The sequence below is a fragment of the Bifidobacterium choloepi genome (genome assembly GCF_010667615.1).
Classification (GTDB): Bacteria; Actinomycetota; Actinomycetes; order Actinomycetales; family Bifidobacteriaceae; genus Bifidobacterium; species Bifidobacterium choloepi.
The window spans coordinates 1-57,671 of sequence record NZ_VYSG01000004.1; the positions used below are offsets into that span (position 1 = coordinate 1).

Sequence of the window (57,671 nt, forward strand, 5' to 3'; positions counted from 1 at the left end):
CGAACTGGCAATCATTTGACTATAAAGAAGTAGTACAGTACACGCTCTTGAGTTCTCAAACCACCACCACGCGCAAGGCCAAAACCGGCCGGAGAAGCACTCCGGGGCGGCCGTGCGGCAGCAAGAGAAGAATTTACACCGCTTCCGCGATCCGCGCAACCGGACGGCCGCCATCCCAGTCGTTCCAACACCTGTACGGCGTGTCGCACAAGGCAAAAACCATGCCCCAGGACGCACGAAAACGGCCCGCAGGCGGCCGGAAACCGTTCCCTCCGGCGTTTCGGGGGCGTCGTCGCCGTTCGCCGCGTAGAAAGGCAGCGACGTTCCGTCCGGTTCCGGCGCGCACTCGCCGCTGCGCGGCGTCGTGAGGACTCCCCCGCTTCGCGGCTTCGCCGCTCGGCGACTCCCTCCGAGGAGGGAGCATGGCCGAATCAGGTACGCGAAAGCCGCGGATTGCCCCGCGGCTTTCGCGACCGGTCAGACCGGCATGAATCGTTCAGATTCTCACTTCTTGAGCAGCGGCTCGACCTGCTCCTCGTAGGCGGTCAGGGCCGTGTCGATGACGTTGTGCATGTCGTAGTACTTGTAGGTGCCGAGGCGACCGCCGAAGACGACCTTCGGCTCGGCCGCCGCACGCTCGGCGTACTTCGCGTACAGTTCCTTGTCTTCCTCGGTGTTGATCGGGTAGTACGGCTCGTCGTCGCGCGTGGCGAAGCGGGAGTACTCTTCCCAGACGACGGTCTTGTCCGGGTTCTGCTGGGCGGCGCGTTCCGGGTTGAAGTTCTTGAACTCGATGGCGCGGGTGTACGGGACGTCGGCGTCGGAGAAGTTCATGACCGGGCAGCCGAAGTGGTCGCCCTCGTCGTAGCGGACTTCCTTGAAGTCGACAGTGCGCCACTTGAGGTCGCCGAGCTCGTAGTCGAAGTAGCGGTCGACCGGGCCGGTGTAGACGACCGGAACGCCGGCGGCGAGCAGCGCCTTCTTGTTGAACGGCTGCGACTCGTCGAAGAAGTCGGTGTTCAGCGAGACGTGGATGCGCGGATCGTCGATCATCTTCTCGAACCAGGCGGTGTAGCCGTTGGTCGGCAGGCCTTCCCAGGTGTCCTTGAAGTAGCGGTTGTCGTAGTTGTAGCGCACCGGCAGGCGGTTGATGATGCTGGCCGGCAGCTCGCTCGGGTCGGTCTGCCACTGCTTGGCGGTGTAGTTCTTGATGAACGCCTCGTACAGCGGGCGGCCGATCAGCTGGATGCCCTTGTCGTTGAGGTTCTGCGGATCGGTGCCGGCGAGCTCGCCCGCCTGCTCCTCGATCAGCGCCTTCGCCTCGGCCGGCGTGTAGTGCGCGCGGAAGAACTGGTTGATCGTGCCGAGGTTCGTCGGCAGCGGGTAGACCTCGCCGTCGTGCGTGGCGTAGACGCGGTGGACGTAGTCGGTGAACGACGTGAAGCGGTTGACGTAGTCCCACACGCGCTTGTTCGACGTGTGGAAGAGGTGGGCGCCGTACTTGTGGATTTCGGCGCCGGTTTCCGGATCCATGTAGGAGTAGGCGTTGCCGCCGATGTGGTCGCGGATGTCGATGATCTCGACGTTGACGCCGAGCTTCTCGACGGCCTGCTGGGCGACGGTCAGGCCAAACAGGCCGGCGCCGACGATGACGAGATCAGGGTACTGAGTCTCTTCAGCTGCCATTTTTCGGGTGTCCTTTCGTTGGTTCTCGGAAACTAGCCGAACGTCGGTCGTCTTGCCGATATTGAACGATTCCTGCGCCCACAGCCCGTCCGACCGCACATAGTTGCTGTTCAGTCTAGCCGTCCGGCACTACGAGTCGCGACGAAACCGACGATCTTTGCGGAAACTGCGCCTCTTTGCGACATCAAGAGAAAAGAACGGCTGGGTTTACGATGGAGAACGTGAGCGACACGGAAGTACTGGACAGGCAAGGGGTACCGCGATTCTCGCTGCTGATGAGCGTCTACGCGGGCAACGACATCGCGCAGTTCGAGCGCGCGGTGCAATCGGGCACGATCGAGCAGACATTGCCGCCGGACCAGGTCGTCATCGTCCGCGACGGACCGGTGTCGATCGACGTCCAGCGGTTCCTCGACACGTTGCAGCAGACAATCGACGTCTGGTTCTCGATCGCCGACCCGGCCGTCAGCGCGCCGAAGGTCACCGTCGTCACGCTCGAGCGCAACGACGGACTGGCGCACGCGCTCAACGAGGGACTGAAGCACTGCGACTACGACATCGTCGCTCGCGCCGACGCCGACGACATCTCGCTGCCGGAGCGCTTCGCGAAGACGATCGTGCACTTCGCCGACCGCCCGTCGGCCGGCTCGCACCGGCGCAAGGACGCCACCGGCCGCGTCGACGTGCTCGGCAGCGCCATCCAGGAGTTCACGGAAATCGACACTCGCCACCGTGCCGCCGACGGCAAGAATTCGAACGATCCGCACGATTCGGCCGGCAACGCTCCGGCGGACGGATCGTCCAATGCCCCGGCGCGACCGCACGAGCGGCGCACGCTCGACAACGACTATGGCCGCAGGAAGCTCGGGCAGGTGCGGCTGCTGCCGGCGGAGGGCGAGGAGCTGCGGCGGTACGCGAGGATGCAGTCGCCGGTGCACCATCCGAGCGTCGTGTTCCGCAAGTCCGCCGTGCTCGCCGCCGGCGGCTACCCCGAGGACGCCGGACGCTTCGAGGACTATCTGCTGTGGGCGCGCATGATGGTCGGCGGCGCCGTCTTCATGAACGTGCCGGAGCCGCTCGTGCTCTACCGCGCCGACGATGGCGCGTTCGAGCGGCGCGGCGGCGGCCAGATGTTCCGCGACGAGTGGCGGCTGCAGCGGCAGTTCCGCCGCGAGGGCTTCACGACCGCCTGGCAGTTCTGGCGCAATGTCGGCACGCGGGCCGTCTACCGGCTCGTCCCCACGTCGGTGCGCGAGAAGGCCTACCACCTGCTCGTCGCCCGGCGCAACCAGGGCGTGCAGAAGCAGCGGAAGCACTAGGCCGACTATCGCCGGGCGAGGGCTTCCAGGGCGGATTCGATTTCGGGGGTGTCGTCGAAGATTTCCAGGTTGGATTCGGGGCGGGTGCGCCAGCCGTCGTGCCAGCCGCGGACCAGGCAGTCGAGGAGCTGGCGGCGGTCGGAGCCGTGGACGAATGTCAGGATCCAGCGGCGGACGGTCTTGAGGACGAACTCGGCGAACTCGACCGGGAAGAAGATGTCGCGGGAGAATCGTGCCATCCAGATCTTGTTGCGCACCTCGTTGTAGAACCGGGGACCCGGATCGGCGTCGGAGGAACCGAAGACCTTCGTCTTGTGCACGACCTCGCTCGTCGGCACGTAGTAGCCCAGGCCGCGCTTGAGCAGGCCGGTCGTGAACTCGAAGTCGTCGTTCCACAGGAAGTAGGCGGCGCGCGGCAGGCGCTTGGTGCCGATGACGGCGCCGGCGTTGATCAGGCAGGAGACGAACGACAGCGAGCGCACCTGGTACGAATCGGGCACGCCGACGATGGCCGCCGGACCCTTGCGCACGAACGTGCGCGGGCGCGGCTTGTTCATCAGGTGTTCGCGGCCGTCGGTCCACAGTGCCTTCGAGCCGAGGACGGTCGGCAGCATCTCGGTGTCGCCTACGCAGGCGGCGACGGCGTGCAGCAGCCTGGCCAGCGCGTCCGGCGTGGGAATCGTGTCGTCGTCCATCACCCACAGGTAGTGCGGAGTGTCATCGGTGTCGGCGCCCTCCGGCGTGTAGTCGAGCAGCAGCGGGCGAACGGCTTCGGCGAGGCCGGCGCAGAAGCCGCCGGCGCCGCCGACGTTGCGGTGCAGCTGGACGATTTCGGGATGCAGCGCGTGGGCGCGGGCGACGGCGACGGCGTTGTCGGTGCTCGCGTTGTCGACGACGATGACCCGGTCCGGCCGGCGGGTCTGCGCGAGCAGCCCGCCGAGACACTCCCCCAGCAGCTCCTGCCGGTTGTACGACACGACGACGGCGGTAACTTGGAAACGCATGGTTGCCATTATAAACAATCGGCCGTCGGCGGCGCCGGCGCGCGGCCGCAAATGGCGCCGCCGTTGCGCCCTGAGAAGGGTTTTGTCGTCCCGTTCGCTGATTAGATTAGTCTTTTATTGACATTTCCAGGACTTCCGTCTGTCTTGGCACGGCGGACCTGACTAGCCGACGCCCCCCGTCCGCGGTTCCGCCGGCCTCGCCAGAGTTATATGAAGGAAGAAGTGAATTCATGCGTAGTGGCGAACATTCCAGTCCAGACAGCGTCGACAAGCAGAACGATTCCTCCGCGGAGCCCACGCCCGAGCTCGCGTCGCAGGACATGCCGACGCCGGAGCAGCAGCGCACGCAGGACACGCTGAACGCCGACGGCGAGGCCGCCGTGGCGGCCGCGGGCCAGCCGGACGCCGATCTCGACGACGCGATCGCGAAGAACGAGCGCACGGCGGTCGTCGAGGAAGAATCGTCCAGGAACGACGTCGAGAACCTCGACGCTGTCGCCGACGCCGTGCAGCCGAACGAGTACGCCGGCGAGCATAACGATCCGGCGACCGGCGCGCAGGTCGAGACCGAGCTGATCGACGACCGTCGCACCGTCGAGGCCGCCAACGAGGGCGAACATGCGCCGAAGATCGACGAGACGGCCGCGATGTCGGGCGGCGACGTGCCGCCGAACGCCGACGAGTTCGGCGTCACCCGCGACCTCAACACCGGCTCGACCGGCGAGGAACTCGACAGCGTCATCTACGGCGAGGGCGAGGGCACGAACAAGATCGAGGCCGCCGAGGACAACCATCCGCAGTACACGCCGGCGGGGCTGGAAGTGCCGCCGTTCTACGCGAGCGGTAACGAGGGCCACGACGGTTCCAGCCGCGCGGGCTCCGGCGCCGGCGCCGGCGAGGAGACGAACCTGCCGGACGGCGCTCCGGACGGCACGGCCGACGGCCAGCCGGACGGCGACTATCCGCCGCACGGGCGATCGTCGGTGGCCGAGAAGGCGCTGGACGGGGACATCGAGCCGACCAATGATTCCGGCAACGGCATCGAGGAAGGACAGACCGCCAGCGGCGACCACCTCCCTTTTCCGCAAGCGACTGCTGAGGACGAAGCCGTAACAGCAGCCGCGATGAATCGCAATGAGAGTGAAGAGATGAATCCTATCGAGAGCAATACGCATGACCCGGTGCCGGCTCAAGCCGACGCGGCCACGGACGGACCGGAAAAACATACGGCATCCGATCCGTCCGAGCTGTCCGGTCATGACGACGCATCTCACGAGAAGCGTCAAAAGCGAAGGGGACGCCGTGCTGACGTCTCCAAGGAGAAGAAAGTAGGGCCTGTCCGGCGACGCTGGCGGGCCTTCAAGGAAACCAGGTTCTACCGCATCTGGGACAAGCGCATCAAGTTCTCCTATGCGTTCTACGCCATCGCAGCATTTGTCGTCATCGAATGCATGAACATGATGCAGTTGTGGAGTGTCGACAACAATGCCCAGTATGACGCGTCGCTTGGCAAGAACCTGATGCGTCAGGTCTTCAACTCGGAACGCCTTGACATTGCATCCAATAAGGCGTGGATGAATTTCATCGCTCTGACGTTGATCTTCCTCGTCATCCTGTTCATCATCAACCGGTTCTGGGTGGCGACGGCCATATTCGGCACCATCATGATCATCTTTGCCGTGGCCAACAAGATCAAGATCGGCGTGCGCGGCGAAGTCATTCTGCCGTCCGACCTCAACTTCCTATCAGCCGGCAATGGCGGCGAATTAGTCTCCTTCGTCCCGGAAAGCCAGAAAATTCTGGTCAGCAGGGCCATACTGCTCGTCGTCGTGTTCATCATCATCTGCATTGCGCTGCAGTTCATTGACAAGCGTCGCACCTTTATCTGGTGCTCTTGGAAGCATCCAATCCGTAACGTCAAGAATATTGTCGGCACGTTCTTCCGCATTATTGCCGTTATCGTGAGCGTCGCCATGCTTATGACGTATGCCGCCGGTCTTGGCACGCCAAATTCCGCGGTATACAAATTCGTCCAGAACGAATTCGGATATACTCCGCGTCTGTGGGACACTCAGCTTGACGCCTCGAGCTCTGGCTCGCTGACGACGTTCCTGAGCCTGACGAAAGTCAATGCCATGGATGAGCCGGACGGCTATAGTGAATCCGCGATGAAAGAAATCCTCTCCAAGTATGAGGATTCTGCCAACACGATGAACGAAAGCCGCGGGACTGAGCTGACAGACAGCACCGTCATCGCCGTGCTATCGGAATCGTTCTCCGATCCAAATCGCGTGCCGGGGATATCCTTCAGTGAAGATCCGATGCCATACATCCACCAATTGGAGACAGAGACTACCAGTGGACTCATGCTCTCGAGCGGCTACGGTGGCGGCACGGCCAATATCGAATTCCAGGAGTTGACTGGCCTGAGCATGGCCAACTTCGACGCTTCGTTGCTTACACCCTACCAGCAGCTGATTCCGAATCTGGACAGCATCTATACGTTCAACCAGATGTGGAATGATGCCTGTGGTAGCGACAGCTGCTCCGTAGCCTATCATCCGTATTACGGCAGCTTCTACAACCGAATCTCTAACTACAAGAAGTTCGGATTCTCGGCATTCCATTCGCTCGATAGCGACGAACCAGTTACCCATCAGGACAAGATCGATAGGTCTACCACCGTCAGCGACGAGGCGGCCTATGAGGATGTGCTCGACGAGGTAAAGGGCACTGACGAAAATCAGTTCGTCCAACTCATCACCATGCAGAACCACACGCCGTACGTTAATCAATATGACAACAATCAGTTCATCGATGCCGACCAGTCCACCGATCTGACCGACGACGAGAGAACGCAGATTGACACCTACACCAAGGGAGTCAACTACACTGACGAGGCCACCGAAGAGTTCCTCGATGAACTCAACAGGCTCGACAAGCCAGTCACCGTCATCTTCTACGGCGACCACTTGCCTGGCATCTACTCGACGGCGTATGCGGACTCCAACAACGAAGTAGCACTGCATGAAACTGACTACTTCATCTGGTCGAACGACGCCACATTAAAGCAGACGACGTTGAACAACCAGACCGGCGTCTACTCCTCGTCGAACTACTTCATGGCACAAGCCGCTGAGCACCTCAACGCGAAGGTCTCCCCGTACCTCGCCATGCTGACTCAGCTCCACGAGGCCATTCCAGCGATGGCGCGTATTGCCGCCACTAATGGGGACTGGGCACCGGGCAACGCTATCACCATCCTCGACGCCCAAGGCAACGCCATCTCCGAGAGCTCGCTTTCGGATGAAGCCAAGGCGCTGCTCAAGGACTATCAGATGGTGCAGTATGACATGACAGTCGGCAAGAATTATCTCGAGGACACCGACTTCACGTCGCTACCGAGGAGTTGATCAACATTACGAGAGAGGGCCGATCAGTGTATTACCGACCGGCCCTCTCTTTTGTACAGGGAATTAGCCACAAATACCGACAAACCAACTCATCGTTGAATAATAGGTATTCGCCGCAATCGAGGAGCTGACGAAGAAGCCGAGGCCTAGCACAACAGCACTAACAAGGACAGCTGTTTCCACGACGACCACCGTGGTGGTGAAAGATACGCGCTGCAACGAACCAATGGCTGAAGCGATATCGCTATTAGCCGTTGCCACACCGGTCCAATTCGACCGTCCCCGATGTTCATCACTTTCCGCGTCTATTGTACGTGCCACACTCACTGACGCGAGAACTTGCACAAACGCCAGCATGCTGAACAAGGCGGCGAGAATCATCAGGAAAGCGAAGTCACCGTAATATCGCATGGCCGTGCCGCACTGCAAACTGTCTACGACACACACCACAAATCCGCAAAGCACGGAAATCCAGACGAAGGACCACGTATGCATGCGCGAGAGTCGGCGGCGCACAATCCAGGCAAACAGTGCGAATAATGCCAACGGCACCAGTGCGAAATAGCCACCTTCCGAAGGTTCGTTAGGCGCACCCAGAGTGGTATTGGTAGCGGTAAAAAACGGGAAATTGCTCTTTGTGGCAAACGGCTGGAACATCTGCGTAAAGAGCTGGAATGGCAACCGGTAGACCGACAACGTATGAGCGGTCATGTCAAAACCGGTCAGATTATAGTTCTGCCCGAAATTCAACCAAGACCCGAACCGAATGTAGTTGTAGTAGGCCAGAGGCAGCACTGCGACAATAAACGGAGCGAAAGCTCCGACTGTGGCACGCCAACCACGCTTTGAAAACAGCGCGCGATGACGCAGGATCTGCTGCGAGAAAAGCGGGAAAGCAAGCACACAGACAATGAGGAATTGTGGACGTGACCCAAAATTCAATGCAATAAACAACGATCCTAGGGCAACAAGCCATGGACTGACCGAACCGTCTCGTTTTTTTGAGCATTGCCAGCAATAGAGCCCTGTCATCGTTAATGCGATAGAACAGATTATGGGCACAGAATAGAACGTCGTATGCGAGCAATAGTACGTGATATTAAGACCGAGATTGACGCCGATCATGGCTAGCCAGACAAAGCCCACCGAGGTGTTGGGCGCGTAGTCGCGAATCAGTCGGCGCACAAGCAGAGTCGTCATCACAATGGCAATAGCGGCGAAGATACCAATAGCCGTGCACGTAGGCAAGGAACGCCCGAGAATCAGTTGGAATGGCACAAACAGCAACAAGCACGGAACGACGCCGAAATAGCTGTAATAGTGCCCGTCATAATAGGCGTGATCGAAATAGAAGACGTGACCTTCGCTGCCTAGCGTATATCGGTCGGCATAGGCATAGGGATTGGAGAGCGCCTTCAGAGCATCATCTACGGGGAGATCAAGCCAAGTGTGCCCATGGATGAGGGAATCGGCCAGCAGCTGGTATTGGTAAGGCTCAACCCAATGATTGAATACTGCGTTGAAATACACGTCTTCCGCGGGTCCCCGTCGTGCCATCAGCAACATGGCAATGCCAGACAACACTGTAAAGAGAACCATGGCGGCCATTTCGGTACCTCTTAGGCAGCGCAAACGACCAGTGGCCGCTTCCTTGAGCTCCCGCCAACTTAGACGGTACAGCTGTGAAGACGGACGGAAAGCGATGAGGAAGAGCATAACAGCCAGTTCTAGCAACACACGCACAGCGCTGATGCGGAAAGGAATGGTGGCGTTGACAACGAGACCGCCAAAACTTACACGCGTACCCACTCCGCCGCTAAAAGCCAGCCGAACAGCATCTGCATGATAGGTGCCACGAGTCTGACCAAAAAACATATACTGCGTACTCGGCATTGACGTATAGGTCAGTGTCCGCGAGAAATCGCCCCATGCCCCATCGCTAGCGGATGGCGAGACCCAGGACATGGCATTCTTATCGCTATCAAGCTGCGTCAAATCGCTGGTTGGCACTTCAATGGCGAAGGAGACTTCCTGCTTCTGCCTAGCCTGTTCGGCTGATGTCTCCCCAATGACGCCGCCGGACATCACCCGAAACGTCTTGACTACAACCGGACCACCATCAGGCGAAGAAATCGGCACTGTCACCGTCGCATCGTCGTCGCCGACAATCTCGTATATGCCGTTTCCAAGATCCTTCAGACCCTCGCCATAAGTAACGGTGCCATTAACGGCGGGAGTCAGGCTCATTGTTCGCCAATATCCCAGGTTAAAGAACGCCGTCTCGGCGAGAATAACGACGAGGAGGCCAATGGCCCAAGGCAGCCATCGATGCGTCCACCGCCTAGTCGTCGTCTGACGAGACGATTGACGTGATCCCCATCGATCGTGACGATGCTGCCGCACCACCTTCTCCTGTCCCCTACCCGGTTGTTCATTTGCCGGCTCTGACCCGGATTGCAGCTGGCACACCTCTTCTCCTCATTCTCGGTTGAATCTGACATATTGACATGGCAATACGGCGCCCATGAGAGCGCCGTGCCACTGGACACATACTTTACTTCGTCATCGGCTTCGCGGAATCCGATTCGAAAATCCTCCGCCAGACGTCCACGCTGGCCATGTCATAGTCGCGGTACCGCTTGCTGAGCCTATTCCAACGTTTCATCAGTTCCTTCGACAAGAACAGGCCCCTCTTGACCTCGCGCCGGAACAGATCGCTGTCGCGACGACACCATGCCACCGAGTTACCGTCAGGCGACGTAACCAACGCCGAATTCACGCCTACGAACGATCGCCAGATTGCATCACGAGCAGGAATGGCAATGTCCGGACGGTCGTCATGCTTTCCGCTGCCCCGCGAGACAAGAGCTCTTGCTATGGCCTGAATACCTTCCTTCTTTACTGCAGAGCTCGGCTTGGCTGTCTTGTCGGCCACGAATTCGCGACGTGGTTCGGGGAAGGCATCGACATTCATCCTAGTTTCCGCATCCGCGAACCCCCTGCGCATACGACGCACTTCGGTGAGCTTGTTCGGCATCGAATCGACAATGTACTGTGGACCGCGCATGATGTCCCGCAATCCCATATGCCGCAACGGCAATGCCGAATAAGTAAACTTCAAGCCAACGTTGACATCACCGTACAGCATTTCATAGATGAACCGCCAGCTCGGCTTATCGATGTGGAGTAACGCGCAAATCCATCGATTGCGTTGGAAGAAGTACTCCTCCCAAGTACGTGATGGATCCTTGTCGTGCCACGCCTGATGCCAGACGGCGACGCCTGGCAGACAAACGGTATGATAACCGTGTTCGGCAGCGCGGATGGCATATTCAGTGTCGTCGAACTTGATGAAGACCGGTAGTGATAAGCCAATGTCTTTCATGATCACGGTCGGGATCAGGCACATCCACCAGCCATTGAAATCGGAATCGACGCGACGGTGGCGTTCGGGCGAATCACGAAGCGGAAACTTCGCGAAATCATGGTTGTATTCAAGACCGTCACTTGGAGCAGTCCACACATTGTTCCGCGTGAACCGCTCGCCCTGCGTATACAGCACAGTGCGGTTGTCGAGGTGAAGCATGCCGCCGCCGACGATCGTCGGTTTCTTGCAGTAGTCGGCAAACTGCACGGCGCGCAGGATGGCCTCTGGCTCGGAGATGGCATCATCGTCGAGCAGCAGCGTGTAAGACGACTTTCGGGCCTCTAGCGTCTCAAACATGCCGCGGGAGAAGCCACCAGAACCGCCAAAATTAGCCTGGCGGATATAGGTAAGCTGCGGTCCGAGTTCATTGGCCGTGTGGTCAAATCCGGGCTGGTCTTTGACGAGATCGGTACCCTGATCGACAAGATAAATGGTGTCTAGACGCTTGCGCAGTTCCGGTTCCGAAGCGATCGTCTTCAACTGGTTGTGGGCGTATGGTGCACGATTGAACGTCGTGATGGCGATGGACAGCGAGGTTGGTTTCGTCGGGTTCGCAGTACCGGCACGCACGCGCTCGGCAACTGGCACGTTCCATGCCGCATTGCGGACAGTTAATTCGCAATCATCGTCGGCCTTGGCGTCGAACCAGAAGTAGCCGCCGTCAATGAGACCGTGCATGTCGAGGTCGATGGTGACAGTCTGGAACTTCGGTGCCGCATAGGAAGAAGACTTGGCGGAAGCGAAAGAATCGTTCCCGATTTCAATAGTGCCAGCTGGTGAGAATAGGCCACGGCCGGTTGAACGGAACAGGGAGATGACGCCGCGACCGGTGACTTCGGCGACGAAACGCACGCCGGAAATGTTCGTCCAACGCTTCCAATAGGCCGCCGGGAATGCATTGAAGAACGTGCACAGCGAGACGTGTTTGCCAGGCTTGACCGTCAAAGTCGTACGATCAGCAACAGAAAAAACATCATGCTGGGACGTTGTGGCAACTGGATTGACACCCTCATTGACCAGCCGTTCGAATGCCGTCTTGTTCATGGCGCCGAAGTCGATCGCCTGCATGTCGATGCGCGGCTCCTGCACCGTGTCCGGAATATGTGGACGAGTCCATTCAATGGCATAGAGCGGCATCGTGAGATCTTCGTCGCGGACCGGATAAACTACACGATTGACGACTTCCCATGCCGCATTGACATCTACTCCGCTGCTGGCGCCGCGATGTCGGACATTCGCTGTCCTCCGATGTACAGTGTTCTGATTTCTCTGCTGGGTCATAAGACCGAGTGTAGCTCGAACCTCATAACAGGAATACAACGGCTTCTGGAAGCTAGTCAGCCGTCAAGCAATTGGTAAAAACATCGGCAATATCGCATATGAGCACAAGCAGCTGTCACAATCCCCGCTTCAAAAACAAAATTGCGACACAGGCATATCAGGAAACAACCTCACCATCCGTAGACGACGGCAGCCATCTTGCGGATTTGGTCACGGTAGTCAAAGCGAATGCCGGGATTCTCGAAGCCGGAGCCCGGCTGCGGGATAGATGGCACGTCAATCATCGTCTCGGCCCAGCGGCTGCCCATGCGCAGGACGGCGACGTGCTTGACGTCGTAGTAACCGGGCTTCACCGATAGGTAGCATCCCTCAGCGCCTACGGCCGACGCAAGCAGATGCGGATGGTAGCGCGTCGACAGCCAACGCTGGCCCGGCGCCGCCGGAAAACCGTCCTCGACGATGATCTGCGTCGGGAACAGTTCGGTGCGATAGCCGTTCCCCTCGAGGAACTTGATGAGTTCGATGCATTCGTACGGAATGCACTCCACCACTCCGAGCGTTTCATGCTCACGGTCGACCTGCCACGCCTCAAGCACGGCAAGAACATGCTGGAAGAGCGCCTGATGGTCTTCAACGAAATCCTGCTGCACGCACAGCATCGTGCGCGGTAACTTACCTTCGACCACTCCAGCGCCGTCGAAGCCAGCACCGCGGCGCTCGTCATAGACGCCGTCGAGGGCATTGACGAAACAATCGTCCGGCATCAGCTTCGCAATGCCGGTCAGTCCAGCTTGATCGATCGACTGCAGACTGCGTTCGTCGCGACAGCCGAAAGCAATCATTGTCGCGGCAACATCGGCGACATACTGGCGATCACGATCGGACAGCGGCACCAGGCCAGCACCCGTCGCGATCGACGGAATGCCGTGGGCGACAGCCCACTGTGGCGCCGCTAGCCGCGCGAGGTTGGCAGCCCATGGCGAGTTCATGTAGCCACCGCCGAGGATGTGCATCGTCTTGACGTCACGGTTGAGCAGCCGAATGCCGGAGGCGAGCCGCGCCGCGCGGCCTTCGTCCTCGAGCGCGGCGACGATCGTGGCCGCGATGTCGGCAACCGGCGCGTCGACGTCGACGCGGCCGTTAGCGATCGGATTCTCGATAGTGAGTCGCGCGATCGTGTCGGTGACGGTCAGGTGGGGGTGCAGTCCACGTAGAATGGCAGCCGACGGGCCCGGTCGCATGCAGTCGACAACGACTGGCGTCTGCGGGTCGATTTGTGCAAGATACTTGAGCCATTCCGCGGCAATCAATTCATCACCGTAATTCGGAAAGCCCGGCTCGGCGATCAGATAGTGCACCTTGCAATGACGTTGCTCATCAGGCATGGTATCGCCCAGACGGACAAGTTCGCGCTGCATCTGATCGAGTATCTCTTCGGTGCGCTGCTGGTTATCGCGTAGTCCTTCAAGCTGTTGTTTGACCTGATCGGCGTTGCTATGGAACGATCGGCTCGAAACCGGTAGCATTGATTTCCAACTCATCGATGGCACTCTCCTTCAAGCATTTGTCGCTCCAGTCTACCGAAAAGAGACGAACACGATTCCAGCACGGGAATTGCGTACGGCTCTTCCATGCTCACCGCGCAATTATGCATTGTTCTTTGTGTAACGGTCGATAGGATGTGCACATGCCGCAAGGAGCGGCGCCGGAGAAGTAAAGGATTTCATGATGAAAAAGCAACTCAGGGGCGACGAGGATACCCCTCAGGACAAGAAGGAACGCAAACGCAACACGAGGATGAACTGGTGGCTGCTGGCCATCATCGTCTGCGCGGCCGTCATCATCATTCTCTATCCGTACTATTCCGGCTACGAATCGAAGGACGATCTCGAGACCGACCTGATCTCCTACGTCCAGCCGGCCAATCCGGATACGTCGACGAACTCGGGTACCTCCACTAGCCCCTATATCTCGACGACCGATACTGGCGAGCAGACCGTCGCGGCGTAATTGCTGCATGGCACATGCCGCTTTCCTGAACGGGAGAGATAACGATGATCGAGATTAACGGAATCATGTATGCAAGCAACCCCACGCCGGAAATCAAGGTGACGGCCGCACGCACGACCGGCGATCATATCCTGCTGGTCACCTTCTCGACCGGCGAGACTCGGCTCGTCGACGCCACTGAATGGTACGATTCTCCCGCTTTCCGGCCCTTGCAAGACGAAGATGTCTTCGAGAATTTCGAGATTGACCACGGTGTGTTGACGTGGGAAAACGGCGACGTCGACATTTCGCCGACCTACCTGTACGACCACTCGTACGAATACAGCACGATCCGCTAATTCGTGGCGGCATAACTGCATGGCGATCAGCGTATTGGCGTCCCGGTTGTTCGCCGTTTTCACGTCACAAACCCGAGCTGCGAGCTCGGGTTTGTGACATTTCGGGAAGGGTGGCGGGACGGCGAAAATCCTGAATCGTCCCGATTTTATACTTTTTTATATTTGTTATATCTGTTATATCTGTTATATCTTTCGCAACGCCGCCAGTCGAGGAGTTCCACCCATGTCCAATCCATTCAAGCCCACCGCCGGCAAGACACCACCGGTTCTCATCGGTCGTGAAAGTGACCTCGAGGAGTTCTCCATCGGCCTTGACGACGGTCCCGGCGCGCCGTCCCGACTCATGTATTTCACGGGCGCACGCGGTGTCGGCAAGACTGTCATGCTCAATGCCATCGGCGACATTGCCTGCGAGCGCAAGTGGGTCGTCGTCGACGAGACCGCCGACGCCGGCTTCATCGATCGCATCATCCAGGCGCTTGATCGCAAGAAACACCGGGTGAGCAGCATCAAGCTCCCGACCGCGAGCGTTTCCACCGCCCTCGGCTCCGCGGAGGCGACTGTCGGTCTCGGCGAGGTCGAATTCGCGGATACGCAGGCATCGTTGGACCTGCGTCACGCCATCGGTGACCGGCTTGACTCGCTCAATGAAAAGAAGCGTGGCATCCTCGTCACGCTCGACGAAGTCCAGCCGCAGTCGATTGCGGAAATGCGCGCGCTGGCGACAGCGGTGCAGCACCTGATTCGCGAGGATCGCAACATCGCATTCGTGTTCGCCGGACTGCCAGCGATGGTCGAGGAAGTCATCAACGACGACATTCTCACCTTCCTGCGAAGATCGTTGCGCAAGCATCTCGGCAGCGTTGCGCAGACGGACATCGAGCAGGCCTTTGCGGAAACGATTCACGCCGGCGACAAGCAGGCCGATGACAATGTCATCACACGGCTTGCGGAAGCCACAAACGGCTATCCGTACATGATTCAGTTGGTCGGTTACTACGCATGGCAGAATGCCGATCGCGGCGACGGCCCTTCCGTCATCACGATGGACGAGGCGGAACGCGGCATCGCGACAGCGCAGACGATGCTCGGCAGCATGGTGCATGGTCCGGCGTTCGACGAACTACCCGACATGGCGCGCAGCTACCTGCTGGCGATGAGCCAGGACGATGGTCCGTCGAAAACGGCGGACATCGCCTCCCGCCTTGGTCACGACACCGGATACGCCAACGTTTACCGCACTCGACTGATCAAGGAAGACTTGATTGAGCCTGCCGGCTACGGACTCGTGGATTTCAAGATTCCGTACATGCGCGAATACCTGCGCGAGCATGGCACCAATGAACAGATGAGAAGGAATCTGGAGGAGTAACATGACGATTCCTTCATCAGAGTCTCAAGGAGGAGACGACACTACCCGTTCATCACGTCGTACGTCCTGTGCAGGAAGGCGGCCATGTCGGCGCGGACGACGGTGCTCGTCGGCTGGAATGTCGCCGTGCCGTCCGAGGACGTCCAGCCGGTCGAGATGCCGACCGACGCGCACCACCAGATTTCCTTCGCATGCGGCGTCGACGACGTGACGTCGGTGAACGTCGCCATGTCGGCGGCCGTCGGCGTGTACGCCGGCGAACCGGCCAGCCGGTACAGGAACGCCGCCATGTCCTGCCGCAATACCGTATTCGTCGGCCGGAACGTCTTCGTGCCGTCGCTTTCCGTCCAGCCGGTCGAGATACCGTTCGCCGTCGTCCACCAGATCTCGCTGGCGTGCGGCGTGGAGGAGCTCACGTCGCTATACGTCGCTTGCTCGGAAGAACTTGCCGTGTACGACGGCGACCCGTCAGTACGGTACAGGAACGCCGACATGTCCTGCCGGATGACGTTGGCTGACGGCTCGAACGTCCCGTTCGCAAAACCGGTCGTGATGCCCTGGCTGCTGAGCCACTTGATGTCGCTGTAGTGTGCCGTCGACCGCGAGTTGACATCGAGGAACGCGTACTCGTCAAACGCCGACATGTCGACATTGCCGCTGATGCCGTCGACGGTCGCCGAGCTCGTGTACTGCCAGCCGCGGCCGCCGTCATAGTTGGGGTATGTGTACGACAGCGTCGTGTTGTACTGGGCAATCCAGCCGATCTTCGACTCGAGCGACGTCGTGTTGAGATAGGAGTTCGCGAACGACAGGTACGTGTACAGCTCGACGTTGTCGTAGCCGCGCGCCGCGAGCGTGCTCGTGAACGTGCTGACGATCGACTGGAACGCCGACGCCGACGTGGGGTAGGAATGGACGACGCCGTCGTCGTCGGTCCACGAGCTCCAGTTCTCGATGTCGTAGAAAATCGGCAGCCGCAGGCTTGTGACATACTCGTCGAGCTCGTCGGCGACGAACGTCGCCTCGAGCTTCGCAAGCGCCGTCGTGTCGGCGTAGGAGTAGAGGTAGATGCCAAACGGCACGCCGGCGGCTTCGGCGTTCTTGACATTCTCGACGAACGTCGAGTCGAGGTTGTTGCAGTAACCGACGCGGATGATGGCGGCGTCGATTCCCGCGGCCTTGACGGCGGCCCAGTCGATCGTGCCCTGCCACTTCGAAACATCGATGACCTTCATCGCCGGATCGGCGAACACGGTGCCGTCGCTCTCGGTGAACGTCTTGCTGTCACCGTCGGTGCCCCACGTCACTGACGAGCTCGTCGACGCAAGCTGGACGGTCGCGGCGGAATTCGTGGCGACGGCATTGGAGACCGTGCCGGTCGTGGCGGAAGAATCGTTTCCGTCGAGGCTGCTGTCGGCGGCGACGTCGGTGACGGTGCCGGCGGCGCTCGCGGAGCTTTCGTCGGTCGTGCCGTCGGTGACCGGGCTGGCGGCGCTCGTGTCGGGAATGTCGACCGGCGCGCTTTCGCCTGCGCCGGCGCCGATGGCGTTGTCGGTGTTCCACATGTGCTTCGGGTCGATCTGGTCGCTCGTGTCGATCGTGTCGACGGAAGTATTGGACGATTCGTCCGCCATCGCCGTCCCCGCAGCCATTGGCGAGCCGACCGCGAGCGCCGCCGCCGCGAGCGCCGCGATCGCGACGACGAGCGACCACCGTTTGCGGCTGCGCCTCGGGGCTCCCGCCGACTGCGCGCCGCGCGTCCGTTCGCCGTCGCGGCCGGCGTGATGATGCTTCTGGTTATGCGAATCCGACGTCATGGTCACCTGATTTCCGAACAAGACAAGGAACGAGCTGATAAGAACCACTTACCCGACCCGGCAACGCCACGGCAAGTCATCCGTCATCCTAAGCGGCAAGTCTGGGAACTCTGTCTAGTTTCGGTCAGGGCACAACAGGCTGTTACGCAATTGTGGCTCCCTGGAAGGGAGCTGGCGGCGAAGCCGACTGAGGATCAACTCGCGAAACGTAATGGTCTACGCTCCGTAAGTCGACCCTCAGGCTCGCTACGCTCGCCAGCTCCCTTTCAGGGAGCCAACATCGATGGCACGAACTTAGTGCATGACGTTGTAGACGCGCTCGAGGAAGGCGGCCATGTCCTGACGCTGGACGGAGGCGGTGGGCCGGTAGACGGTGGACGATCCGGACGTCCAGCCGTTGGCGATGCCGGCCGACGCGCACCACCAGATCTCCTTGGCATGCGGCGTCGAATCGGTGACGTCGCTGAACTTCGCCTTGATCGCGGCCGTCGGCGTATACTCCGGCGATCCGGCGATACGGTAGAGGAATGCGGCCATGTCCTGGCGGTTGACGACGGCTGTCGGGTGGTAACCACCGTCGGTAAAGCCCTCGGTGATGCCCTTGCTCGCCATCCACCAGATCGCATTGGCGTGCGGCGTGGAGGAATTCACGTCGGAGAAGACGGCCCTCTGCGCGGCCGTCGGCGTGAACGACGGCGATCCGGCCACGCGGTACAGGAACGCGGCCATGTCCTGGCGGATGACGGTGTTACCCACCCCGAACGCGCCGTTCGCGTATCCGGTCGTCACACCCTTGTTCTTCGCCCATTTGATCGAGCTATCGTGCGCCGTCGAGCGCGAATTGGCATCCCAGAAGATGTGCTCGTCGAACGCGGACATGTCAACGTTGCCGGAGATGCCGTTCACGCTTGCGGAGGAGGTGTACTGCCAGCCGCGGCCGCCCGAGTAGCCCGGGAACGTGTAGGTCGTCGTCGGATTGTATTCGGCAATCCAGGACACCTTTGCCTTTGCCGCGTTATCGAAGTACGCATTGGCCATGGCGCGGTAGGTATACAGGTACGTGTTGGTATATCCATGCTGGTTTATGCGGCCATAGAAGGCGTTGATGATGGTGGACCATCCGGCAACCGTGGTGGGCTGGTAATGCGTGGCAATGACCTTGCCGTTTCGGTCCGTTTCGTCCCACGATCCCCACTCTTCGAGATCGTAGAAGATCGGCAGACGCCACGAGGTGATGTTGTACTTCTTGAGCAGCGTGACAATCCAGTCGGCCTCGGTCCGGGCCAGTGCGGCGGTGTCGGCGTAGGAGTACAAGTAGAAGCCGAGCGGCATGCCGACCTTCTGGGCACCGGCGATGTTTTCGGCTAGGCGGGGGTCCTCGGTGCCATTGCCGTAACCGAGACGGATGATCGCGGCATCCACGCCGGCGGCCTTGACCTTGGCCCAGTCGATTTCTCCCTGCCATTTCGACACGTCGATGACTTTCATGGCGGGACTTGCAAACGTGTTGCCATTGCCATCCACGAATGTCTTGTTGCCGCTGGTGGTGGTCCAGTACGGTGATGACGCCTGAGCCTGCGGTTCGTCCTCGGCATTGGTCCACATGTGCTGCGGATCTTCCTGGCCGCTCACATCTACATTCGACGCGATGTAGTCCTCGAACGCGACGACCGGATCGTCGTCGATGAATCTGCCGTCGACGATCGTGCCGCCGGTAATGGCACCATCGGCAATCGTCATGGCGTCGTCGGCGAACGCTGTCATTGGCAGCCCGGCGACGCCGAGCGACAGCGCCAACGTCGACGCGATCGCCGCGATCGTGGATGCACGGAATCGGTTCCGGAAACGGTTGCTTCTTCTCCTCATTGCGAAGGCCCTTCTCTCGTTGCAGTGAAGGATCCAGCGTAACGAAGCATAACGGCACAATTCCACCATTCGTGACGAATCTGTGCACGATTCCCGCAACTTGTCCTATTCCCTGTGCTTCTCCCTCCCTTGCACATTGCAAAGAGGACAGACCAACAGGATTAACAAAGTAGATGAATCCACGCTGCAAGCATGAGTTCATACCCCCGTTAGGGAAAAATGAAAAGACTCTAGCGGAGGTCTCCCCCAATCTTCTCTTCGGCCTCTATCCGCAACCTTTGAGCTTCAGCACCTCGCTCAGCTTCCTGTTCAGTAATCTCGCTGAACTCGACAGCGCGATCAGACAGCAACGCATATGCACCATTTCTGGGATCACGGATGGAGAACGTGCAGGCGTTGTCATCGAGAGCCACAGCAACCGCATCAGTCATCTTTTCGTTGCCTGGAGATGGAGTACGCAGCGACGTAATCAAACGGAATTCACCGTTATTAAATAGATTAAGGGGGATCTCGAAATAGACAGTGTGATGACCATGTTTCTTCATCTTGAAGACACGCGGACCGGAGTCATAGGTGATACCGCCACGGCGAAGATCATGCATAGCAATAGCAAGGTAGAAGTCACCAGGCTCGTCATACTGATATTCGACAGCAAAACGGAACGTATCCGAGCTCTTGAGCAACAGCGGCGAAACGCCATAAGTACGAAGTACTGGACATCGTGCATTAAGGCCGTTCGGATAGGTGTTCGGATCTTCTTCAAGTTGCTTGGCGCGTGCCTTCTCTTCCTTACGCATGACCTCCAGATTAGCCAACGAGTACCGCTCCGCAACGGTCGACGGGTCACCAATGACAGCAACTTCGCCTTCCTGAATGAACATCGCACGCGTGCAATAACGCTTGACAGCACCCATATCGTGGGTGACCAAAATGACGGTCTTCGACGGATCCTTACGAACGGCAGTGAAATAATCGTCGCACTTGCGCTGGAACGCCTCGTCGCCGACGGCGAGGACCTCGTCGAGGACGAGGATGTCGCCCTGCGCCTTGATGGCGACGGAGAATGCGAGTCGCACCTGCATGCCAGACGAATAGTTCTTGAGTTTCTGGTCCATGAAGTCCTCGAGCTCGGCGAACTCGACGATGTCGTCATACATCGCGTCGACCTGAGTGTGCGTAAAACCAAGCAGGGCGCCGTTCAAGTAGACGTTCTCGCGACCGGTCAGTTCAGGGTTGAAGCCGACGCCGAGTTCGATGAACGGCACCAGTTTGCCGGTCACCTCGATGGACCCGGAATTCGGATAGTAGATCTGCGAGATCAGCTTGAGCAGCGTCGACTTTCCTCCGCCATTACGGCCAACAATGCCGAAGAACTCCCCCTGATGGACTTCGAAGGACACATCGCGCAACACACGTTGTTCCTCGTAACCCTTGATGCCCTTCGTCCAGTTGATGAACGCCTGCTTGAGACCAGTAGCCTGCTCAGTAGGCAGCTTAAACCATTTTTCGACATGATCAGCCTTGAGAACAACCGGTCGTTCCTTGTAGTTGTCGATATTGACAACATCGAGCTTCGTGATGTCCGTATTTGCTTCAGTACTCATAATGAATGCTTCTCCCTACAGGTGTTTCCCGTGCTCCCTCAAGGAACTCACATGACCTCGGCGAACTTGCGGCTGTTCTTGCGGAAGACATAGACACCAAGCCAAAACAGGAGCAGCGTAATAATAATCGGGATAGGCTTCACCCACCAGGAGCCGAACGAGTTCCATATGGTCGGCTGGGTTTCCGGCGCAATCAGGTTATGCCTGATATCCTGAATAGTCTGGGCGAACGGATTCAGCAGTTCGAGACGCGCCAGCTCAGCATAGACGCCACCCTTATTGGTCACATAAGACAAAGGGTAGATGATAGGCATGCAGTAGAAAATAATCTGCTGAAGAACTTCCCAAATGTGTGAGATGTCGCGAAAATAGGCATACATTGTCGAAAAGATCAATGCCACTGCCAGCGACGCGACATAGAGTTCGAGAACGTTGAGTGGCAGCCATAGTACACGCCACGTGAACTGGACTCGCAGACAGATCGCGAAGACCAACACAACAAGGAAGTTAATACCGAGCGAGATCAGCGACCCGATAGACGCCGAGACAACAACGATGTAATTCGGGAAGTGCACCTTCCTGAGTAAGTCGCCACGATCGACAATGGCTCTCAGCCCGATACCAATCGTCTCCGTACAGAACTGCCAAGACGAGATACCAAGCAACAGTACAACCGGATAGCTAGACGTACCATCGGTCATACGCAGGAATCGCGCGAAGACGATGTACATGACGACGAACAGCAACAGCGGCTTAAGTACCGACCACGCTACACCAAGGAATGACCCCTGGTAACGCATCTTGAAATCAGTCTTGACAAGGCCTTTCAGCACAGTCATGGCATAGCCATACCGTTCATGAAGATGCTGTGCAATGGTTTTCGTATTCACTAATGTGTCCTCAACGTTCTAATTGATTCACGGTCACGCAGTATTCGAGCATCCAATTCTAACCACACCGTCTCCCCTCGTGCCGTCCCAGCCCCTACTTGCAGAATTTTTATTCAATCCGCGCAGTCGACGTCACGATAGAAACGGTCTAGTGTCCACTTGGAGTCGCAGCAACGTTAATCGAGGCTGTCGGACGTTTCAGCAGAGAAGGAGCCTGATCGAAGTTCGGTTTCTCCACCTGTTGTGTAACTACCTTCTGTTGCCGTCGGAGTATCTGCCAGATGAGGTGTACCGGTAACCCCATAATCACCGTTCACCGATGCCACGAAGATATTGGCATCGAACATGAACCGGGCACGATCCTTACGCGCAACAACCTCCAGAATCAAGCCCGTGAACAAGGAAATGATACCGAACAGCATGAGCATGGTGGCACCAATCAGCGTCGGGAATCTGGTCACTTCGCCGGTCTTCCAAAACAACACACACACCCATATTGCCAATCCCAAGCCAACGCCACCAATAATGACGGCGAGAGTACCAAAGAATGGTAACGGGCGATTAACATAAATAAGGCGGAAAATGAGACCAAGGACCTTGAAACCGTCGGAGAACGTGTTCAACTTACTCTCCGAGCCATCTGGACGATCACGATACTGTACCGGCACCTCGGTCACACGCATCTTGTTGTCAAGAGCGTGAATAGTCATCTCGGTTTCGATCTCAAACCCATCGGACAATACCGAATATGACTTGGCAAAAAGTCGGTTGAAGGCACGGTAACCACTCATGACATCGCGAATTTCGGCATGGAACGCTTTGTTGATAGCGAAGCGTACCAGACGATTGCCAGAGTTATGGAATGGTCGCTTGTTTTCCGTGAAGTAAGTGGAAGAAAGACGATCACCGACAACCATGTCCCAGCCATCGTCAAGAGTGTCAAGCAACTGATGGACGTCCTCGGCCGGATAGGTATCATCGCCATCAACCAGAACATAACGATCGGCGTCAATATCCCTCAGCATGCGACGCAACACATTGCCCTTGCCTCGCTCCGGCGAATATCGCACAATCGCACCTGCAGCTTTAGCCTCGGCCGATGTGCTATCCGTACTTCTGTTGTCATACACGTAGATGACCGCATCTGGCAGCTCTCGACGAAAATCGGTAACAACCTTACGAATGGTCTGCTCTTCGTTGAGACAGGGGATGAGTACCGCCGTCGTGGGAGTGTTCGGCATAATGGTGTTCTCTATCTTTCGCCTTGATGCGTGAGCCCAGGAGAAAGGCTATGCTGCTTCTCAGCCCAGACAAACGCCACCGCCAGTCCGGTGTTGACCATGAGCTGCGGACCGCCGGACAGATGATGTTCTTCTTCTTGACATGCGGCGATTTCGCGGGGTCGTAGGGCGTTACGACCCGGCAGAATCGCCGATTTCTCTTCACACTAGTATGGAGTGAACGGATATCAGTCCATCTTCAAATACTTCTTCCAGAACTTCACCGAAGTTAGTTCTGGACGGGACTCAGCATACTCGCGACGCAGGCGATCACCGTGCTGCTTGTAATACTTCAGATCGCGAGCATAGCGTTTTTTGATCTGTTCGTAACGCTTGATGTCCTTTGTGCGAATGGCGCCCTTGCGGTTGTACCAGTCAATAACTACAAGCTTGTCCTTGCCGCGAATGACACCAGCAGGATAAACCCAACCGAGCACCGGGATGACGGCATAGCCTTCGCCTGGCGTCTTGACAAGGCGCTGCCCATTATCAGTGACAAGATCTGCCAGACGCTGCGGCAAGGAACGTGGCTTGTCACCGTCGATGAGTTGACGGTCAATGTGCTTGATGTTGAAACCACTGAGCTCCGGATCGGCATCCGCCTGCTTCTGCAGCTCCTCGAAACTCACAAGTTGTTCCTTGTTGCGGTTGGCGGCCATAAACGTTTCCTCAGCCCTGCCCGGCTTCGAGAAAAAGCTCGGTCCCTTAAGGAAGTCTTCGAATGCATCCAGACACAGTTCGGCATTGTCGTAACCAAACTTCTTGAGCTCAAGGCGGATATTATTCTCCAGCTCACCCATGAAGTCGGACTGGGGGGCAAAACCGGTCGTCGCCTGGGCGATCATCGTATTACGAGTAGTCTGATAACGCTCGACAGCAGCATTATAACGTTCGTGGAAACTCATGTGCCAAACGCACAGACTGTTCATCGTAATGAACTCGGTACCGCAGCGCACGCCGTATTCAGCATCATCGCAGCGGACGAAGAACGGCAACGGCAATCCGTTCTTCTCGATAACATCAATCGGGATACAGCAATACCACCAGGCTGCATAGCGATACTTGATGACCTTGCCGGGGCGGAACATTTCGTTGTAGATGATGTCCTCGAACTTGGTCAGACGAAGCGAGGGCTTGGCCGGAGCGAAAGTGCCTTCCGGCGTCATGAAACCAGTGTCCTCCCACTGATCCTCACCGATTTCATAGTTCAACATGGCGCCGGAGATCATCGCGTCACGGTGCTCCGGTGTAAGGATGCACAGCAAGTTATAGGTGCGCTTGATCGACTCCGGCGAAACAGCCACGTCATCGTCCATGAGCAGGATGTTCGTGGCTTTCGGCTTCTGTTCCATTGCCATGATCATGCCCCGGGTAAAGCCACCCGCGCCACCAACGTTGTCATTCGGAATAATCTTGATATGTTCGGAATTCAGCGCATCGACATCAAGCGTGCGGCCGTTATCTACGACATACATGTTGAAATGCTTGGCGATCTCGTCATTGGAGTCCAGAATGTACTTCTTCACCAAATTGATGTTGTTGATGATGAAGCTTTCCTTCTTGAATGTCGTCGTTGACAGCACAAGTTCGACATCATTGCGCGGCTCATCGTGCAGTTCAAGGGTGTAGTAGCTGTCACGCATCTCTACACGGCCATCGGTGACAATGCGGAAGCCGACAACCACCATGTCGTCAGTGACAGTCAGAGGTAGATCAAAAGACTGCCATGTATCTACGGAAGCGTCCAAATGATGAACATCGCCCACCGGAATAGGATGGGCGGCAAATGCATCGCCCATCGTCTGCTGGATATCGCAGGCAGCCCCTTTGAGCTCCAGATGCAGCGAGCAACCAGTCATTGACGTATATTCCTGCAGTTTCATGACCGACAACGAATTGAAGTAGGTCGTAAAATCGTATTCGCCCTTCGCAAAGAGAACGCCATGGCCAAGTTCCTCGTCATAAACGACCGGCTGGTCAGACGCAACGTACAGCGACGGATAGCTGACGGACCGCGGATTGGTCTCCAGCAGGATATTCGCGAACTTTATTGAAGGCATAGTCAAGACCTCGTCAACACTTGAGAACGGATAATCGAACAGTTTGATTTGACATCATAGTCACACGGCATGAGTTCGCGCTTTAGAGCGGAATCACAATAGGACGATTACCCCTGTCTGTCCAGCATGAATTGTTCAGATCGTCGTCTCTATGATGAAACGCGGACGGTGCTTGACTTCCTGATAGATCTTGGCAATGTACTCGCCGATGACTCCAAGAGCAAGCAAGATAAAGCCGCCGATGAGCCACAACGAGACCATCATCGACCCCCAACCGGCGACAGCATGGCCCATGCCTACGGACGCTACCGTGTAGATGAGCATAATCAGGCCAATGATCACAGAAACAATGCCCAGCCCAGTGATCATTGTCAGCGGCTTCGTGGAGAAAGACGTGATGCCTTCGACGGCAAAACTCACCATCTTGTGTAACGGATACTTCGATTCGCCGGCATGGCGTTCACCGCGTTTGTAATGAACCTCAGCGTGTTCCATGCCTATTGACGGCACGATGCCACGCAAGAACAGGTTTTCCTCTCGAAAATTGAGGAGGGCAGCCAACGCCTTGCGACTCATCAAGCGAAAATCGGCATGGTCGGGAATAATATCGGTGTCCATCGCCGAAAGCGCCTTGTAGAACATGTGCGCAGTGCCACGCTTAAATGCAGTGTCTGCGTCGCGGTTATCCCGTACGCCATAGGCGATCTCAACGCCCTCACGGTAATCCCTGACCATCTCATCGATGGCATTCGGGTCATCTTGCAAGTCGGCATCCATTGAGACAACGACGTCCTCGCCATTTTGATAAGCCAATGTGAGACCGGCGAGCAATGCATTCTGATGTCCTTTGTTGTGAGCAAGTTTGGCCCCATGAAAGCGGATAGGATTAGCCTCGTGCAACCGCTCTATGATTGACCACGTGGCATCCTGTGAGCCATCATCGATGAATAGCACTGAGCTTTCCGCCGTGACCTGACCTGCCTTGATTAGTTCTTCAAGTTTGGCCGCCAACACTTCTGATGTCTCTCCAAGCACTGCCTCTTCGTTGTAGCAGGGTACTGTCACAACAAGATATGGAGGTTCGCGCAATGCAGTAGCCTCTTTATCCTGCTTCTCAGGCATACTTCACCTCTTCCATTAATGCCGTGAGCTTTTCACCAGCGATCAGGTCGCGTTCATACGGAGTACCTCGAAAGACTCTATTCTTCGTCCATTTGGGTTATATAATGTTCCGAATGTTTGATGTCCATCCCCGATTTCACTGACCGCGATACAGGCTCTATGTCAGGGTCGAAGATACGCTTCTTCACCAACTGCGGATAGAACCATGTATTGATCACCGGAATGTAATATAGCGCCCAGGCGCCGGGCAGATCGATCACCAGATGAAGCACGAAGATGACGAAGACAATCGGAAAGCCAGAAAGATGTTCCTGCACTTCGGTAATGATGAGCGTCCACGGTAATGCATCATCTTCGACAATGTGTACGCACAGGATAGCAAGCGTAGCAGTGCCTGCACGGTTTAAAATGGCACCAGCAAGCGATACCCTGTCCAGCATCTTGGAAACGCCGACAATGCACAGAGTGCCGGCAATTGAACCGATAATAGCCAGCACCGGATATTGACCATACTGATTCATTGCCATGCTGAAGCCGGTGAACTTATAGATCGCCAATGCCCAGACGACAAAAACCACAGCCCACAGCCACGGCTTTTTCTTCACATATCCCATTACCTCGTGTTTACGAGCGAGATAACCGAGATAAACAAACGCTACGGCGCACATGCCGGATTGCATGCTCCATGGTAGCCATAGATTACGCGACATCACATAGCCAGCGACGAAGCAAGCGAACACCCAGACGCTGGTGTAGGGCAACCGAGCAAATACATGCATGATCAGGCGTGCCCAGAACATGGCAAGTAAGAACCAGATAGCGCCAATGCGGCCCTCAACATGCCAAAGGGTCATATCCGAGACGTCTCCGCTTCCATACCAGGCCGCTTTCATCCAGAACTTCATCGTTTCGACGACACCAGCATGACAGATATACGCCACTAATCCTGCGAGCAACACCACACCAAATGTGGCCAAGATGTAGGTGAAGATGAGTTGCTTACTTTCCTTGAGCCAGCGAAAATTGCGTTCCGGGTGCATGAAATAACCCGAAAGGATGAAGAACAACGGCATATGGAACGAAAAGCAGAAACAGTAGAAAAACTCGGCCATGTTTGATGGATAAACGTTTGCTGTCTCGATGGAAGCATGGCCAAGCACCACACATAGAATGCCGACGCCTTTAGCGATGTCGAAGAAGCGGATGCGCTGGACACTCACCGTCGTGATCCTCCAAGTCAGGAAATAGGAAAAATTCTCAAAAAAGTCTGGTTATCAATCCAGTAATCCTATTCCGTGGCTTCGCCATATTTCGTCGACTTCGCTCCGCATTGCCAGCATCAGGCATTCCAAAAGAGCACTCTTTCCAACGCCTTCAAGATGGTCGCTACTGACATAGCCATCAGGCGATCCAGTGTCAGGATGGCACTTCCCCTCTTCTCCACCAGCGAGAATCAGTCCGCACCGACCAGCGTACCGTACCATGGTCCATATTCGAGGGAGGGACGAAGATAGCATGATTCACATCACCATGTCCGAGTCACTTGATGACCGGATGGCCAGACAACGACAACACATCGTCTCTTCACATATGACGACCGCCCATCGTGTTCTGGCGGACACACTTCCTCATATTCTTCTCTCACTCGCGCTCATCTTTCAGCTCCTCATCGTCACCTTCCTGACCGTGCTGTCGATCGCTTGCACCGCGTATATCATCCGCGTGACGAAGGGTACCGGAGAGGGCAACGGTTCGACTGATATCCTCACGAATGAGAAAACCGGCGAACCGATTCTCTATGGTCCGGAATTCCTCACGCAAAGAATGCACTTTTACCATGGTTGGCCGTCGGCCGTATTCTGGCTCGGCCTACTGGTCATGATAGCCATCGTCGTCGGCGCTGCCTTGTTGTCGTCGCTGCAGCGCGTACCGGAACGCACCGTCCGAAATGTCATGCTTACTGTCGTTGCCATTGTCCAGTTGGCATGGGTGGCGATGATGAACACACAAGCGTACCCAGCAGCCGACACGAAAAGCCTTGCCGCCATTGCCAACGCCTGGAACGCCGGCGATATCTCGCAGTTCGCCAAGGGTGCATGCAACGTCAACGGCATCGATGGAGTGTCGACACCGGCCTACTACTGCGCGTCGAATACGCCAGCAATCTACACCTACCTGCATCTGTATCCGTTCCAGGCAGGGCCGGCGATGTGGTTCGCCCTCGTCTTCAAAATCTTCGGGGCCGATAACTATGTCGCGTTCCAGATGGTCAACGCGGCATGCATGGTCATCATCGTAGCCTGTCTGTGGTCACTGACTGGCATGCTCATGTCTGACAGTCCCATGACCGTCCGCAAAGCATTCTCCTGGAACGATTCATCCCATTCACGTACTCCGCGTTCTACTCGGCACTGTCGCAGCAGTCTCACCACACTCGTTTCTCCCGTTCAACTGCCCTTCGCCATCCTCACCATCACCTGCGTCCCGCTCATGATGATGTGCTCGTTCTGTTACACCAACATGGCCGGCTTCATGTTCGTTCTACTCGGTGTCGTCATACTCGCGAAATCGACGGACATCCGACGTCCGCTCGCGAGCGTCGCCGCCATCATCGCCGGGTTCAGTCTGTGTGCGGCCGGCGTCGTGTTCAAGACTACGTTCATCATCATCGTCCTCGCCGCCATTATTGCCGTCGTATTCACCGCATGGCGTATGTGTTGCTACTGGCAGATGCCAGTGGCTATCGTCCTCGGCGCGTTGACTACGAAGGCTACTATCATTCCGGAACACATTCTGGAACGATTTGCCGGTTATTCCTTTGGAGACGGCATGCCGATGAGTTCATGGCTGGTCATCGGTCTGCGCGAACGCCCCTCTACAGCAAACGCGACAGCCGCATTGCCAGGCGCGAACATGCAGGGATTCTGGACCGGCATCGCCCTCGATATCTTCAATGAATCAAACGGTAATCTCGCCGAGCAGAAGGCAATCACCAACGCATTCCTGACCCAACGTTTCCATTTTTTCCTCACCAATCTTGACGCTGCGTTCTCATTCTTTCTCAATAAATTCGAGGGCGAATGGGCGGAACCGACATTCCAAAGCCGCTATTTCTCGGAACTGTCGGTCTCCGGCAGCAGTTTCGATGGACTGCTCGCGAAAATTCTTAGCGCCGACCAGACGTCGCTATTTAGCGGCTACGTCAACGTCTGTCAAAGTCTGCTCTATCTCCTCGCCTTCGTCGGTCTCATCTTCCTGTTAGCGCGATTCCTCCGCCAGCACTTCCGCTCACTCCCCATCCCGACCATCTTTACGGGAACGTTCCTAACGGCGGCATTCATTGGCGGCTTTACCTGTTACATCGTCTGGGAGGCCAAGGGAGTCTATACGTTCCCGTTCTTCCTGCTACTTTTCCCCATGGCCGCGTACGGAGCTGGACGTCTAGGGAATTGCCTTGGCACGGCGACTAAGGTGTTTCTAAGAGAGAAGGACTATGAACATGGCCAAGCACTCAAACGGCAATAGACAACCTAACCGACAGTCTTACACCACGGAAGAGTCGGTAGAATCGTCACAACGATTTCCCTTCCGAAATTTTTGGATCCTGCCACTGGCTTATTTCATCCTAACGGTGACCGCAGGCGTCCCGCTGAGTCTCTGGGATACCGGGAAAGCCGATTTCAACGATGCTGCCGCCCACTGGGAACGCGTGTCGATGATTCTCGCCGGCCACATCGTCCCATCCATCAGCCCTGGCAACAGTGAGTATGTCGGGTACACAACCAGCAGCGGATTTGTCACCCTGAACAACACGGCCATCAATTCACCGTTTCTATACTGGCCAAGTCTGCTATCGGGAGGAAGACAACAGGTGGCTAGCGTGCTTACGCTGGTATTATCGGCAGCGGTCATTGCCGTGGCCATATGGCTGGCTCAACGCTTTCAGATCCTCTTGTTCGCAGCCGCCATCCTTCCGGCGACGTTTCTGATGATGATTTACCCAACCGCCGATGCCGTCACGGATTCAACGTCATTCCTGTTCATCGGACTCGTTCTGTTCTTATTGCAACAACCACAGTTGCGATGGCACCATTGGGTGGCGCTATGTGCGGTATCGGTCATGCTGGGTCAGATCAAGATGACAGCAATAGTGCTCATTCTGCTAGTGTTGCTGCTCATCCGTAAACTCTCCGGCTGGAAGAAATTTTGGCTCATGGCGCCAGTTATGCTGGCAGCCACCTCATCGTGGTTGTGGAGCCGCCAAGTCTCCTGGTTCGCCCCTGCCCCATTCATGGTTTCATACGCCGACTATACAAAACTTAAATGGGAATGCGTACAGCAACCGTGGGCGTGGATTACATCGATTTTCAAAACGGCGTTCATGCCTCTAAACCTCTCGACGGAAAATGTCAACGGCATTCCTGTCAATGCCCAGCGTAACCTGACATTGTTTACCGCTACTGAGGGCACGCAATTGGGGAACGTCACTATGGTGCCGGTACTGTTTGCGATTGTGCTTCTCACCCTCTACTCGGCATCACTGGCGCATCTTCGCTCCTGGTTTTCCAATGGCATCGCCGCCGTTGTCCTCGTTGGTTTCTTCGTCGCGACCGTCACGGCCCTGCTTATCAGCTGGACCGGTTCCATCGGAGGATACGCCTGGGGGATGCAGTTCCGTTACTTTCTGCCAGTCATTCCCGTAGCCTTCCTCCTCATTCCACGATTCTTCCGCTGTGATCGCCCCAAGTTTCTACTCTGGTTCTGCGGCGCCCTGATCGCATGGAGCTACATTGGAACGGTGATCGCCCACCTATGGTGAGCATGACGGTAGAAAAGACGAATCGCATTCGTTGCAGCACTCTTCCACGCACTGTAAGGAGGCTAATTGAGCTACAGACCGACAAGCTTCAGCGTCCCTACACCGCAAAGCAAAAGGCCCATGACTCGGGGTCGATGACGGAGGATGCGCGATTCGAACTCGCGAGGATGTTACTCCAATATGTTTTATCCGCTTGGTTGTCACTGGTCGATAAGCCATTTGTTAACGGGGTCAATTGCGATATCACCATCGCGGAAAGACATTTCCGTTCGACACACGACGTGACGGTGAAAAGCAGGAATGCCCAATTCATTCCCCACGCTTCTCAGGTGACGTGAGAAGCGTTCATGATACGTTCGTCCCGATTTGATTTCAACAATCTGGTGCTGGTCAGGCATCGTAAAGTCGAGAAGATCGATTTCACGCTGCTGCTGGTCCCGATAGAAAAACAGCCGCGGTTCCCATCCCCGATCAAGATGGGTTTTGAGTTGTTCCGCAATGACCATGTTCTCGAAAATGGCGCCGAAGTGTTGATCCAAAAGCATGCTCCGCGAGGAATCGATATTGAGAAGGTAGCATAGCAATCCAGTGTCGTAGAAATACAGCTTGGGAGTTTTAACAAGGCGCTTGGTTCCGTTGGAATGGTAGGGCTGCAGGTGGAACGTAATGTAGCTAGATTCCAGAATGGAGATCCATGCCTTGACAGTGCGGTAATCAACACCAAGGACGCTACTCATGGCCGCATAATTGATAGTCTGCCCCGCGTTCTCGGCACAGAGCCTCAAGAACCGTATGAAGTCATCTCGATTCCTCACGTCAAGAAATTGCGTGACATCCCTGGCAATATAGGTGTCAACATAATTCTGGAAATAGATTCGCGACGGAATGGAATTGACTACAAGTTCAGGATAGCCGCCACGGAACGTAAACTCATCGACAGCGTCAAGATCGTCGATAACCGAGGTTCCAGCTACGATTTCGGAAAAAGTCAATGGTGGCATTTTGACTATGCCAACGCGACCAGCCAATGACTGCTGGATATTCTTTGACAACAGGAAATTCTGCGAGCCCGAAAGGATATACTCGCCTTTGATTTTCTGTTCATCGACAACAGCCTGAATGCTAGAAAACAAATCGGGAACATATTGCGCCTCATCAATAATGAGATGGTTTGGCCTATCCTCTATGAAACCGGCAGGATCAAGAAGTGCCGCCTGCCGATTTTGCAGACGTTCAAGGTTGATGTAATCATAGTCAGGAAACAGACGACGCAGCATCGTGGACTTGCCACTTTGCCTAGGGCCTGTAACTGACACCACCGGATACCATTGCATCAACTGCTCGACTTGTGCCTGAACAGTGCGAGAAACATAGACAGTATCCGTCACAATCACCATTCCCTTTCATCAATGAAATAAATAGGTGAAATACACCCTACCAGCAGTTATGACAAAACCTACATTGGAGATGATGACGAAACCCTCATTAGCTATGGTGACAAATCCTGCATTGTCACGGTAAGAACCTATTAATTTCATTCACATTTGTAGACCCTTGAAAACGACTGCCACAACAAGCAAGAAAGCTGGACCTGCACTTCTTTCCGAGTTGAAGGTGAGGCAAAACACATTTACCTGAGGCATAATTCCACGGCTACGCATTCATTCGACACGCCGATTCTTGCCTTGCCGCGACAACGGAGGTAGATTATTCGAGTTGCTCTGAAGAGGAACACTGGAGGATTCGCCTAGTGGCCTATGGCGCACGCTTGGAAAGCGTGTTGGTGTAACAGCCTCGCGAGTTCGAATCTCGCATCCTCCGCCGACAGGGTTTTCGGACTTCTCCGAAAACCCTTTTTTCATGCCGAAACGACAGTCTCCCAACCCTGCCCAAGGCGCCGCGCTGTGGTTCACGTGAGGATGACGGGCAGGCAGACGGCGAGCAGGATGACCGCCGCTGCCAACGCAAACCAGACCAGCGCACGGGAGCGGCGCATGGTAGTCGCATCATCATGGTTCGCCCGGACCCAGTAGATGCCCACTTCGTCGAGGACGAAGATCACGATCAAGACGATGACGGACAGCCAGGTCAGCAGCCGGTTGTGGCTGGCGATAGGGTCGGGCAGGATCACTGCCGCGCTTATGAGTGTGTAGAGCACCGCGGCCGCGTGGGCCGTGAAGGGATAGCGGGCGGTGCGCTCGCCGTTCTTTACGATGATGTCTTTGATGCGCGCTGTCAGTACCATTGATATCGCCTCGTTTTCTAGTGCGACTGGATGACTCATGCAGGGGGAACGACGGGACTACGCCGCTTCGATTACGGGTGCTTCGTGGAAAGCCACTGGTAGAAGATGATGGAAAAGCCGATGGCGCCGAAGACGAGGGATCCCACTACTCCGGTATCGTCAAGACGAAAATCGCATATGTGGGCGACGCCCACGACGATTCCCATGATCACCGCGTCGGTGATCGCAGCGAGGGCGACAGACTCCAACGTACGCATCCACTTCATGGCGAATCTTCCTTGATTCTCCCCTAATCTCTACTGTTCCAACTCCCCAGGGGGTTGGTAGCTTCAACGGTAGGGCAGCGCAAAGCTTGCGGTAAGGCGGGTTGTCCGCTCAGCTAAAGAGGCCCGATCATGGGTTGGATTCACCCATTATGTTGGGTGTCATCTGGCGGATTTTGTGCGATGTTGTGGAGTTAACGGGCAGGAAGATAGCGAGCGCAGCGCGCTCGCGGGCGAGGCTGACAGGAAGTACCGGTTTTCCGGAAAAGCAAGACGGTTACGTTCCAACTCCACGAGGACGTCTTCCGACCAATATGGAATGAACAACCGGGCTTCGGCCAAGTTGAGAATGACCTTGTTCACCAAGCTGCCATATAGTGCGCAGGTATCAAAAGACAGGGAACCTCATTGTCACGCTTCCTTCTTGCGGATCAACGGATTGTCCGCCGTGGCCAACGGATCCTCGTCTTCAGCGAGTGACGCAAATAGTTCCATGTTCAGACGATGACGCCTGTTTGCGTATTCGTGCAGGTCGTCCGGCTTGACCCGGCGATGACGCCCCGCCTTCGTGGAGGGAATCTCTTCTTCTTCCAACAGCTGCCTCCAGTCCATCGTCAATATTCGAAACATTCGAAAGCCAGTTACCTGCTTCGTCATGCGCAACCTTGTAATCCAATCACAAAATTACAACAATCAGGAAGAGCTGGAAACGGCAAAACCAGTCACCACAGGTGCGCGACGACGAGGCCGATGTAGCTCCAGGCGATCAGGGCAGCGCAGCAGGCCAGCAGGAAACGGGGACGGTCGCAGCGGAAGAATCGTGGCAACAGCAGGAAGAACAACGGCAGGACCGGGATGAAGTAGCGCGACTGCATGCCCTCGGCGTAGCCGCCGACCGAGCCGGTCCAGCTGGCCAGCATCGCGACGACGGTCGCCGCGAAGAACCCGACGACAATGAGGGCCATCACCACCTGCGAGACGGTGGACCGCACGCGGGCCAGCGACACCGAATACACCGCGAGCAGCACGACGGCGAGCAGCACCGGCACCATGACGACCGACCCGAGCGGCGTGCCCTCCGAGCCGGTGAACAGCTGCACGTTGCGCTGGATGTTCACCTTGACGCCGTCGATCGTCTCGGTCGAATCGTTCAGCGGCATGAACATTGTCGCCAGCAGCGACCTGACGACGGCAAGCGGATGCGACAGGCAGTACGACTTGAGCGCCGTGTAGTCGGCGGCGGACACGCGGCCCGGCGCCGGCGCGAAGCCGGACACCAGCCGGTTCCACAGTCCGCAGCTGGCCACCGCGAACACGGCGGGGACGGCCAGCCACAGTTTCTTCCAGCCGTCGAGCTTGCCGGCGAGCAGCAGCACCAGGGCGACAAGCAGCACGCAGGTGACCTTCAATTGGCCGAGCATGACGGCCACGACGCACAGCGCCACCCAGTCGACCGGCCGCAGCCCGGGCCGCTGCAGCAGGTACAGGATCAGGCCGATGAAGAGGAACGAGACGGAGACGGTGACGGCGTCGGCGGTCGGGTAGACGAACGACAGGAACGTCATCGGCACGAGCGCGGCGGCCGCCATGAGCAGCTGGAAGCGGCCGGCCAGGCGGATCGCGAGCGCGACGACGGCGGCCGACGTGAGCAGCGTGAGCAGCGCGGCAAGCGTGCGGTTGCCGCCGGACAGCAGGCTCGGCCAGTACAGGAACGGCGAGTTGACGGCGGTGTTGTTGAGCGCGACGAACCCACCGCCGGTCGCGTAGCCGACCTGGCTGCCGTTGTCGGGATCGACCTGCGGCAGCACGTGGCCGGCCAGCAACATCAGCACGCGGTTCCAGTGGGCACCCGCGTCGTTGTAGCCGTCGGCGTTGGTGTCGCCGAGCACGATCGGCACGCCGGCGGCGACGGTCAGCAGGAAGTAGAACGCCGGCACCGTCCAGAAATTGCGAAAAGGAAACTGCTGGCACGATTCGACCGCGGGAGTGTTGTCCGAGCTCATGCCCGAAATCCGCTCCCCGTCCTCGATTTCCTCGATTCCCGAAGCATGCCGCGCCCTCACCATGACTTCACCGCCCTTCCGACGCCTGACAATACTTTACTTTCGAACTATCTTCCGCTCCTTCTTGACATGCAGGAGGCAAGGAATCAGTCGACGGGGTCGACGGCGCCGGCAGGGTTGTCGGTACCGGCAGGAGCACCGGCAGTGAAGACGTCGCCGGTGCATAGCGGGAGCAGGGCTTCGGTCTGGTCGTGCTGGTCGCCGCAGAGGATGGCGAGGGCGGTCTTGCGGGCCTGCGCCGGGTCGGGGATGCGGTCGAGCATGACGGTGGCCATGTCGTCGCACAGCGTGCCGTACGCGCGCAGGTAGCCGTTCAGCTTGCCTTTCGTCATGCGCCGGCCGGCCGGATCGCCGGATGAATCGTCGCCGCCGGAATTGCCGCCGCCTTCGTCGCGGCCAGGCAGGAACGTGATCGCTGGCCAGTGGGCGAGGACAGTGGCGGCGGGACCGACGGAGCCGCCGTTGGACTCGAACTGGAGGGCGAGCGTCGTCATCGTCATCATCGGCAGGAAGCCGAGGCCGAGACCGTCGACCAGCTCGCGGGCGTCGCACAGGTAGGACGCGCCGGCGTCGAACAGCGCGCGGTCGCGGGTCTCGAAGCCCTGCTGCAGCATCGACCCGGCCCACGAGCCGACGAGCGAGTCGAGCACGCGCCGCAGCGCGACGGGATTGTGCCAGACGGGCATTCGCGGCGCCGTGCGCCCCGCGCGCACCTCGTCGAGCATCGCCGTCGCGTCGTGCGTGCGCCGTTCCCACAGCTCGTCGCACGCCTCGAGCAGCCGGTCGACGTCGCGCAGGTAGCGTCGCGACAGCAGGTCGGCTTCGGTCTCGCCATTATTGTCGGACGATTCGTCCGCCACGCTCCCTTCCCCGTCCGGCAACGTGGCCCGGGTGCCGTCCGGCGCCGTTTTCGCGGCTCCGTCCTCGCCCTCGCCGCCGTGCTGTCGCGCCAGCCAGCGGGCGTAGTCGAGGTCGAGGGCGACGTCGAGTCGCGTCAGGTAGCGCAGCGCGGCCGGGGCGCGGTCGTTCGGATCGGGACGGCACAAACCGCCGGCGACGTGGCGCAACAGGCTCAGGCCCAGGCCGGTGTCGGTGAGCAGCAATGCGGCGAGCCGGTTGGCCCCTACCTCGTCGTCGCCGCCCCAGCGCAGCACGATCGCGGCGGCCATGCGGTTCGTCTCGAAGACATACGTCTCGAGGTCGGCGAGCCGCTGCTTCTTCGTGCCGAAGCGTCGCCGGTCGTCGCCCTCGAGCTGGTCGACGGCCTGCCCGGGCGTCATGATCCGCATGACCGGCATCAGCGGCGACGGCCGGTCGGTCTCGGCGGCGAGGATCGCGTCCTCGATCAGCATCGCGAGCCAGCCGGCGAGGCCCTGCCGGCGCACGAGCGCCTCGGTCTGCCGCAGGAAGCGGTGCACGCGGGCGACGAGCGCCGGATGGCCGGCGTGCGCGGCGCCGACGATCATCATCGGCCAGCACGTCGCGCCGAACAGCGCCGTCGCCAGCCGCGTCAGGTCGGCGAGGTCCGGCGAGTCCGCCGCCGGCCGCAACGCCGGACGCTCCCCCGCGCCGTCGTGCTCCGCCGGACGGTTCATGCCGGCGAGGCACGGCGCGAAATCGAGCGGATCGTCGCCGACAATCGCCCCGTCCGCCAGCTCGTCCACGTCGAACAGCGCGTCCCCGCCCTTCGCCGGCGCGGCGTCCTTCTTCCGTTTTGTCGCGGCGCCCGCGGCGCCGTTGGCGAGCGCCCCGTCGAATCGTCGTCCGAGCCGCTCGAGCTCGGCGAGGAATCCGGAGCTGTCGAGGTGCAGCCTGAATTGCCTGGTCTTCGTCGTTGTCGTCATCGTTGACTGTCCTTCCGTTGCGCCGGCCATCCGGAATTCCGCTGGCCGGCTCGTCGTCCCCGCCACGGCTGTCCGCGGCGGGAATCGTGCCAAATTTCGACGGCGACCACGCTCCCACAGGCCGTTCGGTCCGGCCAGTGGACAGCCTCCGGCGAGGGGAAATGTGGACCGGCGGCGCGTTTTTCCACATTTCGGCGCCCGAAACCGTCCGGTTTTTCAGATTTCCTTCAGGTAAAACGACAAGATTGTCTACAGTGACTCCCGAAGAGATTTCCAGTCGAACGCTCAATGACGATCGCCGGGATCTGCCGCCGCGACGGGGCCGGAGGCCACGACCGGCGTGCAGTAAGCTGGCCGTGGACGATCGTCACGGGAGCATCGTGACTGAAAACTAGAGAAATAGACACTGGAGAAGTTCGCAAATGTTCGTTCTGAAGAACTCTTGGGCCGCGCTTGGCCGCCGGAAATGGCGGACGGCGCTGCTGTTTGTCATCGCGCTGCTCGTCACGATGTGGTCGATCTACGGGACGTGCGCCATCGCCACCGACGACGAGGCCAACACGACCGGCTACGATTCGCTCGCCCCGGTCGCTGTCATCCGGCCGACGGAGGCGAAGATGGCCGACCGTTCCGGCGACGATTCTTCCTGGACGAAGAACTACCTGAGCTGGGACGACTACAACTCGATCTACAACGCCGCCTCCTCGTCCACCAGCGAGACTCCGGGCTATTCGATCGCCGAGTCGGTGCCGGTGCGCGAGAGCGATTCGGTCAAGGCCATCACGAATTCGTCGACGTCGGACGCCAGCGAGGACAAGACCGGCGGCAACCTGACGTTGCAGTCGTTCTACACCGCCGACGCCGTCGCCGCCAACGAATACGGCACCTACAAGGTCGTCTCCGGCAACAACCTCGACTACACGTCGACGAGCAGCACGAGCGTGCTCGTCTCGCAGGCGCTGGCCGACAAGAACGGCATCAAGGTCGGCGACGAGATCACCGTCGGCAACCCGACCGACGCGAAGACGACGTACAAGCTGACCGTCGCCGGCATCTACGAGTACACCGACGACGCCACGTCGGCCGACGGTTCCGACGCGAAGTTCGCGAAGGACAACCGCGACAACGTGCTGTACACGACGTACTACACGTTCGCCACCGACGGCCTCGACATCACCGACGGCTCCGGCTGGTCGATTCCGGACCTCAACATCGTCTTCACGCTGTCGAGCCCGTCCGACTACGACAAGTTCGTCGCCGCGCTCGAGAAGGCCAAGGTCATCCCCGACGGCTTCGCCGTCTCGACGCCGACGATTCCGGCCTACGAGGCATCGCTGACCGGCATCAACCGCCTCGCCTCCGCGATGAGGCTGACGATCATCCTGCTCTACTCGATCGGCGGCGCGCTGATGCTCGCGCTCGTGCTGTGGGGCGCGCTGCCCCGCCGCGAGGAGATCGGCAACGCGATCGCCGTCGGCGTCAGCAAGGCGCGCCTCGGCTGGCAGTTCATGCTGGAAGTCTTCTACCCGATGCTGCTCGGCCTCGGCGTCGGCCTGCTGGCCGGCGGCCTGTCGGTCCACGACGCCGACACGGCGATGGCCGGCGGCTACACCGTCTGGAACAGCTCGCCGATCATGTGGAAGACGGTCTGGATCGGCCTCGGCTTCACGATCGTCCTGGCGATCATCGCGATGCTGCGCGTGGCGTTCTTCAACGCGAACGAGCTGTTCGTCACGCCGTTCCAGCCCGACCCGCTCGCCGCCGGCCACCATGACGACGGCTCGCTGGACGAGGCACAGGCCGAGGGCGACGTCGCGGCGAACGCCGAGGCGCAGGACGAGGCTCCCGTCGACGGCGCCGCCGCCGGAAAGGACGGCGATCTCGCATGAGCAACGACAAGAACAACGTCACCGATACCGACGAACGGAAGGACACGGACGCCGTGAAGGACAACGACAAGGACGCGCTGACCGGGGCCGACGCCACCGAGAACGAGGCCGCGGAGAACGACGATGTCGAGGCTGCCGCCGAGGAAACCGCCGGGACGGAGGAATCGTTCGAGGAGAACGATTCGACCGACGGGAACGATTCGTCCGGCGAAGCCGCGGCCAACGGCTATGACGAGGCGCCGGAGTCCGTCGACTTCTCCGTCTCGTTCGACGAGGACGAGGCGATCATCGACATCGCGCCGGTCGCCGACGCGACCGATGCCGACGATGCCGGCGATGCCGACGGCGAGCTGGCCGACGACGTCGCCGAGGATATTGCCGAGGCCGAAGTCGACGACGAGATCGACGGCGGCGAGGCGATCGTCGCCGAGGAAGCCGATGACGTTGCCGAAACGGGCGACGACACCGCCGACGCCGGCGATCGCGCGACGGAAGATACCGTCGCGGCCGAGAACGCGAAGCGCGTCAACGAGACGCTGCGGGCGCGCAAGGGCGCGAAGAAGGACGCGCTGTCCGGCCACGCGACGGCGCGCGACCACGAGACCGCCACCGCCGTCTCCCGCAAGCTCGACCACGAGCTGACCGGACGTCGCGGCCGCAAGCTCGACAACTCCGTCTTCCGCGCATACCCGCTCTTCGCGTTCACGAACGTCTCGCTCGTCGACAAGAAGTCGGGCGCCGAAGTGCTCGAGAACGTCAACTTCCGCTGCGACGCCGGCAACTCGTACGCGCTGCTGATCCCGAACGACGCGCCGATGATGCACACGATGCTGCTGAGCGTCATGACCGGCATGACGCTGCCAACGACCGGCCATGTCATGACGAAGTCGACGTCGCTCGCCGAGATCGCGCCGCTCGAGATCCGCGGCTACCGGATCGGCCTGATGACGCAGCAGTTCTCGTTCCGTCCCGACCTGGACGCCGAGGACAACCTGCTGTACGCGATGGACGCGTCGAACCGCAACTTCCTGCAGCCGAAGCCGGTCGTCGCCCGCGAGCTGCTGCAGCATGTCGGCTTCGGCGCCGACAGCGTCGACGACAACGGCGAGCCGCTGCCGGTCGCGACGAAGGGCGTCAAGCTCGCCAAGCTGTCCGTCATGGACCAGCATCGCGTCGCCGTCGCCCGCGCGATCAGCCGCGACCCCGACATCGTCATCGCCGACGAGCCGACCGCCACGCTCGACGAGCAGGACGGCGCCGAGATCATCAAGCTCCTCAAGAAGCAGGTCAGGGCCCGCACGAAGAAGCGCACGGTGATCGTCGTCACCTCCAGCGAGGACGTCGCCCGTCAGGTCGGCAACATCATCGACCTGCGGTACTGATCCTTTCGCGTCATTGCCCACGTGATGTCATGAACCCGAGCCTCTTCGGCTCGGGTTCATGATGTTGACTTGCATTCCAGCTTTGCCGGCAAACTGGAACCAGAATCATGTTTTCGGCGCATCACGCAGCATCTTTCTTCCAGTTTCCGAGGTGTGCTGGAAGAAAGGTGCTGTCCGGAAGTCCCAGGACATGACCTTTTTTCCAGCTTCCAAGGCGTGCTGGAAAAAGGTACTGTCCGAGAGCCCCAGGACATGACCTTGGTTCCAGTTTCAACGGCAAACTGGAACCAAGATGGACCCATGGGCCATCACGAGGCCATCGCGGAGCTACTTGATCCCCATCCCCCACTGCTTGGCGAGCGCCGGCACGTCGGGGGTGCCGTATTTGCGGACGAGTTCGAGCCAGCGGTCGCGGTTGGCGTCGCCGAACCGGGCGGCGGACTTCGCGTAGCGTTCGGCCGTCACGAAGCGCGGCGGGACCGACTTGCTGTGGTACTTGTCGGCAACCATGACGACTTCCTGCTCGAGGTTGACCGGCACGTAGTCGTCCGGCGGGATAGGCAGCCCCTCGGCGAGGACCTGCTCGCGTGTAAGCCCCACGCCGGTGTGGTTGCGCGCGAACTCGGCAATCGACTCGTCGACGCCCATGTCCAGCAGCAGGTTGTAGCCGATGATGCCGTGCTTGATGTAGTTGTCGCGGTCGAACTCGAGCGGCTCGCCGTCGGATCCGTCGTGCTCGAGGACCTTGTAGGCGCCGATGTCGTGCAGCAGCGCGCCGACGACCGGCCGGCTCACGTCGAGATAGTACGGCGGAATCATGCCGCCGGTCACGCCGTCGGTCGCCGGCACGGTGGTGGGCGAATCGTTCGAAATATTGCACGATTCTTCCGGCGAATCGTTCCCGTGTTCCATGCCGGTGCCGGAAAGCTCCCACCGCTCGACCTCCTCGACGTCGTTGGACGTCGGCGCGCAGAACGGCGCGGAAATGCGCAGGTTCAGCGACGGGATGTCGTGGCCGGCGACGGTGCCGTAGTCGCCGGTGCGCTCGACGGCGTCCGCCGGCAATGTGCAGCGGCGCATGAACAGCGCGTTCTGCCGGTGGATGAGCTGCCGCGTGATCTGCGCGACGATGACGCAATGCGTGTGGATGAGCTCGTACGCCGCGTCGCTCGGCGCGAGCGTGCGGTGAATCCTGTCGATGTCTTCGAGAGTTGGAATCGTTCCCTGGGTCATGCCCCTCATCTTAGGTGCGAACGGCCGGACGCGCGGCGAGAGTGAAATTTGTCGCGTTCCAGCGCGCACTCGCCGCTACGCGGCGCCGTGCGACTCCCCCCGAAATTGCTGCGCAATTTCGACCCCCTCTGAAGAGGGGGTCCGTGACAGTCAGATCTTTGCGATCCTGAACTCGCCGGTCCTGTTGGAGGCGATGATCATCTGGTTGTTCGGCAGGTCCTTCCAACCGTCGGCGGCCGGCTGGCCGAAGCCGGTGCTGGCGACGACGACGCCGTGCACGTTGCCCTCGTCGTCCTTGACGCCGCGGTAACGCAGCATGCGGTAGTCCTTCGCGTCGGCGCCGCGGCCGTAGTGATCGTAGACTTGCTGGACGCGGGCCGGCGTGCCGTCGCGGCCGCACGCATGCAGCGCGACGAACTGGTCCTTGCTCTGGACCATGCAGTTGTACGAGCTGAGCGGATAGGCGCAGCGCAGCTCGCGAACGGCCTGCGCGACGGATTCCGGCAGCTCGAAGCCGAAGCCGAGGTACTCGAGCACGATCGCGAAGAAGATCGCCGAATCGGAGCGGCCACCCGTCGCCTCGACGAGATTGTGCGAAATCGGATAGTCGCGGTTGTGAACGATGTTGACGCCGTTCGCGTCGGAAATGTCGCCATTGTGGATGAAGCTCAGGCCGCTGGCGTAGAACGGCTGCTGGTTCTCGAGGATCAGCGGCAGGTGGGAGCTCGCGAGGCGCAGGTGCCACAGCGCGCCGCGGGCGCGGATGGAGGCGAGGTCGTCGAACAGCGAGTCGAAGCGGGCCGCGACGGTGTTGCGGTAGATTGCCATGCCGGTTTCCGGCGTCGGTTCGCCGCCGTCGTACGTGTTGCCCGGCTGGTCCGGCTCGTTGACGAGCGCCGCGCCCCAGCCATCGTTGTGAATCTCGCTGAGCCCGCGATACTGCGCCGTGGCTTCCAGCCCCAGCACCTCCTGCAGACTCGTGTTGAAACTCGCCGTCGCGTATCCAAGTAACCTGCACATACCTGCCTACTTTATTCGTTTTCTTTCATGGACACGATTCGCCCGTCCGAATCGCCTATCAGGAAATTCAATAACGCGTTATCTGTCCGGAAAATTCCCCATAGGATGTCGCAAGCCCGAGCTGACAGCTCGGGCTTGCGACATCGACAAGAAGGCCGGAAACAGGCAACAGGCCGGAAACGGCGGAAACTACTTCCTCGCCAGCGGGGCCCTCTTGAGGTGCGGAGGCTGGGCGGTGGACAGGAACAGCGGCTGGACCTCGACTTCCGGGTTGTAGGGGGCGAGGCCGAACCACTTGGCGGGGCTGCCGGCGACGTGGCGGATCGCGTACTTGATCTGCAGCGACAGCGCGCCGCGCTGCGAGACCTTCGACTGCGGCATCAGCGCCTTGTGGATCAGCACATAGCGGATCGGGCCGATGTCCGGATCGGCGTCGACCTTCGGGTACTTCGTCTTCTGGATCGGCAGCTCGCCGGACTTGATCAGGTCGTGCATGATCTGGTGCAGGTACGCCGGCACGTTCTGCTGCATCTTGAAGCCGAGGCGGATCTTGACACGGAACAGGTAGTCGGTGCCGAAGTTCTCGACGGAGTACTCGCGCGTGAACGGCTCGTCGGCCGTCTCGACGGAGACGCCCCACCACGCCTTCGCGCGCTTCGGATGGTTGGCGAAGATCGAGAAGAAGATGTCGGTGTCGATGCGCTTCATTTCCGGATCGGCCGTCAGGTAGACGATGTTGTCGGCATAGAGCGGGATCGATTCGTCCTGGTGCAGGCGGCGCAGGGCCGGCATGCAGTCCTCCGGACGCATGTGGCGGCGCTGGCGGCGCTCGAGCTTCGTGCCCTCGTTCCACGTGTACATGACCATCAGGATCGCGAGCGTCAGCAGCATCGTGAACCAGCCGCCGTGCAGGAACTTCGCCATCGACGCGGCGAAGAACATGACCATGATCGTCGGGAAGACAATGCCGAAGACGACGGCGGCGACCTTCTTGCGCGTATGCCACAGGTAGAACGTGACGAGGATGGCCGTCATGATCATCGTGATCGTCAATGCCAGGCCATAGGCGGCCGCGATGTGCTCGGAGTCCTTGAAGATGAAGATGACGGCGAGCGTGGCGCAGCACAGCACGATGTTGACGGTCGGAATGTACAGCTGGCCGCGGGTGCGCGCCGGATAGCGCACCTGCATGTGCGGCATCCAGTTGAGGCCGGTAGCCTCGGAGACGATCGTGAACGCGCCGGTGATCAGCGCCTGCGACGCGATGATGCCGGCGGCGACCGACAGCAGCACGGCGACGTAGCGGACGCTCGGCGTCATCATCGCGAAGAACGGGTTCGGCGTCGAGGCGCCGGACGCGTACACCGGGTTGTCCTGGTTGTTGAGGATCCACGCGCCCTGGCCGAAGTAGCACAGCACCAGCGCCAGGTTGACGAACGGCCACGTGAAGTAGATGTTGCCGCGGCCGACGTGGCCCATGTCGGAGTACAGCGCCTCGGCGCCGGTGACCGACAGGAAGATCGCGCCCATCAGCGCAATGCCGGCCTTGTTCGTGTCGCTGAACAGGAAACGGATGCCATGGACCGGATTGAGGGCCGCGAGAATTGTCCAGTTATGCGACAGCGAGACGACGCCGACGACGGCGATGAACGCGAACCAGACGAGGACGACCGAACCGAAGACCTTGCCGATCCGCTCGGTGCCGCGCGACTGCACGGCGAACACGGCGAGCAGGATGACGACGGTGATCATCAGCGTCAGGTCGGAGTTCTCCGAGAAGATTTCCTCGAACGCCGGCAGCGTCTTCAAGCCCTCGACGGCCGAGCTGATCGACATCGCCGGCGTCAGGACCGAGTCGGCGAGGAACGCCGAACCGCCGATCATCGCCGGGATGGCGAGCCACGCGCCGTACTTGCGGATCAGCGAGTACAGCGCGAAGATGCCGCCTTCGCCCTTGTTGTCGACGCGCATGCAGATCAGCACGTACTCGACGGTCGTGATCAGCGTGATCGTCCAGAAAATCAGCGACAGCATGCCGATGACGCTCTCGTGGTCGGCGTTCGCGATGCCGCCCTGGCCGTTGAGGAACGTCTGGCAGACGTACAGCGGCGACGTGCCGATGTCGCCGTAGACTACGCCGAGCGCGACGAGCGCCATCGCCCAGCTCGCCTTGTCGGGGCTCGCCTGCATGCGTTCCCACGCGCCGCGCAGCCGCGTCGCCGGTCCGCGCCGGCCGCCGTCGGCTTCCGCGCGGCCGGCCGCGGCGGCTCCCGTTTCCGTCTTGCCGGCACGGTTGGCGCGATTCGTGCGGTTCGCGCGGTTTTCGCGGCTGGCGCGCAGCTCGCGTTCGTCTTCCGACGACGTCCAGCCGCCGACGTTGCGCGCGGCGGCCGCCGACCCGGTGGCCTCCGCGCGGCTGCCACCGACGACCGGCACCGAGCCGGTGATGTCGGCGACCGACCCGCCGTCGAGCAGCAGCTGCTCGCGCTCCTCGCGCGTGAGTACGGTATGGCTCACGGCCGTCGCGCCGTCGAAGTCGTCGTCAAAGTCGTCGGCGCCCGCGAGCGCCCGTGCAGCATCTCCACCGGATGGCTGAGACATCGCATTCCTCCATCGTTCACAAAGTTCCGCCGGGCATGCTTCGCGGGGGTCATGGAACGTGGCGGGATGGTTCGGAAGAGAGAATCTGTCACGATTCTTCCGTCGCACTGACTGTGCGGTCTCGGGACGCGTTTCGTGTCCGCTCGTGAATGGCAGTCCGTCTCTCGGTGGCCCGCGCTCCGGCATCGTGTCGCATCACGTGCCGCGAAGCCCCGGGCGGGCGGATTGCCTCACCGGTAAAATTTCGCAAGGTGCAACACTAAGACTCTTTGTCCCGTTACGCAAATTGACTCCCGGCGCAAAGGCCCCTTCGGGCGTGTCGCCGGGCATCTGTTCACTCCCTCTTCAGAGGGAGTCGAGGAGCGGCGAAGCCGCGACTCGGTGGGAGTCCGCACGACCGCCGAAGGCGGAGTGCGCGCTGGAAGGCGAGCTTGCGTTCCAGCGCGCACTCGTCGCTACGCGACATCGTGCGAACTCCCACCGGCTCGCGCTACGCGCTCGCCGACTCCCTCTGAAGAGGGAGTCTGCGCTATGCGGGGAATTCCTTGCGGTGGAGAGCCTCTCGCCGCCGTCCAGGTGAAAGACTGGAACGGAAGAATCGTGCCGAATTCCGGCGCGACGGACGGGCGATGACGGGAGGATGGCGATGCAGGACAACAGCGGCATGGTGCCGAAGCGGACGCGCGAGGAGATCGACGAGCTGGCGGAGAACGATCCGAGCCAGCACGAGTCGAAGTGGGAGACGTACAAGCGGCAGCCGAAGGGCAGCAAGTGGGGCTACTTCTACCGGCATTTCTTCTGGGCGATCGTCTGCTGGCTGCTCGTCATCGTCGCCGTCGTCTCGTTCATCGTGCACCTGTGCGTCACGCCGCGCACCGTCGAGCTCGGCGTCGCGTTCGTCGACATGTCGGAAACCACGTCGCAGATGGACGAGCTCGAGGACGGCTTCCTGAAGTCGAACTCCAATCTCAAGAGCGACGTCATCCAGTTCGACAACGGCTACGAAACCGACTCGGCGAACTCGGTCGAGGCGGAGGGCGAGACGAACGACCTCAACACGGCGATCTCGGCCGACTCGATCAACACGCTCGTCGGCCCGGAGGCGACGATCCAGCACGAGGCGAAGGAAGGCTTCGTCGAGCCGCTCGCCGACGCGCTGACGCCGTACCAGCTCGAAACACTGGAATCGCGCGGCGCCGTCGTCGAGATGGACGATTCGTCCGGCCAGTCGAAGCCGATGGCCCTCGACCTGTCCAAGTCGGCGAAGTGGACCGAATCCGGCGGCCAGTCCGACGCCCTGATCGGCTTCGTCAATGCCAGTTCCAGCAGCTACGTCAAGGCGTTCGTCAAGTACCTGTACGACCTGTGACAACAAATATGAGCTCCCTGGAAGGGAGCTGTCGAGCGTAGCGAGACTGAGGGTCGACTTACGGATCGCAACCGGTTATGCTCCGTAAGTCGACCCCTCGGCTCGGCTGCGCCTCGCCGATCCCCTTCCAGGGGATTCTCTTTACCATCGCCGAGAAGAACGGAATATTGCCAGCATAATTAAACAGCTTGCCGTATTGTGGCCGATAGCAAGTGCAGGGGGACATCGGCGACGAGGAGGTCGGCAATGACGCAGGAACAACGGGCGAGAACGGCGGACGGGGCGACGCCGGCGGTGAAGATCGAGCCGAACAGCCGCGGGCGGTTCCAGTGGGGCAACGGCGTCGTCTCGATGGTGTTCGAGACGACGCCGGACGCGCCGGTGCGGCTCATCGGGCTGTCGGGCCGCGGCATGGCGCCGGCGACCGTCGACATTCCCGGCGAGCCGGACGCCCAGCCGATCGTCGAGCTGCGCTCGTCGCTCGACTCGGGCGCCGACAACCGCCTCAAGCTCGCCGTCTCGGCGGCCGGCCGCCGGCTGCGCTTCGCCGGCGCGTACCGCTACGAGCCGGACGAATCGGGCCATGTCGGCCAGTACCGGCTTGCCATCCGGCAGGTCGACGAGTCGACCGGCCTCGTCGTCGTCAGCGTCTTTGACGCGTTCGACTGCATCAGCGCCGTGCGCTGCTTCACCGTCGTCGGCTGCGACCGTCCGTTCCCGCTGGAAGCCGTCTCGTCGCTGAACATCACGTTGCCGCTCGCGGCCGCCGGCATTGCCGACGACGACGTGCGGATCTACTGGGGCGATAGCTCGTGGGATCTCGAGAACGACTGGCACGCCGTGCCGCTGCGCCGCACGACGCTCAAGGACCGCAACCAGCGCGTCAATCCGGGCATGTCGTCGGCCCGCTTCGCCCGCCGCTCGACGTCGACATGGTCGACCGGCGAATACCAGCCGGCCGGCATCATCGAGGCCGGCGCCGGATCGGTGACCGGTCACGATATCGGGAACGATTCGCGCGGAGGAATCGTGCACGATTCTTCCGATGACGGTGGTTCACGTGAACATATGCTCGTTCCCGACGTCGAATGGACGCCGGGACAGACGGCGACGAAGGCTCCGAAGCGCGAATCGTCACCGTTTTCGCTGATGTGGCAGATCGAGCAGAACGGCCCGTGGGAATGGGAGGTCGGCGAGGACGATCCGGGCCTGCGCGTGAGCGCGTATGGGCCGGAGTTTGACGACCACCAGTGGTTCACGATGCTCGGCCCCGGCAACGACTGCTTCACCGTCACGGCGACGTTCGCGATCGCCGCCGGCGACTGGCAGCATGCCGTCGCCGAGATGACGATGAAGCGGCGCGGCATGCGCACCGTCAAGGCCTACGAGCTCGGCCGCTTCGAGCAGGCCGCCGAACACCAGCACGTCGTCGTCTACAACGACTACATGAACACGCTGTTCGGCGACCCCACGACGGACAAGGAGCTGCCGCTCATCGACGGCGCGGCGCACGCCGGCGCCGACATCTTCTGCATCGACGCCGGCTGGTACGACAGCAACGACGGCGGCTGGTGGGACATGGTCGGCGAATGGGAGTCGTCGACGAACCGCTTCGGCCCGATCCGCTTCGCCGGCCTCGTCCACGCCATCCAGGCGGCCGGGCTCGGCGTCGGCCTGTGGCTGGAACCGGAGGTCATCGGCGTCAAGTCCCCGATGGCCGACAAGCTGCCGGACAGCGCGTTCTTCCAGCGGCACGGCAGCCGCGTGTCCGACGAGGGCCGCTACCATCTCGACTTCCGCTCCCCCGCCGCCCGCGAGCACGCGACGGCGACCGTCGAGCGGCTCATCGAGCAGTTCGACGTCAAGTACTTCAAGTTCGACTACAACACGACGCCGGGCGCCGGCACCGACTACATGGCCGAGTCGGTCGGTGGCGCGCTGCTCGACCACTGCCGCGCCGTGCAGGACTGGATCGACGAGCTGCGGCGCCGCCATCCTGATGTCATGATCGAGAACTGCGGTTCCGGCGCCATGCGCGCCGATCACGCGATGCTCTCGCGGCTCGACATCCAGTCGACGTCGGACCAGTGCGACCCGGTCGTCTACGCCGGCATCGCGGCGGCGGCCGGATTGACGATTCCTCCGGAACAGCAGGGCAACTGGGGCTACGCGCAGCCCGACATGGACGACGAGCGGGCCGTGCTGACGCTGGCCACCGGCGTGCTGGGGCGGCTGTACCTGTCCGGATTCATCGGCGAGATGGACGTGCCGCGGCTGAAGCTCGTCCGCGCGGCCGTGAAGCTGCACCGCGAGGTGCTCGGCGTCCAGCTCGACATGGTGCCGTGGTGGCCGGCCGGCCTGCCGCAGTTCCACGGCGACTGGCTCGCCTGTGGCCTGCGCCACGACCTGCCGATGACCGAGGCGATCTGGCCGGCCCGCGCCGCCGGGCTGAAGGCCGGCGACGTCGACGATTACGTGACGGTCTGGCGCCGCGGCGGCGACGCGTCCTTCGAGATGGACCTCGGCTCGTACGCCGGCGACAACGGCCCCGGCGAGATCGAGGTGCGCCAGGTCTTCCCGCCGGTCACGCCGAACTGCGCGCCCGACGCCGCCGCGTGGATCGTCGAGGAAACCGGCGTCCCCGGCCGTTTCCGCTTCACCGCCTCCGACCTGACCCAGCCCACCGCGAGGATCTTCTCCGTGCGAAGGAAGTACCGGATCTGAGCTGCCTGGAAGGGAGCTGTCGAGCGCAGCGAGACTGAGGGTCGACTTGCGGAACGCAATCGATTACGCTCCGTGAGTCGACCCCCTCGCTTCGCGGCTACGCCGCTCGGCGATCCCCTTCCAGGGGATTTGTATTGCTGGATGTCGCAGCGCCTACACTGGTGGGCATGAGCAAGAAGCACAGGGACAGGAGCTGGGCGCCGGCGCCGGTGGCGTTACCGGCGGACGCCCATGTCATCGACAACCACACGCACGTCGCGTCGGTCGTGCCGTTCGCGGCGGCGATGAGCCACGAGGCCGTCAGCAAGGGACAGCCGGAAGTGCCGGTCTACAGCGTCGACGAGCTGCTCGCGCAGGCGGCGTCGGTCGGCGTCGAGGGCGTTATCGACTGCGGCTGCGAGCTGCCGAACCTGATGACCGCCGTCGACATGGCCCGGGAGCATCCGGACAGCGTGCATGCGGCGATCGCGATCCACCCGAACGAATCGGTCCTGCACGGCCACCGCGGCGCGCCGGGACCGGACGGCCTGCCCGTCAAGTACAAGCCGTGGCACGACGTGCCGTTCGACGACGCGATGGCCGAAGTCGCGCGAATCGCGAAACAATATCCGAAGCAGGTCGTCGCGATCGGCGAGACCGGCATGGATTTCTTCCGCACCGGCGAGTCGGCTCGCGAACTGCAGCGCGAGGCATTCCGCGCGCACATCGCGCTGGCGAAGGAACTGGGCCTACCGATGCAGATCCACGACCGCGACGCCCACCGCGCCGTCATCGAGACGCTGCTCGCCGACGGCGCGCCGGAACGCACCGTCTTCCACAGCTACTCCGGCGACGCCGAGATGGCCGAAATCGCCCGCGAGCACGGCTGGTACCTGTCGATGAGCGGCACGTCGAGCTACAAGGGCAACGGCGGCATCCGCGAGTCGGCGAGGATTGTCGGCCTGGACCACGTCATGGTCGAGACCGACGCGCCGTACCTGACGCCGATGCCCTACCGCGGCCGCACGAACGCACCGTACATGATCCCCTACACGCTCGCCTCGCTCGCCGACTACCTCGGCCTCGACGTCGCCGACGTCGCCCGCGCCACCCGCGAGACCACGCGGACCGTCTACGGGATCTAGGAAAGCCGGAAAAGGTTGACCGCCGGCGCCGCCCATAGGAATAAGGAAGTGGAGGCGGCGGCCGACGGCCAAGTATTATTTGTCCGTTCGTTCACGCATCAATGACATGCATGTGACATGCATGAACGAACGGGAATCGGCTCAGCTCTTCTGCCAGCCGAGGTTGATGACGTCGAGGCTCGTGAAGCCGGCGGGGCCGTAGTTGGCGAGGCCCTTCTTGACGGCGAAGAAGGCCGGCGGCACGTCGACGGGTTCGGTGCCGTACAGCGCGAGCGCGGCCTTCTCGGCCTTGTTCGCGGCGGCTACGGCCTTGAGCTGGTCGGAGATCGTGCCCGGCACGGCGGCGAGCTTGTCGACCTCGTCGCTGCCGACGTACGTGTAGTTCGAGTCGGAATCCGAACCGTAGAGCTGGGCCACGTTGACCTGGCTGTACGGGGTCGGCGCGCTCCACCCCATCGGCAGCACGTCGTAGTCGCCGCTGCCGATGACGTCGGAGAACTTCGACGTGTCCTGATTGTCGAGGTCGACCTTGATGCCGGCTTCCTTCAGCATCTGCTGGTAGGCCTTCGCGAGCGCGGTGCCGGTCGCGGCGTCGCCGAAGTACGTGTAGCGCACCTCGAGCGTCTTGCCGTCCTTCTGGTAGTAGCCGTCGGAGCCGAGCGTGTAGCCGTCGGCCTCGAGCGTCTTCTTCGCGCCGTCGACATCGACCTGCTTCGCGACGTCGGGCCGGTTGTCCTCGTAACCCTCCTGGAAGACCGGGAACAGCTCGGAGCCCGGCGCGCTCGGCGTCCAGTTGAGGCCCTGGTAGTGGATCTTCGTCCACGTCGTGCCGTCGAAGGCCTGCTCGAACGCCTTGCGCACGTTCTGGTCGGACAGGAACGTCGACTTGCCGTTGTAGACGAGCACGTTCGTGGACTTCGAGTAGCCGAGGCGGATCTGCGTGTCCTTCGTGTCCTTGACGGTCTGCAGCGACGTGTTCGTCGCGAACTCGACGGCGTCGATCTCGCCGTTCTTGAACGCGTTGAGCTCGGCGGTGGGTTCCATGTACTTGTAGGTCACCTGCGTCAGCTTCGGCTTGTCGCCCCACCAGTTCTCGTTCGGCACGAAGACGACTTCGTCGTCATTGGCCGTCTGCACCTTCCACGGGCCGGCGCCCCATTCGCTATGCGGGTTGTCGTTCCAGCCGGACGTGAACGTCGTCGTGTCCTCGGCTTCCGGATTGTACAGGCCGCCGAACAGCGACTGCCACGGGTACCACGGCTGCGAGAACGTGATGACGGCCTGCTTGGCGTTGTCGCCCTCGGTGACGGACTTGATCTGGTTCCAACCCTCGGTGGACGCCGGATTGTAGCCGTCGTTGCTGCCGTTGCTGACTTCCCACGTCGCCCTGAACGCCGTCCAGTCGATGTCGGTGCCGTCGTTCCACTTCGCCTTGTCGTTGATCGTGAACTTGACGACGAGCGGATCGTCGCTCACCGTCGTGACGTCGGTGATGTAGTCCTTGTTCCACGTGATGTTGCCGCTGAAGTCGGTCGTGTACAGCTGCGGCATGTAGTAGCTCCACAGCGTCTGCATGTCGCTGGTGTTGCCGTCGGCCGAGAACGAGTTCCAGCTGCTCGTGTACGTCGTCGCGAGCGTCAGCGTGCCGCCGTCCTGGACGTTGTCGCGCTCCTGCGGATTGTTGTAGGCGGTGTTGGCGTCCGGCATCGGATAGGTGCCGGTGTAGTCGTTGGCGAAGCCGTCGGCCGGCTCTGCGGCGCCGACGGCGTCGCTCGAGCTCGAGCCACCGCAGCCGCCGAGGCCGATCAGCATGCCGCACGCGGCGGCGACCGCCACGCCGGCGGTCAGCTTCCTTCTCCATGAATCGTTCATGGTATCCCCTCTCCTGGTGGATGGTTCTCTATTCTTCTGTCCGTGCGGTCACGGGTGACCGTTGCACGATTCCCGCGCGGTAGCGCACCGCGCTCTCCTCGACGAAATGGCAAGCGACCTGCTGTCGCCATCCGTCGTGGTGTCCAAGCTTTGGCGGCACCGTGTCGCACAGGCGCCGCTTGTCTTCCGGCAGCGTCAGCCTCAGCGGGCAGCGCGAGGCGAACGGGCAGCCGGGGATCTCCTCGACCGGGCTCGGCAGGTCGCCCTGCAGCACGATGCGGTGCCGCGAGCGCTCGACCTTCGGATCCGGCACCGGCACGGCGCTAAGCAGCGCCTGCGTGTACGGGTGGAGCGGATGCCGGAACACCGTTTCGGTCTCGCCGCTCTCGACGATGTGGCCGAGGTACATGACAGCGACGTGCGTGGAGATGTGGCGGATGACCGACAGGTTGTGGGCGACGAGCAGGTAGGCGACACCGAGTTTGTTCTGCAGGTCCTCGAGCAGGTTGATGACGCCGGCCTGGATGGAGACGTCGAGCGCCGAGACCGGTTCGTCGAGCAGGATGAGCTTCGGGTTGACGGCGAGCGCGCGGGCGATCGCGATGCGCTGGCGCTGGCCGCCGGAGAACTGCGTCGGGAAGCGGTCGACCTGGTCGGGGTTGAGCTCGACAAGCCGCATGAGCTCGCCGATGCGGTCGTTGATGTCCTCCTTCGACAGGCGGGCGACCTTGAGCGGCTCGGCGAGGATGTCGTAGACGGGCAGGCGAGGGTCGAGCGAGCTCATCGGATCCTGGAAGACGTACTGGACGAGGCCGTGCAGTTCGCGGCGTTCGGCGCGCGGCATGCCCTTGACGACGGGCGTGCCGAACAGCTCGACGGTGCCGCCCTCCGGCTGCTTCAGGTCCATGATCTCGAGCAATGTCGTCGACTTGCCGGAGCCGGATTCGCCGACGAGCGCCATCGTCTCGCCCTCGCGCACCTCGAGGCTGACGTCGTCGACGGCGTGCACGGTGCCGATCCTGCGGCGCAGGAAGCCGCCGCCGGTCAGCGGGAACGTCTTCTTGAGGTCGTGGACGTCGAGGACGGTGCGGCGTTCGTCGTACGGCACGTCGTCGAGGATGGACGGCACGGCCTTGCCGACGTGGAACACGTCGCGGTACGTGAGCTTGCGGTCGAGGATGTATTCGGTGCGGTGGCAGGCGGCCCGCTGGCCCGGCCGGCCGGGCACGGCCTCGAGCTCCGGTTCGCTCATGCGGCATTCGTCAACGGCGAGCGGGCAGCGCGGGCTGAACGGGCAGCCGGCCGGCAGGTCGACGAGGTTTGTCGGCGAGCCGGGGATCGGCACGAGGCGGTCTTCGCGGCCGGTGTCCGGCCGGGGGCAGGCGCCGAGCAGGCCCATCGTGTACGGCATGACCGGCTCGTAGAAGATGTTGTCGACCGGCGCCGTCTCGACTGGCGCGCCGGCGTACATGACGATGATGTCGTCGGCGTTGCCGGCGATGACGCCGAGGTCGTGCGTGATGAAGATCAGCGCGGCGCCGGTTTCCTCCTGCGCCTTCTGCAGGACCTCGAGGACCTGCGCCTGGATTGTCACGTCGAGTGCCGTCGTCGGCTCGTCGGCGATGATGACGTCGGGATTGTTCGCGATCGCCATCGCGATGACGACGCGCTGGCGCATGCCGCCGGAGAATTCGTGCGGATACGACTTGAGCCGTTCCTCGGCGTTCGGGATGCCGACGAGCGCGAGCAGCTCGATCGACCGGCGGCGCACCTCGTCGGCCGTCATCTTCGGGTTGTGGACGACGAGCGCCTCCTTCATCTGCTCGCCAATCGAGAAGACAGGCGTCAGCGCCGACAGCGGATCCTGGAACACCATCGCGATGCCGTCGCCGCGGATCCGGCTCATCTCGGCGTCGGTCTTGCTGAGCAGCTCCTCGCCGTGGAACCTGATCGAGCCGGTCACGTGGGCGTTCGAGTCGAGCAGTCCCATGATCGACATGCTCGTCACCGACTTGCCCGAGCCGGACTCGCCGACGATGCCGAGCGTCTGCCCGCGCCTGAGGTCGAAGCTCACGCCGCGCACCGCGTGGACGGTGCCGGCTTCGGACGCGAAGTTCACCCTGAGGTCGCGCACCTGCAGCACGGTCTCGCCGTCGGCGGCGTCGCGGTCGACCGGGTTGCCGGACTGGCCGTCGGTCGCATGAATCGTTCGAAACCTTGGCGACGATTCGCCCGAATCTTTTCCTGTCTTCCTGAACATCATGACGTCTCCTGTCGCTTCACTCGGCCTTGCCGGCGGACTTCGAATACGGGTCGATGGCGTCGCGCAGGCCGTCGCCGATGAGCTGCATGCTGAACGTCAGCGCGATCAGCACGAGCGACGGGAAGATGATGACCCACGGCGCCGTGACGATAACCGACTGGCCCTCGTTGAGCAACGTGCCGAGCGACGTGTCCGGCGCCTTGATGCCGAGGCCGAGGAAGCTCAGTGACGTTTCCGAGCTGATCGCCGAGACGACGCCGAGCACCGTGTTGATGATCAGTACCGAGCCGAGATTCGGGATGAGGTGGCGCACGATGATCCGCAGCGAGCCGACGCCCATGAACTTCGCCGCCCGGACGTAGTCGAGCTCGCGCAGGCTCATCGTCAGCGTGCGCAGCGTGCGGGCGTAGCCGATCCAGCCGAACGCCGTCAGGCCAAGCGTGAGCCACAGCCAGCCGGCCGTGCCGGACGCCGAACGCACGATCATCGCGATGAGCAGGAACGACGGGACGACGAGCAGCATGTCGAGCAGCCACATGCCGACCTTCTCGAACCAGCCCTCGAAGAACGCGATCGCCGTGCCGACAAGCGCGGCGATGACGGTCGTCGCCAGCGAGCTCAGGATGCCGATCGACATCGAGCGGCCCAGGCCCCTGACGACCATCGCGTACAGGTCGGAGCCGCCGGACGTCGTGCCCATCAGGTGGTCGCCGTCGGGCGGCGTGCCGAGCGACAGGAAGTCGAGCTCCTCGTAGGTCCAGTGCGTCAGGTACTTGCCGAAGATCGCGAAGAACGCAAGCACGATCAGCAGCACGAGTCCGACGACGGCCGATGGCCGGCGCATGAACCGGCGCACGTACAGTGTCATGCGCCCGGTGCGCTTGAGCTTGGGTTCCAGCCGGCCGTCCTCGGTTTCGACGGCCGGATCGTTATTCATGTCCGCATACATGGTGGTGGGTTTTGCTTTCGTTGCTGAAGTGTTGGTGTTGGTGGTCGGTAAGTCTTGAAGTCCTGAGGTCTTGAAGTTCCGGAGTCTTGAAATGGCGTCCGGGGCTCTCTTTTCGTGTCACCAGCCCGAGCTCGCAGCTCGGGCTGGTGACACGAAAAGAGAGCTACCCGAGACGGATGCGCGGGTCGAGCCACGCCGAGGCGATGTCGGCGAGCAGCGCGCCGCCGAGCGTGCAGGCGCCGCCGAACGCGGCGATGCAGACGGCGCCGTTGATGTCGTTGTTGTTGATCGTCGTCACGAAGTAGCGGCCGAGGCCGTTGATCGCGAAGACCGTCTCGGTGATGACGGCGCCGGTGAAGACGCCGGCGATCGAGAACGCGACGTTGACGCAGGTCGGGATCAGCGACGTGCGCAGCGCGTGCTTGCGGATGGCCTGGTTGAGCGTCAGGCCCTTGGCGCGGGCCGTGCGCACGTAGTCGGCGTTCATCGTGTCCAGCAGGTACGTGCGCTGGGTCAGGTGATAGCCGACGACGCCGGGAATCGTCAGCACGATCGTCGGCAGGATGATGTGCTGCAGGAAGTCGACGACGTAGCCCCAGGGATTCGAGCCGCCGTACGAATGCAGGCCGGTGACGTAGAACAGGCGCGTGCCGGTGGCGTTGTTGAGCCAGATGGCGCCGAACACGACGAACAGGCCGAGGACGGCGGTCGGCACGACGAGGAAGAACGTCGCGATGGCGTTGAGCGTGCGGTCCTGCCACTTGTACTGGCGGATGGCCGTGTAGACGCCGATCGCGACGCCGATGACGATCGACAGGATGGTGCCGATCGTGACGAGCTGCACCGACGCCGAGATGCGCGTGGCGACGGCCGAGCCGACCGGCGACTGGTCGGGCGCCAGCCCCCAGTCCCACTTCGTGACGACGCCCTTGAGCCAGCGCAGGTAGCGCAGGATGACCGGCGTCTGGTCGTTGATGTTGGCGTTGTCGAGCGAACGGTTGATCGACGCCTCCGGCGGCGCGGGATGCCTTGACATGTAGTTCGAACGCGGATTCATGAACGCGCTCGCCAGGAAATACGTCATCGACACGGCCACGAACAGCATGACGACGTAGTTCGCGAGCCGTTTGAGGATATACTTGATCATTCGCCTTGCAGCCCCACTTCTCCCCTTATTCCCCCTGTCGCTCCGGGGGTCTCTCAACTCCCCCGGCGACCGGCCCGACCGTCATGCACTCCGTGGAGAGGAAGAGGCGCATCGTCGGAACTTGATTGACCTTGATATTCCGACGAAAAAGCGAATTCAATTTTTGTTCGAATAGTAAGATAATTTTGTTATAAAATATTTTTATAACTTGTTAAATTAGACAGAATCTTTTCAAAATTCTATGCATCATTTTTCACAAATTAATTAGGCATTTGTGCATAAAAATCAAAAGTGCATGAAAATAAAAACATGTCGCCATTCCGGAATCGGATCCCGGAATGGCGGCATGCGGAAATGCGGCCCCGTGCGGAAACT

At 60.4% G+C, this 57,671-nt stretch carries 38 protein-coding genes and 1 tRNA gene; 13 read left to right on the forward strand and 26 right to left on the reverse strand.

Annotated elements, in window-relative coordinates; translation table 11 throughout:
- Positions 1–504 precede the first annotated feature (504 nt).
- The gene (glf, locus tag F6S87_RS07670) at positions 505–1,686 is read right to left on the reverse strand and encodes a UDP-galactopyranose mutase (protein ID WP_163228081.1); all 1,182 of its coding nucleotides are present in this window, start codon (positions 1,684–1,686) and stop codon (positions 505–507) included.
- A 221-nt stretch (positions 1,687–1,907) separates the two neighbouring features.
- Between glf and F6S87_RS08795 the strand changes: the two genes are divergently transcribed.
- Positions 1,908–3,005, forward strand: a complete 1,098-nt coding sequence (locus F6S87_RS08795) for a glycosyltransferase (RefSeq protein WP_331270780.1) — start codon at positions 1,908–1,910, stop codon at positions 3,003–3,005.
- A gap of 5 nt (positions 3,006–3,010) precedes the next feature.
- Here the strand turns inward: F6S87_RS08795 and F6S87_RS07685 are convergent, their stop codons facing one another.
- Positions 3,011–4,009, reverse strand: coding sequence for a glycosyltransferase (locus F6S87_RS07685; RefSeq protein WP_163228082.1), 999 nt, complete (start codon positions 4,007–4,009; stop codon positions 3,011–3,013).
- A gap of 380 nt (positions 4,010–4,389) precedes the next feature.
- On the opposite strand from F6S87_RS07685, the gene F6S87_RS08895 reads away from it, so the two are divergent.
- Positions 4,390–7,422, forward strand: coding sequence for a sulfatase-like hydrolase/transferase (locus tag F6S87_RS08895; RefSeq protein ID WP_163228083.1), 3,033 nt, complete (start codon positions 4,390–4,392; stop codon positions 7,420–7,422).
- A gap of 63 nt (positions 7,423–7,485) precedes the next feature.
- On the opposite strand, the gene F6S87_RS07695 is transcribed toward F6S87_RS08895, so the two are convergent.
- The 3 genes from F6S87_RS07695 to F6S87_RS07705 form a co-directional block, all read right to left on the reverse strand.
- Positions 7,486–9,669 carry a glycosyltransferase gene (locus tag F6S87_RS07695; protein WP_163228084.1) on the reverse strand — a complete coding sequence of 728 codons (2,184 nt, stop codon included), beginning with the start codon at positions 9,667–9,669 and terminating at the stop codon, positions 7,486–7,488.
- A gap of 307 nt (positions 9,670–9,976) precedes the next feature.
- A complete protein-coding gene (locus F6S87_RS07700; RefSeq protein WP_163228085.1) occupies positions 9,977–12,130 on the reverse strand; it encodes a glycosyltransferase in 2,154 nt (717 codons plus the stop codon).
- Between the two features lie 170 nt (positions 12,131–12,300).
- Positions 12,301–13,671 (reverse strand): polysaccharide pyruvyl transferase family protein, encoded by a 1,371-nt coding sequence (locus F6S87_RS07705; RefSeq protein WP_163228086.1) that lies wholly within the window; start codon positions 13,669–13,671, stop codon positions 12,301–12,303.
- A gap of 184 nt (positions 13,672–13,855) precedes the next feature.
- Here F6S87_RS07705 and F6S87_RS07710 point away from each other — a divergent pair, with 184 nt between their 5' ends.
- From F6S87_RS07710 to F6S87_RS07720, 3 genes are all read left to right on the forward strand, one after another.
- On the forward strand, positions 13,856–14,140 hold the full coding sequence (locus F6S87_RS07710) for a hypothetical protein (protein ID WP_163228087.1): 285 nt from the start codon (positions 13,856–13,858) through the stop codon (positions 14,138–14,140).
- A gap of 65 nt (positions 14,141–14,205) precedes the next feature.
- Positions 14,206–14,478: a DUF2442 domain-containing protein gene (locus F6S87_RS07715; RefSeq protein WP_196779171.1), complete on the forward strand. Its 273-nt coding sequence runs from the start codon at positions 14,206–14,208 to the stop codon at positions 14,476–14,478.
- A gap of 223 nt (positions 14,479–14,701) precedes the next feature.
- Positions 14,702–15,850, forward strand: coding sequence for an ATP-binding protein (locus tag F6S87_RS07720; RefSeq protein ID WP_163228089.1), 1,149 nt, complete (start codon positions 14,702–14,704; stop codon positions 15,848–15,850).
- A gap of 41 nt (positions 15,851–15,891) precedes the next feature.
- Here F6S87_RS07720 and F6S87_RS07725 read toward each other — a convergent pair whose 3' ends face one another.
- The 8 genes from F6S87_RS07725 to F6S87_RS07760 all read right to left on the reverse strand — a co-directional run bounded on the left by F6S87_RS07725 (position 15,892) and on the right by F6S87_RS07760 (position 27,709).
- A complete protein-coding gene (locus F6S87_RS07725) occupies positions 15,892–17,667 on the reverse strand; it encodes a GH25 family lysozyme (RefSeq protein WP_231129458.1) in 1,776 nt (591 codons plus the stop codon).
- A gap of 294 nt (positions 17,668–17,961) precedes the next feature.
- Entirely contained in the window at positions 17,962–19,533 is a 1,572-nt protein-coding gene (locus F6S87_RS07730) for a GH25 family lysozyme (protein ID WP_163228091.1), read from the reverse strand.
- A gap of 230 nt (positions 19,534–19,763) precedes the next feature.
- Positions 19,764–21,137 (reverse strand): ABC transporter ATP-binding protein, encoded by a 1,374-nt coding sequence (locus tag F6S87_RS07735; protein WP_163228092.1) that lies wholly within the window; start codon positions 21,135–21,137, stop codon positions 19,764–19,766.
- Positions 21,138–21,184: 47 nt separating this feature from the next.
- A complete protein-coding gene (locus tag F6S87_RS07740) occupies positions 21,185–21,976 on the reverse strand; it encodes an ABC transporter permease (protein WP_163228158.1) in 792 nt (263 codons plus the stop codon).
- A gap of 227 nt (positions 21,977–22,203) precedes the next feature.
- A complete protein-coding gene (locus F6S87_RS07745) occupies positions 22,204–23,268 on the reverse strand; it encodes a glycosyltransferase (RefSeq protein WP_163228093.1) in 1,065 nt (354 codons plus the stop codon).
- Positions 23,269–23,495: 227 nt separating this feature from the next.
- The gene (locus tag F6S87_RS07750; protein WP_163228159.1) at positions 23,496–25,367 is read right to left on the reverse strand and encodes a glycosyltransferase family protein; all 1,872 of its coding nucleotides are present in this window, start codon (positions 25,365–25,367) and stop codon (positions 23,496–23,498) included.
- A gap of 135 nt (positions 25,368–25,502) precedes the next feature.
- Positions 25,503–26,489 (reverse strand): glycosyltransferase family 2 protein, encoded by a 987-nt coding sequence (locus F6S87_RS07755; protein WP_163228094.1) that lies wholly within the window; start codon positions 26,487–26,489, stop codon positions 25,503–25,505.
- A gap of 77 nt (positions 26,490–26,566) precedes the next feature.
- Positions 26,567–27,709 (reverse strand): acyltransferase family protein, encoded by a 1,143-nt coding sequence (locus F6S87_RS07760; RefSeq protein WP_163228095.1) that lies wholly within the window; start codon positions 27,707–27,709, stop codon positions 26,567–26,569.
- Positions 27,710–28,004: 295 nt separating this feature from the next.
- Here F6S87_RS07760 and F6S87_RS07765 point away from each other — a divergent pair, with 295 nt between their 5' ends.
- Both F6S87_RS07765 and F6S87_RS07770 read left to right on the forward strand, forming a co-directional pair.
- Positions 28,005–30,014 (forward strand): hypothetical protein, encoded by a 2,010-nt coding sequence (locus F6S87_RS07765; protein WP_163228096.1) that lies wholly within the window; start codon positions 28,005–28,007, stop codon positions 30,012–30,014.
- Complete coding sequence (locus F6S87_RS07770; RefSeq protein ID WP_163228097.1) at positions 29,989–31,308, forward strand: glycosyltransferase family protein; 1,320 nt, start codon at positions 29,989–29,991, stop codon at positions 31,306–31,308. The genes F6S87_RS07765 and F6S87_RS07770 overlap by 26 nt, the downstream gene beginning before the upstream one ends.
- Before the next feature lie 200 nt (positions 31,309–31,508).
- Here F6S87_RS07770 and F6S87_RS07775 read toward each other — a convergent pair whose 3' ends face one another.
- Entirely contained in the window at positions 31,509–32,705 is a 1,197-nt protein-coding gene (locus F6S87_RS07775) for an ATP-binding protein (protein ID WP_163228098.1), read from the reverse strand.
- Between the two features lie 339 nt (positions 32,706–33,044).
- Between F6S87_RS07775 and F6S87_RS07780 the strand changes: the two genes are divergently transcribed.
- Positions 33,045–33,129: transfer RNA gene (locus tag F6S87_RS07780), tRNA-Ser, on the forward strand.
- Between the two features lie 88 nt (positions 33,130–33,217).
- On the opposite strand, the gene F6S87_RS07785 is transcribed toward F6S87_RS07780, so the two are convergent.
- The 5 genes from F6S87_RS07785 to F6S87_RS07805 form a co-directional block, all read right to left on the reverse strand.
- Positions 33,218–33,553 (reverse strand): hypothetical protein, encoded by a 336-nt coding sequence (locus F6S87_RS07785; RefSeq protein ID WP_163228099.1) that lies wholly within the window; start codon positions 33,551–33,553, stop codon positions 33,218–33,220.
- Between the two features lie 71 nt (positions 33,554–33,624).
- Positions 33,625–33,819 (reverse strand): hypothetical protein, encoded by a 195-nt coding sequence (locus F6S87_RS07790; protein ID WP_163228100.1) that lies wholly within the window; start codon positions 33,817–33,819, stop codon positions 33,625–33,627.
- 408 nt (positions 33,820–34,227) lie between these two features.
- The gene (locus tag F6S87_RS07795; protein WP_163228101.1) at positions 34,228–34,473 is read right to left on the reverse strand and encodes a MerR family transcriptional regulator; all 246 of its coding nucleotides are present in this window, start codon (positions 34,471–34,473) and stop codon (positions 34,228–34,230) included.
- Between the two features lie 65 nt (positions 34,474–34,538).
- Positions 34,539–35,882 carry a DUF2142 domain-containing protein gene (locus F6S87_RS07800; protein ID WP_163228102.1) on the reverse strand — a complete coding sequence of 448 codons (1,344 nt, stop codon included), beginning with the start codon at positions 35,880–35,882 and terminating at the stop codon, positions 34,539–34,541.
- Between the two features lie 83 nt (positions 35,883–35,965).
- On the reverse strand, positions 35,966–37,723 hold the full coding sequence (locus F6S87_RS07805) for a hypothetical protein (protein ID WP_163228103.1): 1,758 nt from the start codon (positions 37,721–37,723) through the stop codon (positions 35,966–35,968).
- 422 nt (positions 37,724–38,145) lie between these two features.
- Between F6S87_RS07805 and F6S87_RS07810 the strand changes: the two genes are divergently transcribed.
- Both F6S87_RS07810 and F6S87_RS07815 read left to right on the forward strand, forming a co-directional pair.
- Positions 38,146–39,612, forward strand: coding sequence for an ABC transporter permease (locus tag F6S87_RS07810; RefSeq protein WP_231129450.1), 1,467 nt, complete (start codon positions 38,146–38,148; stop codon positions 39,610–39,612).
- Positions 39,609–40,994 carry an ATP-binding cassette domain-containing protein gene (locus F6S87_RS07815; protein WP_163228104.1) on the forward strand — a complete coding sequence of 462 codons (1,386 nt, stop codon included), beginning with the start codon at positions 39,609–39,611 and terminating at the stop codon, positions 40,992–40,994. The genes F6S87_RS07810 and F6S87_RS07815 overlap by 4 nt, the downstream gene beginning before the upstream one ends.
- 327 nt (positions 40,995–41,321) lie before the next feature.
- Here the strand turns inward: F6S87_RS07815 and F6S87_RS07820 are convergent, their stop codons facing one another.
- The 3 genes from F6S87_RS07820 to F6S87_RS07830 form a co-directional block, all read right to left on the reverse strand.
- Complete coding sequence (locus F6S87_RS07820; RefSeq protein ID WP_163228105.1) at positions 41,322–42,227, reverse strand: HD domain-containing protein; 906 nt, start codon at positions 42,225–42,227, stop codon at positions 41,322–41,324.
- Between the two features lie 150 nt (positions 42,228–42,377).
- Complete coding sequence (locus F6S87_RS07825) at positions 42,378–43,247, reverse strand: class II glutamine amidotransferase (RefSeq protein WP_163228106.1); 870 nt, start codon at positions 43,245–43,247, stop codon at positions 42,378–42,380.
- A 189-nt stretch (positions 43,248–43,436) separates the two neighbouring features.
- Positions 43,437–45,587 (reverse strand): KUP/HAK/KT family potassium transporter, encoded by a 2,151-nt coding sequence (locus tag F6S87_RS07830; protein ID WP_407925122.1) that lies wholly within the window; start codon positions 45,585–45,587, stop codon positions 43,437–43,439.
- Between the two features lie 907 nt (positions 45,588–46,494).
- Here F6S87_RS07830 and F6S87_RS07835 point away from each other — a divergent pair.
- From F6S87_RS07835 to F6S87_RS07845, 3 genes are all read left to right on the forward strand, one after another.
- Positions 46,495–47,217 carry a hypothetical protein gene (locus F6S87_RS07835; RefSeq protein WP_163228107.1) on the forward strand — a complete coding sequence of 241 codons (723 nt, stop codon included), beginning with the start codon at positions 46,495–46,497 and terminating at the stop codon, positions 47,215–47,217.
- A 246-nt stretch (positions 47,218–47,463) separates the two neighbouring features.
- Positions 47,464–49,941 carry a glycoside hydrolase family 36 protein gene (locus tag F6S87_RS07840; protein ID WP_163228108.1) on the forward strand — a complete coding sequence of 826 codons (2,478 nt, stop codon included), beginning with the start codon at positions 47,464–47,466 and terminating at the stop codon, positions 49,939–49,941.
- A gap of 167 nt (positions 49,942–50,108) precedes the next feature.
- Positions 50,109–51,065 carry a TatD family hydrolase gene (locus tag F6S87_RS07845; RefSeq protein WP_163228109.1) on the forward strand — a complete coding sequence of 319 codons (957 nt, stop codon included), beginning with the start codon at positions 50,109–50,111 and terminating at the stop codon, positions 51,063–51,065.
- A gap of 141 nt (positions 51,066–51,206) precedes the next feature.
- Here the strand turns inward: F6S87_RS07845 and F6S87_RS07850 are convergent, their stop codons facing one another.
- The 4 genes from F6S87_RS07850 to F6S87_RS07865 all read right to left on the reverse strand — a co-directional run bounded on the left by F6S87_RS07850 (position 51,207) and on the right by F6S87_RS07865 (position 57,296).
- Positions 51,207–52,937, reverse strand: a complete 1,731-nt coding sequence (locus F6S87_RS07850) for an ABC transporter family substrate-binding protein (RefSeq protein WP_163228110.1) — start codon at positions 52,935–52,937, stop codon at positions 51,207–51,209.
- 28 nt (positions 52,938–52,965) lie between these two features.
- A complete protein-coding gene (locus F6S87_RS07855; RefSeq protein ID WP_163228161.1) occupies positions 52,966–55,197 on the reverse strand; it encodes a dipeptide ABC transporter ATP-binding protein in 2,232 nt (743 codons plus the stop codon).
- 19 nt (positions 55,198–55,216) lie between these two features.
- The gene (locus F6S87_RS07860) at positions 55,217–56,137 is read right to left on the reverse strand and encodes an ABC transporter permease (protein WP_331270781.1); all 921 of its coding nucleotides are present in this window, start codon (positions 56,135–56,137) and stop codon (positions 55,217–55,219) included.
- 175 nt (positions 56,138–56,312) lie between these two features.
- The gene (locus F6S87_RS07865) at positions 56,313–57,296 is read right to left on the reverse strand and encodes an ABC transporter permease (RefSeq protein WP_163228112.1); all 984 of its coding nucleotides are present in this window, start codon (positions 57,294–57,296) and stop codon (positions 56,313–56,315) included.
- Between the last annotated feature and the right edge of the window lie 375 nt (positions 57,297–57,671).

What these genes read in the sequence shown, in the direction of transcription:
- F6S87_RS07845 (WP_163228109.1), top strand. Translation starts at nt 50,109, where the DNA reads ATGAGCAAGAAGCACAGGGACAGGAGCTGGGCGCCGGCGCCGGTGGCG.
- F6S87_RS07785 (WP_163228099.1), bottom strand. Translation starts at nt 33,553, where the DNA reads ATGGTACTGACAGCGCGCATCAAAGACATCATCGTAAAGAACGGCGAG.
- F6S87_RS07730 (WP_163228091.1), bottom strand. Translation starts at nt 19,533, where the DNA reads ATGAGGAGAAGAAGCAACCGTTTCCGGAACCGATTCCGTGCATCCACG.
- glf (WP_163228081.1), bottom strand. Translation starts at nt 1,686, where the DNA reads ATGGCAGCTGAAGAGACTCAGTACCCTGATCTCGTCATCGTCGGCGCC.
- F6S87_RS07740 (WP_163228158.1), bottom strand. Translation starts at nt 21,976, where the DNA reads ATGACTGTGCTGAAAGGCCTTGTCAAGACTGATTTCAAGATGCGTTAC.
- F6S87_RS07810 (WP_231129450.1), top strand. Translation starts at nt 38,146, where the DNA reads ATGTTCGTTCTGAAGAACTCTTGGGCCGCGCTTGGCCGCCGGAAATGG.
- F6S87_RS07770 (WP_163228097.1), top strand. Translation starts at nt 29,989, where the DNA reads ATGGCCAAGCACTCAAACGGCAATAGACAACCTAACCGACAGTCTTAC.
- F6S87_RS07715 (WP_196779171.1), top strand. Translation starts at nt 14,206, where the DNA reads ATGTATGCAAGCAACCCCACGCCGGAAATCAAGGTGACGGCCGCACGC.
- F6S87_RS07750 (WP_163228159.1), bottom strand. Translation starts at nt 25,367, where the DNA reads ATGCCTTCAATAAAGTTCGCGAATATCCTGCTGGAGACCAATCCGCGG.
- F6S87_RS07860 (WP_331270781.1), bottom strand. Translation starts at nt 56,137, where the DNA reads ATGAATAACGATCCGGCCGTCGAAACCGAGGACGGCCGGCTGGAACCC.
- F6S87_RS07805 (WP_163228103.1), bottom strand. Translation starts at nt 37,723, where the DNA reads ATGACGACAACGACGAAGACCAGGCAATTCAGGCTGCACCTCGACAGC.
- F6S87_RS07850 (WP_163228110.1), bottom strand. Translation starts at nt 52,937, where the DNA reads ATGAACGATTCATGGAGAAGGAAGCTGACCGCCGGCGTGGCGGTCGCC.
- F6S87_RS07865 (WP_163228112.1), bottom strand. Translation starts at nt 57,296, where the DNA reads ATGATCAAGTATATCCTCAAACGGCTCGCGAACTACGTCGTCATGCTG.
- F6S87_RS07695 (WP_163228084.1), bottom strand. Translation starts at nt 9,669, where the DNA reads ATGAGCCTGACTCCCGCCGTTAATGGCACCGTTACTTATGGCGAGGGT.
- F6S87_RS07755 (WP_163228094.1), bottom strand. Translation starts at nt 26,489, where the DNA reads ATGCCTGAGAAGCAGGATAAAGAGGCTACTGCATTGCGCGAACCTCCA.
- F6S87_RS07765 (WP_163228096.1), top strand. Translation starts at nt 28,005, where the DNA reads ATGATTCACATCACCATGTCCGAGTCACTTGATGACCGGATGGCCAGA.
- F6S87_RS07705 (WP_163228086.1), bottom strand. Translation starts at nt 13,671, where the DNA reads ATGAGTTGGAAATCAATGCTACCGGTTTCGAGCCGATCGTTCCATAGC.
- F6S87_RS07745 (WP_163228093.1), bottom strand. Translation starts at nt 23,268, where the DNA reads ATGCCGAACACTCCCACGACGGCGGTACTCATCCCCTGTCTCAACGAA.
- F6S87_RS07820 (WP_163228105.1), bottom strand. Translation starts at nt 42,227, where the DNA reads ATGACCCAGGGAACGATTCCAACTCTCGAAGACATCGACAGGATTCAC.
- F6S87_RS07685 (WP_163228082.1), bottom strand. Translation starts at nt 4,009, where the DNA reads ATGCGTTTCCAAGTTACCGCCGTCGTCGTGTCGTACAACCGGCAGGAG.
- F6S87_RS07790 (WP_163228100.1), bottom strand. Translation starts at nt 33,819, where the DNA reads ATGAAGTGGATGCGTACGTTGGAGTCTGTCGCCCTCGCTGCGATCACC.
- F6S87_RS07710 (WP_163228087.1), top strand. Translation starts at nt 13,856, where the DNA reads ATGATGAAAAAGCAACTCAGGGGCGACGAGGATACCCCTCAGGACAAG.
- F6S87_RS07775 (WP_163228098.1), bottom strand. Translation starts at nt 32,705, where the DNA reads ATGGTGATTGTGACGGATACTGTCTATGTTTCTCGCACTGTTCAGGCA.
- F6S87_RS07735 (WP_163228092.1), bottom strand. Translation starts at nt 21,137, where the DNA reads ATGAGTACTGAAGCAAATACGGACATCACGAAGCTCGATGTTGTCAAT.
- F6S87_RS07720 (WP_163228089.1), top strand. Translation starts at nt 14,702, where the DNA reads ATGTCCAATCCATTCAAGCCCACCGCCGGCAAGACACCACCGGTTCTC.
- F6S87_RS07840 (WP_163228108.1), top strand. Translation starts at nt 47,464, where the DNA reads ATGACGCAGGAACAACGGGCGAGAACGGCGGACGGGGCGACGCCGGCG.
- F6S87_RS07835 (WP_163228107.1), top strand. Translation starts at nt 46,495, where the DNA reads ATGCAGGACAACAGCGGCATGGTGCCGAAGCGGACGCGCGAGGAGATC.
- F6S87_RS07800 (WP_163228102.1), bottom strand. Translation starts at nt 35,882, where the DNA reads ATGGTGAGGGCGCGGCATGCTTCGGGAATCGAGGAAATCGAGGACGGG.
- F6S87_RS07725 (WP_231129458.1), bottom strand. Translation starts at nt 17,667, where the DNA reads ATGACGTCGGATTCGCATAACCAGAAGCATCATCACGCCGGCCGCGAC.
- F6S87_RS07815 (WP_163228104.1), top strand. Translation starts at nt 39,609, where the DNA reads ATGAGCAACGACAAGAACAACGTCACCGATACCGACGAACGGAAGGAC.
- F6S87_RS07700 (WP_163228085.1), bottom strand. Translation starts at nt 12,130, where the DNA reads ATGACCCAGCAGAGAAATCAGAACACTGTACATCGGAGGACAGCGAAT.
- F6S87_RS07855 (WP_163228161.1), bottom strand. Translation starts at nt 55,197, where the DNA reads ATGTTCAGGAAGACAGGAAAAGATTCGGGCGAATCGTCGCCAAGGTTT.
- F6S87_RS07795 (WP_163228101.1), bottom strand. Translation starts at nt 34,473, where the DNA reads ATGACGAAGCAGGTAACTGGCTTTCGAATGTTTCGAATATTGACGATG.
- F6S87_RS07825 (WP_163228106.1), bottom strand. Translation starts at nt 43,247, where the DNA reads ATGTGCAGGTTACTTGGATACGCGACGGCGAGTTTCAACACGAGTCTG.